Here is a 56,202-nt window from a genome sequence, read left to right as displayed (position 1 = left end):
CCGGTCACTTTTGAACTCGAAATCCTGCTCGACGGCATCTGGACCAACATCTTCACGGATTTGACCACCGGAACCAGCTATATGAGCGCGGTTCCCTCTCAATCCTTCGCCTACGGCACGGTCACAGGGGTGCGGGCAACCGGGTCGGGGCAGGTTCCCGGCGACCCCACCATGCGAAATTGGGCACTTGGGGGAAGTTTTACGCCGACAATATTCCATTTCGAAGCGCGGAATCCGCCATCCCCGGTGCCACTTCCCGCAGGCTTGCCGCTCTTTCTGGCCAGTCTGGGCATTCTGGGATTTGCCTCGCGTCGCCGACACAATTGGTAACAGGCCCCGCGGGGACGCACGTCACATCTCGGGCCTTGTCAAGAGAACCGGCAGACGGCGCAGGGCCTGAACACGCGTGTAAAGCTGACAGGCGCCAATCAGGCGGCAGGTATCTTTCGCGCGCTTGAACCCTTGGTTTACCGTGGTCAAAAAGCTGCGCCTTCAGGGCCGGATGACCGTCGCTTTGCCTGCCTTCTCGGATAACAAACGCGCGGTCAGCGCCGTGTCCGGCGCGAATTCCGTCATGGCTCCCTCGCCCGGTCGCTTTCGGCGCATCCTGCGTCGGTCCACCTGCTGCACAATGACCAATCGCCACCTACCACTGCAAGCTGTCAGGCAGGGTTTTTCCTTGCAGTTCCTGCGTTTCGCCAAATCATGACGGGACGGACCATGTGAGAGGCACAGATCATGACAGCCCCCAACCTGCCCTTCTCCCAAGGGGAATACGACCGCCGCCTGCGCCTTGTCGAAAAGCGCATGGAAACGCTGGGACTGGACGCGCTGTTTGTCGAGGATCCGTCCAACATGGCATGGCTCACCGGCTATGACGGCTGGTCCTTCTACGTGCATCAGGGCGTGCTTGTCATTCCCGGTGAGGCGCCGCTGTGGTGGGGCCGCGCGATGGACGGCTACGGCGCGCTGCGCACGGTCTGGATGCCCCCCGAACGCATCCTTGGCTACGCCGACGATTTCGTGCAGGCCACCGACCGCCACCCGATGCAGGATCTGGCCAGCCACATCCGCGCCCGCGGGCTGGACACCGCCCGGATCGGGGTCGAGATGGAAAACTACTATTACTCGGCCAAGGCGCATATGACCCTGCTCGCCGAACTGCCCGACGCGGAACTGGTCGACGCCACCGCGCTGGTGAACTGGCAGCGTGCGATCAAATCCGATGAGGAAATCACCTTTATCCGCCGCGCCGCCCGCATCTCGGAAAAGCTGGTCGATGGCATCCTCGAACGGGTCGAACCCGGCCTACCGAAGAATGAGCTGGTGGCGGAAATCTACGCCGACGCGATCCGCGGCGCGGACGGCCACTGGGGCGATTACGCCGCCATCGTCCCGCTGCTGCCCTCCGGCCTCGATGCCTCTGCCGCGCATCTGACATGGGACGGTCGCCCCTTCGCCAAGGGAGAGGCGACCTTCTTCGAACTCGCCGGCTGTTACCGCCGCTATCACGCGCCTTTCTGCCGGACCGTCTTCCTTGGCAAACCACCCCAGGACATGCTGGACGCGGAAAAGGCGCTGGTCGAAGGGCTGGAAATGGGGCTGCAGGCGGCCCGCGCCGGCAACACCGCCGGGGACATCGCCCGCGCGCTCTATGAGGCGCTGGCCAAGGGCGGCATCCGCCGCACCGGGCGCTGCGGCTATCCCATCGGCCTCAGCTATCCGCCCGACTGGGGCGAACGCACCATTTCCATCCGCACCAGCGACGAAACCGTGCTAAAACCGGGCATGACCTTCCACTTCATGCCCGGTCTCTGGATGGAGGATTGGGGGTTGGAAATCACCGAATCCATCCTGATCAAGGAGGAAGGCCCGGCGGAATGCCTCTGCGACCGCCCGCGCAAGCTCTTCGTGAAGGACTGACATGGACCTGCTCTACCGCACAGAGGGCCTGCTGGGCGATTTGATCGGCTTTCCCACCGTGTCCGCCGACAGCAACCTCGACCTGATCGGCTGGGCCTCCAACTATCTCAAAGGGCTGGGCGCGATCTGCGACGTCTCGCTGGACGAAAGCGGGACAAAGGCCAATCTCTTCGCCACCTTCGGGCCAGAGGGTGACGGCGGGCTGGTCCTGTCCGGCCATTCCGACGTGGTCCCGGTCGAGGACCAAGAGTGGACCTCCGACCCCTTTGTGATGGAAGACCGCGAAGGGCGGCTCTATGGGCGCGGTGCCTGTGACATGAAGGGGTTCATCGCCTGCGTGCTGGCCGTGGCCCCGCAAATCGCGGAATGGCGGCTGACACGGCCGGTCCACATCGCCCTCACCTATGATGAGGAAACCGGCTGTTTCGGGGCCCGCGCCCTTGTCGAAGAGCTGCGTGCCCGCTCCCTCTCCCCGGCCACCGCCATCCTTGGGGAGCCGACCATGATGCGCGTCATCAACGGGCATAAGGGCTGCTACGAATACACCACCCATATCACCGGATGCGCGGGCCACGGGTCCGCCCCCGATCAGGGCGTCAACGCCGCCGTCTGCGCCACGCGCTACGCCGGTCGGCTGATGGAACTGGAAGCAGACCTGCGCAGCCGCGCCCCGGACGGCAGCCCGTTTACCCCGCCCTGGACCACGCTGAACATTGGCCGCATTCAATCCGGTCACGCCCATAACGTCATCCCCGACCACGCGGAAATCGACTGGGAAATGCGCCCCGTGCAACGGTCCGACGCCGATCACGTCCTGACACAGATCGACCGTTTTGCCGACAGCCTGCTGCCCGCCATGCGCGCCGTCCATGCCGAGGCCACGATCACCCGCGAGGTCATCGCCGAAACCCAAGGTCTGGACCCGGTCAAGGACAGCGAGGCGGCCCGCATCGTCTCTGCCCTCACCGGCGCCAACGGGCTGGACGTGGTCGCTTTTGGCACAGAGGCCGGGCTGTTTCAGTCGCTGGGCATGGATTGCGTGGTCTGCGGCCCCGGCTCCATCGCACAGGCACACAAACCCGACGAATACGTCAGCCGTGATCAGCTGGCCGCCTGCCTGGCCATGCTGCAAGGTCTGGAAAAGCACCTGACTTGAACGGCTTGACCGCCGGTTTCCCGATTTTCGGAACGGCTTAAGATCGTTTAAGACCCGCTTCAGGACCGCACAGCCCCCTGCGTGACAGGATCACTTCACCGATCCAGTCAAACGCAGGAGCAGACAATGGCCTTCCTTCAGATCCAGACCCGCACACCCCTCGCCGCCCGGTCCCCCCTTGCGGGCCTTGCCGGACTGATCCGCGCCATCCTGACCCGCCAAACCACCCGCCAATCCACCCGCCCACGCAAATCGCCCGAACAGATCCTCGCCGCCCAGACCCGCCGCGCCGAGGCCCGCGCCGCCGTCGACCGCCTGCTGCGCTAAGGCGGAAAGCCGTTGCCCTCCAGCGCGGCGGCAATCGCCTCGATGTAGGTGGAATTGTCCTGTGGCCGGTTCTTGCGAAAATTGGAAATCGTCGTGTCCGGTGCCTTGCGCCGCAGGATCTCTGCCATCCGGGCCGACTCTTCTTTGCGGCCCAGCGCCCAGTAGATCCCCATCAGACCCAGATGAATGGTCGCAAACTCGGGGTATTCGCTCAACGCCTGTTCGTACTGCGCCGCCGCATCGTCAATCTTGCCCATCTGGAACAACGCATTGCCGATGCCCGCCGTAATGACCCCGATATCCGGATGCAGCGGGCTGATCCGGCGGGCCCGGCGCAGTTCCGCAATCGCCGCCTCGTTTTCGCTGAGATAGTTGTGAACCCAGCCCAGCAGCATCGCCACCGTGGCTGAATTGGGGTTCAGCACCTTGGCCCGCTGCAACGCCGTCAACCCGCGCCGCGTCTCGCCGCCCACATAGGCGATGTAATGCCCGCAATAGGCCAGTGCCAGCGGGTCTTCGGGGTTGGCTTCCAGCACCTCATGCGCCAGCGGCAGCGCGGCCCGCGCCTGCTCAAACGTCCACCAGCGTGTCGCCACCGCCCCGGTATGGGCGTAACAAATAAGTGCCTTGGCCTGCAAATACTCCGGGTCCAGCGCCAGCGCCTGCCGCAGCAGGTCCAGCCCTTCGATCAGGCTGTCCAGCGTGTTCTGCCGATAGACCAGTGGCGCGGCGCGCAGGCATAGATCATAGGCGGCAAGGCTCTCGGTCGGCTTGGCCTGTGCCCGCGCGGCCTCGGCCCAGATCAGCCGCGGTTCCAGCGCGGCGGCGACATGTTCCGCCACGCGGTCTTGCAACTCGAATATCTCGCTGGCCAACCCGTCAAAGCGGTCACGCCACAACGTATGCCCGGTTTCCGCCTCGACCAATTGAGTAAAGATGCGCATCTGGTCGCCCGCCTGCTGGATGCTGCCCTCCAGCACATAGCGCACGCCCAGTTCCCGCCCGACCTCTGACAGGTCGATACTGCGCCCCTTGTAGTTGAAACTCGACGTGCTGGAGATCACGAAAAAGCCCGACACCCGCGACAGCGCCATGATGACCTCGTTCACGATGCCATCGACAAGGTAGTCGCGGTCCTCCGATCCCGTCAGATTGGCAAAGGGCAGCACCGCCAGCGATGGAATATCGGGCACCGGCAGTGTCTTGACCGGCTCGGGGGTGGCTTCGTCGGTTCCGCTGTCCGGAACGATGTAGCGGTATCCGATCCCCGGCACCGTCTTGATCGTTTCACGGCCCAGCGCCTTGCGCAGCCCGGCGATCTGCACGGTCAGGTTGCTTTCCTCCACCATCAGCCCCGCCCAGACCGCGTCCAGCAGTTCGGCCTTGGACACCACCCTGTCGGCGTGTTCGACCAGATGCGCCAGCACGTCAAAGGCCCGCGCGCCCAGCGCGATCTCCTCTCCGTCCAGCAGGACGACCCGCTGATCGTGCAGAATGTTCAGTGTCACCGGATTAACCGCCTTTGTCCGGGCCTGTCCCGGCTGGAGTTCCGGATGACTATGGGTCAACACCGGCCGGTCTCGCAAGCCTGTGCCGAGGCCCCTTTTGTGGCGACAAAGGTTAAGAGGCCGTAAAATCGCCCCTGTAAGCCCTTGATTCTGCATTCCCCCTAAGCTGTCCACGCGTGGACACCCCCCTCCACGCCCCCTCGACAATGCCCCGTCTCGGCCCCATCATGGCCCCCAAATTCGCGGCAGGAGACCCAACATGAAAACCATCGTGGCCCATGGCCCGCTTGACCTCAGGATCGAAGACCGCGACATGCCTACCCCCGGCCCCGGACAGGCCCTGATCCGGATCGAAACCGGCGGCGTCTGCGGCTCTGACCTGCATTATTATCAGCACGGCGGCTTTGGCACGGTCCGCCTGAAAGAGCCGATGATCCTCGGCCACGAGGTCTCTGGCCGGGTCGAGGCGCTTGGCCCCGATGTGACCGGTCTGACCAAGGGCAGCCTCGTCGCCGTCTCCCCCTCGCGCCCCTGCCATGCCTGCCGCTTTTGCCACGCCGGCCAGCCCAACCACTGCCTCAACATGCGCTTCTATGGCTCGGCCATGCCCTTCCCCCACATTCAGGGGGCCTTCCGCGAATACCTCGTGGCCGACGCCGCCCAATGCGCCCCCGCCGACGGCCTGACCGCCGGAGAGGCCGCGATGGCAGAGCCTTTGTCGGTGCTGATCCACGCCGCCCGCCGCGCTGGCGATCTGTTCGGCAAACGTGTGCTGGTGACAGGCTGCGGGCCGATCGGGATCCTCGGCGTTCTGGTGGCCCGCGCAGCGGGCGCGGCAGAAATCGTGGCCACCGACATGACCGCCTTCACGCTTGGGATGGCAGCAAAGGTCGGGGCGGATGAGACGATCAATGTGCGGGACAATCCCGAGGGGCTGGCCCCTTGGCATGCCGACAAGGGTCGTTTCGATGTGCTGTTTGAATGCTCTGGCGCGGCCGCGGCCATCGCCGGGGCGGTGCCGGCCATGCGGCCCGGGGGCCTGTTGATGCAGCTGGGGCTGGGCGGCGACATGACCCTGCCGGTGCAGGCGATCACGGCGAAGGAGCTGGAGCTGCGCGGGTCATTCCGGTTTCATGATGAGTTTTTCACCGCCGTCGAGATGATGCAATCGGGGCGGATCGATGTGAAGCCGCTGATCACCCAGACGGTCCCGCTGGATCAGGCGGAAGAGGCGTTCCGGCTGGCTTCGGATCGGACGCAGGCGATCAAGGCGCAGATCCGGTTTTCGTGACGGGCGGCCCCCTTGGGAAAAGGGGTGTCCACGCGTGGACAGCTTAGGGGGAATGCAGAATCAAGGGGTTACAGGGGCGAATTTACCCTTCGTTCAGAGTTTCGCCCCCGCCGCGCCCCGGGGTTCGTGATCTTGCCCGAACTCCGACAGCAGCCAATTCGCGATGCGGCGCAGGTGCCGCGCGCTATCCTGATCCTTTGACCATGACAGGAACAGATGCTCGCCGCTGGGGTCCGGCGGGAACCAGATTTCCACCAGCCGTCCGGCGGTCACATCCGCATCGGTCATGATCGTGGGCGCAATCGCCACGCCGTGCCCGTTCGCAGCGGCGTCGAGCGCGAGGGCCGAGCGGTCGAAGTTCAGAGGCGCATGGGTTGGGCGCTGTCCGGTCGCGTCAGCCAACCGCTCCCACCGGCGATGCGCGTCCTGCAGGAGCGGCAAGGTCAGCAGGGTGTCCGGCCCCATCGGCCAGTTGGGGCGGAGAAGGTCGGGACTGCACACCGCAGCAAGACGCAGTTCGGTCAAATGCCGAGAGTGATGCGCGGGGTTCGGATCGGGGGCCGTGCCGGGCCAGATCGCGATTTCGCCCCGTCCCAAGGCGCGGTCCATGATTTGGTCGTGGATTTCCGTGGTGAGCAATATCCCGGGGAACGCAGAGCGGAACCGCTCCATCCGGGGCATGAGCCATTTGGTGGCGAAGGACGGCCCGAGGTGGAGCGTGATCTGGCCGTCCTGCCCCACCACATCCGCCAAGGCGGTGTCGATGATGGCCAACGCCTCATTCATCGCGTCGCGACATCTCTCGCCGGCCGGGGTGAGGGAGACGCCGCGCGCCTGACGCACCATCAGGGGCGTTCCGAGATCCAGTTCGAGTTGTTTGATGCGCTGGGACACCGCCCCCCGCGACAGGTTCAGCGTCTCGGCGGCGCGCTGGAGGTTGCCGTGTTTCGCGACGGTGGCGAAGACCCGCAGTGCGTTAAGGTTCACATGTCTCATTCCGGGCCCCGCCGTCAGGTTTTCTAACGGCTCGCGCAGATTTCCTGATTTGTCAAATTCCTGCGCGGGTCCGAAGATCACCCCGTCACCAACAGCCCGTTCAACTGCCCTATAAACAGCCTTTGAGAGTGTCCAATGCCGCCGGTCATCCGCCCCGCCTCTATCGACGACGTTCCCGCCATGGTCGATCTGCTTCTTGCCGATGCGGCAGAGCGGCATCTCAAGGACCCCGTTCTTTGGGCCTTGGCCGAGGACGCTGCCGCCCGGGTGGAAAAGGCCGTGATCTTTGCCTTGACCGCAGAGGCGCAGCCTTTCCGTCAATTCTGGCAGGTTGCCGAGGCGGACGGGGCCATCACGGGTGTTGTGCATTCCATGTCGCTGCCCGTGCCGCCGATCTATGCGGGCACGTTCGGAGAGCCGGGGCTGATCCTGCCGGATTCCTTTACCTCACCGGACGCGCCAGCGGGCACGACCGAGGCGTTGGTGAGCGCGGCGGAGGCCATTCTGAAAGAGAATGGCGCGCAAGTCCTGCTGTCCACCTTCGTCACCGGCCCAGACTGGCAAGCAGCCTTTGAGGGGCGGGGGTATGCGCCGCTCACTCTGTATCTGTCGCGTTCGGATATCGGCGATGCAGGCAAGCCGTCAGCCGTTCGCCCGGCCAACGAGGCGGATCTGCCCGGTATCGTGACGCGCAGCGCCGAGCACCGGGCGATCCTGAACCAGATAGATACCTTTTGGGCACCCCACCCGGAGGCGGACACCCGGTTCGAGGCATGGATGCGCCGCAGCCTCACCCTGCCTGACCGGGACATGCTGGTCATCGGCGGCGCGGAGGCGCTTGAGGGCTATGCCATCGCGCAGCCCGCCTCTCGGCTGCACTTTCCCCCCGCCCACGAGATTGCGGGCGTGGGCGTGATCGACGATTTTCATCACAGTGACCTTGCCGACCCCATGACCCTGTCCAACGCGGGCCGGAATGCCACGGGCCTATTGCAGGCCGCCGAAGCCGCCTTTGCCGAGCGGGGCACAGGCGTTGCTTTCGTGGTCTGCCCCGCCGGGTGGCGCTCCAAGGTCGAACTGCTGGAAACGCAGGGCTATGAGACGGCGATGGTCTGGTCGATCAAGCGGTAGGCGGGCGCCTTGCGTCAGAGCTTCAGCTTCTTGAACACGGGTTCCGGGATGTTGCGGATGATCGCCATGATCACACGCCAGACCGGGCGCACGTAGATGATGTTCTTGCGCTTGGTCACCGCCTTCAGCACGGCGGCGCCGACCTCTTGCGGCTCTGCCGTCAGGGGGCCGGGCAGGTCCAGATCCTCTGTCATGGCGGTGTTGACGAAGCCGGGCAGCACCGTGACCACATGCACGCCCTTTTTCGCCAGCCGGTTGCGCAGGCCGGACAGGTAGGCGGTGAACCCGGCCTTGGCCGCGCCGTAGATATAGTTGGTGGCGCGTCCCCGGTCGCCGGCGACCGAACTGATGCCGACAAGGGTGCCGCTGCCGCGTGCCTCGAACCGGTTGGCGAGTGCGGCGAAGATGCTGGCGGGGCCTTCGAAATTGGAGCGCATGATCTCTGCGGCGCGCAGGGGGTCCTGTTCATTTTCCTCCTGAATGCCCATCAGCCCCACGGCGCAGACGGCCACGCCGGGCAGTTCCGGCAGGTGGTCAAGAAAGGCCTCATGCGCGGTCAGATCGAGCGCGTCGAAATCATGCAGGGTGACACTGGCCCCGTGGCGCAGCGACAGATCGGCCTGCGCCTCTGACAGGCGTTCTGCGCCGCGCGCGGCAAGCTGAATGGGATGACCTTCGGCGGCAAAGGCATGGGCGATGGCCAGCCCGATGTCAGAACGCGCGCCAAGGATGAGAACGGGAGGTTTGCTCACAGCGATAGCCTTTGTGATTGGGCCGAAACGAAACGATCCCCCGCCCCGCCCGCGCGCATGGCGGCAAAGTCGGCAACGCGGGGATCGGCGGCGCGCAGGGTTGCGGCGCTCATCCGGCTGTCCTTGGCCAGATAGAACCGCCCGCCGTGATCCAGCGCGATGTGATCCAGACGGTCCAGAAGCGGCAGGGTGGTGGATTTCATCGGAAAGTCGAGCGCCAGCGTATAGCCCGCCATCGGGAAGGAAAAGGCGCTGTCCTGCGGGCCAAAGCGTTTCAGAACCGCAAGGAAGGAGCCCGCCCCGGCGTCAGAGATCGCCTGCAGCAGCAGGGTCAGCCCGGCGCGCGACCTGTCCAGCGGCAGCACGCATTGGAACTGCGCAAACCCGCGTCGCCCGTAGATGCGGTTCCAGTGCTGGATCGCGTCGAGCGGGTAGAAATAGGTGTCCCAGTCGACCAGTTGCGCGCCCTCGTTGCGCGCGCCCGCCCAGTAATACAGCCGGTTGAAGGCGCTGACGCTGTAGTGGTTGAGGGCAAAACCGGGGAAATCCAGCGGCACGCCCAGCTTGCGCTTTTGCCCTGCGTCCAGCGGGGTGCGGGCGCGTTTGGCGTCAAGGTCGCTGACCTGCGCGTGTTCGCCCAGCATGACCAGAGAACGGCCCAGATGCGCGCCTTTGCCAAGGCAGTCGATCCAGGCCACCGAATAGGTCACGTCCTGATTGTCATCGAACAGCGTCATGGCCGCGTCCAGATTGGGCGCGGGATGGGTGACCTGGTTGATCCAGGCGGTGTCCACGGCGCGCAGGCGGATCGCGCAGCGCACGATCACGCCGGTCAGGCCCATGCCGCCGATGGTCCAGCGGAACAGATCGGGGTTTTCGCTGCGCGAGGCGCGGGTGATCTGCCCGTCGGCGCCCATGACGTCGATCCAGTCGACGCATGTGCCAAAGGCGCCGTCCTTGTGGTGGTTCTTGCCATGCACATCGGCGGCGATGGCCCCGCCCAGCGTGATCAGCCGCGTCCCCGGCGTGATCATCGGGAACCAGCCGCGCGGCAGGAAGGCGTCGATCACATCGCCCAGCAGAACACCGGCCTCGGCCTGCAACTGCCCGGTCGCCGGATCGAAGCTCAGCATCCGGTTGAAATGGCGCATGTGGACCGTGGCCCCCGGGCTGACGGAACTGTCACCGTAAGAGCGGCCGTTGCCGCGTGCGATCAGCGGCGTGCCGGATGTCACAAGCGCGCGCAGGGCGGACAGATCACGCGGCGCGGTCAGGTTCGTTTCGACCTGCGGAAAACGGCCCCAGCCTGACAGTTTCATGACACAACCCCCAGCCGGGCATCGGTAAAGACAAAGCGGCGATCCAGCGTGTACTTGATCACGTAGCCGACCATCAGGCCCAGGATGGCCCCGGTTTCGCGCATCGCATCGGTCTGCCAGATCAGCCAGAAGGCGGTTTCGCTGCCCCAGAAGATCACCGTCGTCACCACCCCCATGGCGGTATAGAGCGTGAACCGCTTGCCGTGGGCGCGCAGGCCGGTGGAATCGTCGAAAAAGATCCAGCGCTTGTCGAGCAGATATTTGACCACCAGCCCCACCAGCGTCCCCGCCGCCACCGCCACGGCAAAGACCGCGCCGCCCTCTCCCCATGTCAGCACCAAGCGCTGTGTCGCCAGATTGGCCAGCGTGGCCAGAACCGCGAAGAGCGTGTAGCGCAGGACAAGGACCTGCAGGGTCATGTCACAGCGCCCCCATCGCACCGATGCCGACACAGATCGCAAGGCAGACCTGGCTGACGCGATCGCGGGCGGCAAAGACCACCGGATCGTCATGCATGCCGCCGCGGCTGGCGATCATGACCGTGCGGCTGATCCAGTAGAGCAGAACCGCGCCGATGCCCCAGAGCAGGCTGGGCGTCTTGTAAAGATCCGTCACCTCGGGCGAGTCGACGTAGAGCACGAGGACCAGCACCGACACATAGCCAGAGGCGATGGCGATCATGGTGATGATCGGCAGATCGTCGACGTTATAGCCGCGCCCGCGCGCCTTGAGCGTGCCGCGTTCCTTGCCGTCCACCAGTTCCGCCTGTCGTTTGACGGCCGCCAGCGCGAGGAAGAAGAAAATCGAAAAGGCCAGCAACCAGACCGACAGCGGAATGCCGGTGGCGACCCCGCCCGCCACGATGCGCAGGGTATAGAGGCTGGCCAGCACGCAGATATCCACGATGATCAGCCGTTTCAGGTGCAGCGAATAGGCCGTGGTCAAAATGAAATAGAGGCAGACCACAAGGAAGAAAGGCGGCCCGGCCAGCAGCGACAGCACCGCCCCCGCAAAGAGCAGCGTCGCCGCCATGATCATCCCGTGAGACAGCGGCACCGCGCCCGAGGCGAAGGGCCGGTTGCACTTGCGCGGGTGCGCCCGGTCCGCGTTGAGGTCGAACAGATCGTTCAGCACGTAGACGCTGGAGGCGATGACGCTGAAGGCCACAAAGGCCATCATGGCGTTCAGCACGTTGGACAGTTCAAGGTGGTGCCCGACCAGCACCGGCAAAAAGACCAGCACGTTCTTCAGCCATTGGTGCGGGCGCAGGGCGCGCAGGTAGGGCGTGATGCTGTTGGAAACCGTGGAAAGATGTTCTGCCGAGGGGGCCACTTCTTCCGCCTGCGCGCGCAGGCCGGGAGAGGCATTGACGGTGACGGCGCGGGCCGCGTCGCGCCAGACCGGCAGGTCCGCGCGGGAGTCGCCCATGTAGGTATAGCCGCCCTTGCCGAAGCGCTCGGTCAGAAAGGCGGCTTTTCTCTCGGCCTTCAGGTTGCGGGTTCCATCCGAGCCATGCACCTCGTCGAAAACACCCAGATGGGCGGCAATCGTCTCGGCAACGGCCTGATCGCTGGCGGTGACCAGGGCCGTCCTGCCACCGCGGGCGCGCCAGGCCTCGACATATTCGATCACCTTGCGGTCAAAGGGCAGCGTGGCGACCTCCAGCCGGGCGAGCTTTGCCAGCCGGCGTTTCAACATCGCGCGGCCCTGCGTCAGCGCCGCGGCAGCGATGAAGGCCACCTTCCAGTTGCGTCCGAAGGCGGTCCAGAAGGATTCGTACAGCATGTCGCTGCGCAAGAGGGTGCCATCCAGATCAACCACAAGCACCCCGTCCACGGAACCGGCGCCCTTGGGGACAGGGTTGGCTTGGTGCATGGCACGCTCTCCCAGCGTGGCGTCGAACTCTGTCATCAAACGACCGCTCCGCCTATGCAAAATCACATCCGCGCCACGATAGGTGCAGCGCGGCGAGCCGTCGAGACTGGATTGCCACGGCTGCAATATGTTGTTCGCGCGCAACAATTTCGCCACGACGGTCGGATCGCTGGCCACGCGGCGCGCGGGGCCGTCCGATGAACCGCACCTGATTGTGGCCTCCCTTTCCTCTGGCGGCAAGGATGGTCATAGTCGCCGCAACACACAGCCGGGGGAGACAAGCATGACAGAGGCCGCGCATATCGCCGTGATCAAGGGCGACGGGATCGGGATCGACGTGACAGAGGCCGCGCTGGCGGTGGTCGATGCGGCCTGCGCAAAGGTCGGTCTGCCCGCGCCACGCCAGAGCGCCATCGCCGCCGGGGCAGGCCACTTTGCCGAGACCGGGCTGGACATCGAACCGGGTGGCGAAGAACGCGCGGGCGCGGCGGATGCGATCTTTCTGGGGGCGATCGGGCTGCCCTCTGTCCGCCATGCGGATGGCACCGAAATCAGCCCGCACCTGCGCCTGCGCGACCGGTTCGGGCTGTATGCCGGGGTGCGCCCGGTCAAGGCCTATCCCAACGCGCCGCAACGGCTGTCCGATCCGCGCGCGGCGCAGATCGACATGGTGATCCTGCGCGAATCCACCGAGGGCCTCTTCTATTCCGCCGCCGTGCATGGCCGCAGCGAGATCATCGGCGACACGGAGGTGCGCGACACGCTGCGGATCACCCGCGGCACCACGGAAAAGCTGCATGATTTCGGGTTTCGCCTTGCTCGGCGGCGCAAGGAGCGGGGCCAGTCCGGGCGGCTGACCTGCGTCGACAAGGCCAATGTCTTTGCCTCGATGGCCTTTTTCCGCAAGATTTTCGACGAGGTGGCAGAACGTTATCCGGAGGTCGAAACCGGCTACAACTACGTCGATGCGCAGGCGCTGGACCTGATCCGGCGGCCCTGGGATTTTGACGTGATGGTGATGGAAAACATGTTCGGCGACATCCTGTCGGATCTGGCCGGGGGGCTGGTGGGCGGCATGGGCATGGCCGCCTGCGCCGAGATCGGCGATGAGACCGGGCTGTTCCAGCCCGCGCATGGCTCTGCCCCCGATATCATGGGACAGGACAAGGCCAATCCGCTGGCCGCGATCCTGTCAGGGGCCCTGATGCTGGATTACCTGGCCGAGAAAACGGGTGTGGCGGGCTATGCCGATGGCGCCGGAGTGATCGAAGACGCGGTTGCATCCGGGTTTGCCGCCAATGACCTGCGGCCGATGGAATTTGGCGGAGACATGGGGACGCGGGCGGTGACCGCTGCCGTTCTGGACCGGGTCGGCTGATCCACCGCCGCCCTCTCAGGCGTCGGCGGGGTTTGGGCGAGTTTTCAGCGGAATTTCAGCGGCTCATCCGAGTCGAACAGATATGAGACATTCCAGCCCTCGGAGTCGCCAAGGCCACGGGAGGCCAGCATATCGACAATTCTCTTGTCGATTGTATCGACAAATCTGCCGAATTCCATTTCCTCCCGGATGACCCTGGATATATCCTGCGAGATCTGCACCCGTTGCTGGGCCAGCAATTCGCCGATCCAGTGGCGCGACGCCTCTGCAAACATCTTGGCGGAGGAAATCATCAACTCGCGCATCTTGTCGACGCTGAGCGCATCCTTGTCGAGACAGTCGAGCGAGCCCTTCTTCATCGAGGCGACCGCAACGTCGGTGCGCATCTCGGACGAGATCATCACCACTGCCGCGCCAAAGTTCATCGGGTGGTTCTGCACGATGCGCTGCGCGTTCAAGCCGTTGCCGCGTGGTAGCAAGTAATCAATAAAGACAACGTCATAGGTCCGTTCATCCAGCACCTTCTCGAACTCGGCGATGTCGGCGGCAACCCAGCTGCGCACCGGCAGGCCGGTCTTGGCGCAGGCGCGCATGATCCGGTTCTGGTCGAACTTGTTGTCGTCGAGGATCAGGACGTCGAAACCGTTGCTGCGCTGAAAGGCGGTCGATGCCTCGTTATAACTCTCCTCGATCGACGGCAGGTCCTGCCGCGTCTTGTTCCCAGGAAACGTCTCTTTCATCTCAACCACTCTTTTCAATTCCGCATCCCAGGCAAAGGTAAAGTCTCATTTCCTAACGGACCATTTACGAAATACGGCAACTGCCAAAAACTTTGCGAAAATGGGAGGGTCACGCCTTTTGCCCGGGACGGGCAATAATGCTATCCACCGTACAAACAAAGACGAGCAGGATATCGGGGAAAACCGTGATGAGAGACGTTTCGCCGTCCGGGGGAGAGTTTGACTCCTACCTTTATGCGATCACCCATGACCTCAAGAGCTATTCGCGCGCCATGCGGGTCATTCCCGACTGGGTCGTCGAGGATCTTGCCGAATCCGAAACCGCCCTGCCCGGCGATGTCAGCGATCACCTGTCGATGCTGCAACACTACGCGCGCGGCATGGACCGGATGCTGGACGGGCTGACGGAATTGTCGCGGGTGGGCCGCCTGGCCGATGCGCCTTCGGCGCGGCCCCTGCGCGAGGCGCTGGAGCGGACCTGGGCCGAGGTGGCCGACAGGGAGGGGTTCAGTGCCGATTTCTCGGGCGTGGCGGACATGGTCAACGCCCCCGAAAACGATCTGCATCGCCTGCTCTTTGCCGTGCTGTCAAATGCGGTCCAGCACCATGATCATGACCGGGGTCAGGTGCGCGCCGTTTCGCGACGTGCCGGGGACCGGGTGATCCTTGAGATCAGCGACGATGGCCCCGGCATCGACCCGGCCTATCGCGCCAAGGTCTTCGAACCGCTGCATACGCTGTTTCCAAAGGACGAAACCGGGTTTTCCGGTCTGGGCCTGACGGTGGCCCGCAAGGTTGTGGTCACCCTCGGCGGGGAAATCGCCGTCACCGATACAGCCGGCGGGCGCGGCTGCACGATCCAATGTGATCTGCCCGCAGGCTAGGATGCCGCGTCACGCGGCGGCATCCCGCGACAGCATTTCGATCCGGTCGAGATGTTCGAGCAACAGCGGTTTCTGGAAATAGTCACGCACCACGTCGAACTGCGCCGCGCGCTTTCGGTCCTGATCCGAAATCGAGGTGGTCAGCATGATGACCGCCGCCTTGGCAAATCCCGGCCCAAACCGCGCTGTCGCCGCTTCGAGGAATTCGAAGCCGTTCATGCGCGGCATGTTGATGTCCAGCAGGATCACGTCGATGGCCGGGCAATCCGGTTTGGCCAGAAACTCCAGCGCATCCGTCGCCATCAGGAATTCCAGCAGGGTTGTGACCCGGCCCGAGCGCTTGATCAGGCGCGCGTATAGTTTCTGGTCGACGACATTGTCATCGATGATCATCAGGGTTCCGATCATTCTGTGTCCTTTCGCAGGTATACAGTGAAGGTGCTGCCACGGCCGGGGACGGAGTCCACGGTCACTTGTCCGCCGTGATTGATGGCGATGCGCTGGCAGATGGAGAGGCCGAGGCCGGAGCCGCCGTAATCCGTCACCGGATTCAGCCGCTGGAACAGCTGAAAAATGCGGGCGTGATGGGCCGGATCGATGCCGATGCCGTTGTCGCAGACCGCGACGGCAACCGCCCCCGCGGGCGCGTCCACCTGCGAAATGCTGACGGCAAGCCCGCGGTCCGGGCTGCGGAACTTGATCGCGTTGTCGATCAGGTTGCAGAACAGGATACGGATCTGGCCGGAAGAGCCGATGACCTCTGGCAAGGTGCCCAGCGTGACGGTGGCGCCGCAGGCGCGGATTCCCTCCGACAGTTCTTCGAGCGCCGCGCGCGCCTCTGCGCCGATGTCGACCGGCAAGGCGGCCTTTTGCGCGGCAATGGCATCGGTGTAGGCGCGCACATCCTCGATCAGGGTCTGCATGCCGTCCAGCGTCGTTTCAAGATCGGTAAGCAGCTCCTGCGTTTCGGGCATGTCCACCTCTGCCAGATCCTCGCGCAGGGCCGTGGCGATCATGCGGGCGGTGTTGGTCGGGGCCTTGAGGTCATGGGAGGTGGCGTAGGCAAAGGCGCGCAGGTCTTCGGTGGTGGCATTGGCGATGCGGATCTGGTCCCGCAGGTCATCGTTGAGCAACTGGATCTGGTGCAGGCGCGCCCGCTCTTCGGTAACATCGCGGCGCAACAACAGCGTTTCGCCGCCCTTCAACCGCTTGGTCGTGCGGATGAAGGTGGTGCCGCTGGCGGTGCGCACCTCGACCTCGCGGCCATCGGCCTGAACGTCCTTGATCTGATCGGCGATCCACTTTTCCGGATCGGCCCCGCCAAGGTCGGCCCGTCCCGCCGCGATCAGCCCCCGCAATGCATCGGCATAATACTTGCCCACGGACAGCAGGCCGCTGCGTGAGGCGCCGGTGCGCGCGGTTTCGCGGTTGATGTACTTGATCCGCCCGTCGCGCGACAGCAACAGCAGACCAAGCGGGATCTTGTCGATCAGGTCTTCGGCAATGTCGCGGCGGGCATCGCTGAGCCGGCGCATGTAATGCTGCCAGACGACATAGCCCATCGTCAGCACCGACATGGCCCCCAGCGCCCCCAGCATCCGCGCCAGTTGTTCCGAGGTCCAGGCGGTGGGCGGCCTGATCCGTGCGGTCCGAAGCTCATGATAGCGCGGAGAGGCGACATAGCCCGGGGTCGCCGCGTTCAGCACCTCTGTCACCGGCCGCAGGCCCGGTCGCAGGGCGACGGCCTGCTCGATCTCGAACAGCGGCGGCCCGGCCTCATCGATGCCGGAACCGATGCCCAGATCGCGCAGCATGTGGCGCAGCACGAGACGATCCGCCAACAGCGCGTCTATCCCGCCGTGCGACAGCGCCGAGACCATTTCCGGCATCGTGCCGAACAGCACCGTTTCCGCCCCGCCCAATTCGGAGACCAGGCCATGATCCAAAGCCAGAAGACCCACGCGTTTGCCCGCCAGGTCGACAGGCTCTGGCGGGCTGACCCGATCCGCGGTCCGCACAAAGACCGAGTAGGAGGCCGAGAGCAGCGGCAGCCCGAATTCAAGCGTGTCGGTCCGGGTGGCATTGATGGGGACAAGAGGCAGCAGGTCATACCGCCCTTCCCCCGGTCCCTTGCGCAGCTCCTCCAGCGTGATCGGCACAAACCGAACCTCCTGCCCGGCGCGCCCTGCAATGTCATTCAGCGCCTCAACGGCGAAGCCGGTGATGGTTCCGTCCTCCTGCACGATGACATAGGGCGGCTGATGATACGCGCCGGCGATCAGCGTCTTGGGCAAGACGGGCGGCGGCGTGATCCCCCATTTCTCGCGCAGGTCAGACAGGCGGCCGTCGGATTCCAGCGCGGCCACGGCCGCATCGATCTGGGTGCGCAGGTCCGGCCGCCCGCGATGCAGGGCGACAAGGCGCGGCAGATGGCGGAACGGCACATCCAGCAGCGCGGCACGATCCTCCAGCCCCCCGGCCCGAATGATTGCCCCCAAGGCATCCTCCGGGCCGACGAGGCCATCCACCTCAGCGCTCAGCACCGCCTCTATCGCGCGATTGACGGAACCGAAGGTGAAAAAGTCATTGCGCAGCAGCGGACCGGTCAATTCGGTTCCCCCCGCCCCGCGCACCCCGGCCAACCGCAGACCGCCTGACAGGGCGATGTCGCGGAACCGGTCATCGCCCTTGCGATGGAGCATGGTTATGGCGACGCGCCCGACGTTCTGGGTGTAATGGGATGATCCCCGCAGGGATGGCAGATCCGCCACCCCGGCCAGCATTTCGGACCGCCCCTGATCCTGCGCAACGAGCAATTCGGGAACCGTGTCATATTGCTCAAGCCGTAGGGTCAGATGCGCCTCCTGTGCCACCATCCGTGCCAGATCGATCATGAACCCGGTCAGGTGGCCGTCCGCATCCCGTTCCATCAGGCCGGGCACAGGGGTCCAGCCAACGACAAGCGAGGCCTGCTCTGCATGAGAGATCCGTGGCTGCACCATGAGTGCGATGAATGCCATCGCAGCCAGAGAGGCAACGCAGAGAATAGCCCTTATGGTCCGACGAAAGATCATCCTTCGGTATGGTGTCCAACCCACATCGCACCCCCTGTTCATCTTTAGGCGATGCAGGTTGCCCGACCATTAACAGGACAGATGGAAAGACCGGATTTCGGCGAAAGGGCGGTGACGGCCGCCCTGCGGAGACGGTCAGCCGTGGCCCAGCAGTCTGGAGATTTGCGCGGCGGAGGCCGTGACCGCCCGGATCACGCGGTCGTCGATCGCCTCGTCCGGGCCATAGGCGCGCGTGGCGTTGATCGCCGCGACGATCCCGCCCGACATGTCGCGCACCGGCGCCGCAACAGAGGCCATGCCGCGTTCGAAACTGCCGATCTGGACCACGGTCCCGCTGGCGCGGTCGCGGCGCCATTGGGCAGTCAGTTCCGTCAGGCTGCGCGGCGCGCCGCCCGGTGCCTGCGCATAGCTTTCGTCGCGGTAGAGCTTCACCAGCGAGGCCTCGTCGAGGTCCGTCAGCAGGACCCGGCCCATGGTGGTCATCGCCGCAGGCAGACGGCTGCCCACATGCACGATGCTGCCCAGCCCCATGCGGCTGGGCACCCGCAGAAGATATAGCACCATGCGCCCGTCCCGCGCGCCCAGATGGGTCGACCAATCGGTCTCATCGCGCAGTTTTTCCAGCTCCGGCAGGGCGATCTGAACCAGTTCCCGCGCCGCCATGTAACCATGCCCCAGCCGCAGAACGGCGGGGCCAAGGGTGTAGGTCTGCCGCCGCTCATCCTTGAGCAGGAAGCCCTGATGGGTCAGCGTGTAGACGGTGCGGAACGCCGCGGATCGGCTGAGGTCCAGCGTGCGGGCAATCTCGCTCAAGCTCATCTCTCGACGGTCGGGGGTAAAGGCATCCAGCACCGCCAGCCCGCGCATGAGGCCGGGCACCAGATAGCGATCTTCGTCGTTGGGCGTTTTGTCCATAAAACGCCTGATAGCCTGCAAAACGCCCCTTGCCTATACCCGTGATCAGCAAGACGCACAGGACCCGACCAAGGAGATGACCATGAACATGCGTGCAGACGCCTCGCCGCTGGCGGCGGAACTCAAGGCCATGACCGGCCGCTTTACCAACAAGGAATTTGACTGGAACGCCTTTCCGTCGAACGCCGGCTTCCCGGATCTGGCGCGGGCGCAGATGCGCTATATCGGCGCCGGCGGATCGCCCAAGGTGGGCGACACCTCGACCCTGAAGGCTGACAATTTCACCGTCTCGCTGATCTACAAGGAGCCGGGCAAATACGCCGCCTGCCACAGCCACGAGATCGAGGAAAGCTTTCTGATCATCGACGGCGCGCTGGTGGTCGGCTGGGAAAGGAACGGCGAGGTCTGCGAGGTCACGCTTGGCCCCAAGGACATGATCCTGAACGCGCGCGAAATCGGACATGGGTTCCGCGTCGACGGGGTGGAACCGGTGCTGATGTCGATCTCCGTCGACGTGGGCAAGCCGCTGCCGCCGGTTTATCACTATCACCCCAAGGAGCACGCTCCGGAATTGGCGCGCCGGTTCGGGGCCAAACCGGGTGAGACGATCAAATTCGATCCGGCGGGCAATCATCCGCTGCAGCAGTTGATGGCGCAATATGTCGTCCGCCATGCCGAGCAGCCGACCATCTGGGAAAACGCGGGGTTCACCCGCAAGGTCTATGTCAGTGAGGGCGGGTTGCCCCACGACACCTGCCGCAAGGAGATGTGGCAAGTGCCGTCGAAAGTGGGAATCAAACCCTTTTCGCGGGCCGTCGAGGATGCCTTCCTTGTGCTGGAGGGCAGCCTGACCGTCGGCTGGGAAGAGAATGGCGAAACCGTCGAGGTGGAGCTTGGCCCCCGCGATCTGGTCAAGACACCCGCCGGGCGGGCGCATTGGATCCGCAACAACTCCGCCGCGCCGGTCACCGTCTGGCATGTGATCGGCACCGCCGGTGACGATGGGGTTGTCTACGAAGCGGGGTGATCGCTTTTTAATTTGGACATGAGGACCCGGCGGACTGACCTTCGCCGGGTTCAGGCCGTTGCGAACAGGTCACCGTGATCACGCAAGGGTACATGCGCCTTCGGCGCATGGAAGGGCTTCAAGATTCACCCGTGAACAGGGCCGGGCCTGCTCATCGGACCCATCACTCGCCGATTGATGCCTGAGCCAGCCAGCGCCGGGAGGCAAGGGCAAGCCGCGCATCCGCGCGGGGCTGCGCCCCCTTGTCTCCCGCCCCTGCCCGTCTCTTTCCGGCATCAGCGAGAGATGGCTCCGGCGAACAGGCCCTAGGGGTTCAAGGGGCGCAAAGGCGAAGGCTTGGGCAACTCGTCGTTGGCCCCTGATCGGGGATCGGGTGATCCGGTTTTCAACTGCGCCGATTCGGCCCGGGCCGCGCGCCGGTTCGCATACCGCGTATTGCCGGTGCTTCCCCACGTAGCCCAGCACGGCCAGCCCCTCTCTGGCCCATGCAAATCCCAGACCTCTCGCAGCCTGAAAGCAGTTCTAATTTGAACATCTTGTTCAAATTTGGCGACGCCACATCGCTGGGCACCCCGCCAATTGGCGGGTTTTGTCCGGCAAAATTCCTTGACTCGCGTGGCTCTCCAATGTCAGGATCAATTGTGAACATAGTGTTCTATATTGAACACCTGCCAATCAGATCGACGGGAGACGGGTCATGGTCGCATTCAAGGATCGGCTGTCGCAGCGGGCGCAGGACACCAGCCGCCCGGTACTGGCGCATCAGTGCCGCGGTCGGGAACTGGAGCCGCGGGAAACCGCGCTGGCCGAGGCGCTGATGGAAATCTACGGCACCGGCACCCATGACTATGACAAGGTCGCCGCCGCCCTGGCCGCCAAGGGGATCGAGGCGCCACGGTCGGGCCGCACCGACTGGACCGCTGCCCTGCTGCACGAGGAACTGGCCGCCACCAACGCGCAACTGGACGCCGCCTATAAGGAGCACGGGTATGGCGCTTGAATTCCGGTCTGTCACCAAGGAATTCGCGACCAATTCCGGCGTCAACCTGACCGCCGTGCGCGATGTCAGCTTTCGCGTGAACGAGGGCGAATTCGTCTCTGTCGTCGGCCCGTCCGGCTGTGGCAAATCAACGATCCTGTCGATGACTGCCGGCCTTTATCAACCGACGCGGGGCGAGGTTCTGGTATCGGACGAACCGGTGACCGGCCCCAACAGCCATGTCGGTTTCATGTTGCAGAAAGACCTGCTGCTCCCGTGGCGGTCGATCATCACCAACATCGAATTCGGGCTGGAGGCGCGCGGCGTGCCCGCCGCCGACCGCCGCAAACGGGCGATGCAGGAACTGGCGCATTGTCATCTTTCGGGTTTCGAGAACCACTATCCCTACCAGCTGTCCGGCGGCATGCGGCAGCGCGCGGCGCTGGCGCGCACCCTGGCGATCGACCCGGAAATCATCCTGCTGGATGAGCCTTTTTCGGCGCTGGACGCGCAGACCAAGCTCTTGTTGCAGAACTCATTCGCCAAGACCATCGCCGAGGCGGGCAAGACCACCCTGCTGATCACCCATGATCTGGCCGAGGCGGTGCTGATGTCCGACCGGATCATCGTGCTGAGCGAACGTCCCGGCACCATCGTGGCGGAGATCACTGTGGATCTGCCGCACCGCGAGGAACCGCTGAAGCGCCGCGTCATGCCGGAGGTCAGCGACTATGCCGCGCAACTCTTCAAACATCTGAAACTGGAAGAAAAGGCCGCCTGAACCGGCCATCTCAGGGAGTTTACCAATGAAGCACGCAATCCTGTCCACCGTCGCCGCCCTCGCCCTTTCGGCCAATGCCGCATGGGCGCTGGACAAGGTGACATACCTGTTCCCGGCCCCGGATTTCCTGCCCGCCTTTGCGCCGTTCCAACTGGCCAAGGGCAAGGGCTATTTCGAAGAGGCGGGGCTGGAGGTCACGTTCCAGATCGGCAAGGGCGGCGCGGATGTGGCGACGCAGGTGGCGCTTGGCAATGCCGATCTGGGCGGCGGTATCGGCGACACGCCGATCATCGTGCGCGCCAACGGTCTGGAAATCCGCGGCGTGGCGCTGCTGGGCGGGCGCGGCCTGACGCAACTGGCCTGGCGCGAGGACAGCGGCATCACCGGCCCGGCGGATTTCAAGGGCAAGTCCATCGGCGTTCTGTCGTTTCAGGACACCACCTATTACAACCTCCTCGGCGTGCTGGCCTCTGTCGGGCTGACCAAGGATGATGTGGACATTCAGGCGGTTGGCCCGGGCGGCATCATCCAGCTCAGCATTTCCGGTGATCTGGACGGCATGTCCGGCGTGCCGGAGTGGATCGCCGCCATCGAGGGCGCGGGCGTCGCGATGGACCAGGTGCCGGTCGACACGATCTTTCCGGCCATGGCGCAGGCAATCATCGCCTCGGACAAGGCCATCGCCGACAAGCCCGAGATGATCGGGGGCTTTGTCAACGCCGTGCTGAAGGGCGTCCGCGACATCCAGGATGACCCGGCGCAGGCGGCGGCGGATTACACCGCCATCGTGCCGCAGCATTCCGGCAAGGAGGCTCAGATCGAGGCGATCATGCGCGCCTATGCGACGCTGATCTACCCCGAGGGCGAAAACCAGCCGCTGGGCACCTTTGACCCGGCGCGCATCGAAAAGGTTCAGGCCTTTTACCGTGACAGCGGGATCGTGCGCCGCCCCGTGCCCTTGGAGGATCTCTACACCAACGAGTTCATCAAATGACCGACACCACTCACGCCGGCGCCGGGGCAACAGCCCCGGCGCAACCCTCTGCGACGAAGGCCCTGACCATGCGCGCCGCCAATCCTCTCTTCGCCAGCCTGGCCCTGTTGGGCGCGGTGCTGATCGCGTGGGAGTTCCTGCCGCCCGCGCTGGACGTGCCGAAATTCATCATCCCCACCCTCAGCGACTGCATCGAGGAACTGGGCATCATGTGGCAGTATGACGACCTGCTCAGCCACTTCCTGTCGACCGCCTTCTACACCCTGCTGGGCTTTGTCATCGGCAGCGCGCTGGGGGCGGCACTTGGCTATATGCTGGGCCTGTCGGAATTCTGGGAAAAGGTGCTGTCGCCCTATATCCTTGCGCTGCAGATCGCGCCCAAGGTCGCCTTTGCCCCGCTTTTCATCATGTGGTTCGGCTATAACTCGATGCCGAAACTGCTGGTGACGGTGCTGATCGTCTTCTTTCCGGTGCTGGTCAACGTGCTGCAGGCCATGCGCACCGTGGACCGCGACCTTGTCAACCTTGCCCGCGCCTACAACCTCAGCCGCCTCGGGATCTTCTGGAAGGTCGAGATGCCCTCGACCCTGCCGAACCTGATGGCGGGCCTGCGCATCGCCTCGACCCTTGCCGTGATCGGCGTGACCGTGGGCGAGCTGGTGGGCGGCAATACCGGGCTGGGCTACCTGATTTCATTTGGCGGCGGACAGGCCAATGCGGCGATGGTGTTCAACGCGATCATCCTGCTGACCGTGATCGGCTTTGTCCTCTACACGGCCCTCGTCAAGATCGAAACCCGCGTGCTGCATTACCTGCCCCGCGCAGAGCACTGACCCGAACGACCTGACCGGCCGCCACCCGACCGCCACCCGACCGCTGCGCGTGACAGACGCGGCCGGCGCGGCCCCCGACTTTCCCACACGACACCCCTTAGGGAGACCCGACATGACCGTCATCGACAAGAAAGCCCTGATCGAAAAACGCGTGAACGAAGGCCTGCGCGGACAATGGTATCCGGTCGCCAAATCGGTCGAGATCAAGACCTCGCGCCCCTATGGCACCAAGCTGTTGGGCGACAAGATCGTGCTGTGGCGCGATGGCGCGGGCAAGATCAAATGCCTTGAGGATTTCTGCCCCCATCGCGGCGCGCCCCTGTCCTATGGAGAGGTGCATGACGGCAACGTCGCCTGCCGCTATCACGGCGTCGTCGTCGATGGCGAAGGGGTGGTGCAGCGCGTGCCCGCCATGCCGGAATGCGCACTCGAAGGCCGCAAGGCGCTGAAAAGCTACCCGGTGCAAGAGGCAGGCGATGCGGTCTTTGTCTACGTGCCGTCGATCACCCAGCCGGAACCGCCGGAACTGGCCCTGCCGAAAGAGCTGAACGATCCGGCATGGACCGGCTTTCTCTGCACCTCGGTCTGGGAATCGAACTATCGCTACGCGCTCGACAACCTCGCGGACCCGATGCACGGCTGCTACCTGCATGCCGAAAGCTTTACGCTGGCTTTCGGGTCCAAGCAGGACCTGATGAAACTGGACAAGACCGACGCAGGCTTTCGCATCGCTCGTGTCGGGCAGGTGGGTGAAAACTTTGACTGGACCGAGTTCGAGGTCCACCCCGGCGACATGTTCTGCTTCCTCGAAATCCCCTACCCGCCTGCCGCCGGTCCGGGGGGCGTGTTCCGCATCATCGGGTTCACCACGCCTGTGGACGAGCACACCTGCAAGGTCTTCTTCTGGCGGATGCGTCAGGTCGAAGGCACGGCGCGCGAAAGCTGGCGGTTCCTGTACCGGCACAAACTGGAGGAAAACCACTGGAACGTGCTGGAACAGGACCGCGTGATGCTGGAAGGCATGCCCGACGACGCCCGCAAACGCGAAATGCTGTACCAGCATGACCTTGGCGTCAGCCGCATCCGCCAGATCCTGACCCGCGCCGCCAAGACGCAGGTCGAGGCGGAGCTGAAGGCCGCCGAACAGGTGGCTGCGGAATGAGCCTGACCGGCCGACATATCCTGCTGACCGGCGCGGCGCGCGGACTGGGCGCGGAAATCGCCCGGGCGCTGTCCGACAAGGGGGCCTCACTCTTTCTTGCGGACATCGCCGAGGACGAAGGCCGCGCCACGGCCAAGGCCTGCGGCGCGACCTTCCTGCCCGTCGATCTGGGCGATCCTGCCTCCATCACCGCCTGCGCCGAGGCGGTCAGCCGCCAGACCGGCGGCACGCTGCATGGGCTTGTCAACAACGGCGCGATTGCCACCGGGATCGGCGGCATTGCCCATGATGAGATAGAGATCGACAGTTGGGATCTGGTCCAACGCGTGAACGTGCGCGGCACTTGGCTGATGACCCGCGCCTGCGGCCCGATGCTGAAGGCGTCGGGATCGGGCCGGATCGTCAACGTGGCCTCTGACACCGCGCTCTGGGGTGCGCCCCGGCTGTTGTCATATGTGGCCAGCAAGGGGGCGGTGATCTCCATGACCCGCTCGCTGGCGCGCGAGTTGGGGCCGGACCGGGTGGGCGTGACCGCCGTGGCCCCCGGCATCCTGACCACGGAAAGCACCGAATACGTGCCAGAGGCGCGGCACCGGCAATACGCCGAAGGCCGCGCCGTTCCCGGCCCGCAGGCCCCCGGCGAAATCACCGATGTCATCGCCTTTCTGCTTCAGGACGGGGCGCTGGCGCTCACCGGGCAGGTCTTGCCCGTCAACAACGGGTTTGTCTTCGCATGACCGGCTGGATCTCTCATACCTCCGGCGGGATCGACTATCTCGAACGCTCTGGGCCCGGCACGCCGCTGGTGCTGCTGCACGGGATTGGATCGAACGCGCAGTCGTTCACGCCGCTCCTTCCGCATCTGCCGCAGGATCTGCGGGTGATCGCCTGGCATGCGCCCGGCTACCTGGGCTCTGCGCCGCTTGCGCAGGACTGGCCGCAGGCGGCGGATTACGCGCTGGCGCTGGAGGCGTTCGTGGATCGGCTGGGCCTTGGCCCCTTTGCCCTGCTGGGGCATTCGCTGGGCGCGCTGATGGCCGCCAGCTTTGCCGCTGCCCGCTGCAACCGCGTGACCCGGCTGGTGCTGGCCGCCCCGGCGATTGGCCACGGCGTCCCTGCCGGCGGCACCCTCAGCGCCGCCGCCCAATCGCGTATCGACGATCTGGAAAAGATGGGCGCGCAGGCCTTTGCGCAGGCGCGTGCGCCCCGGCTGATCCACCAGCCGCAGGACAACCCGCAGGCCCTGGCGCTGGTGCAGGAGGGCATGGCCCGCGTCACCCTGCCCGGCTACGCACAGGCGGCGCGGATGCTGGCCTCTGGCAGGTTGCTGGACGATGCCGAACGCATGGCGGTGCCCACGGATGTGATCTGCGGCGCCGAGGATCAGGTGACCCCGCCTGATGGCGCGCGCCGCGTCTACGCCGCGCTGCGCCCGCAGGCGCGCGGCACGCTGACCCTGATCCCCGGGGCGGGACATGCCCTTTACCAACAGGACCCGGCGCGCTTTGCCCGCGCGCTGGAGGATGTCGCAGCACCCGTGGTGTGAGCGACCGACAGGAGGAAGAGATGACGGAAACGGTACGGACAGGTTCCCTGCGCGGCATCATGATGCGCGGCCCCGGCCTGACGGCCACCCTGCCCTTCTACGAGGACATGTGGGGACTGAAGCTGGCTTTTCAGGAGGACGGCACCGCGCTGCTGCGCGGCACCGGCGAAGAACCGTTCCTCTACGGGCTGAAGGACGGGCCGGTGTTCGGCATCGACCATGTGCATTTCGCCATGCCCGACCGCGCCACGATGGATGCGCTGCATGCGCAATGCCTTGCCCGCGGTGCGGCGGTGCTGGGCGCGCCTGCGGCTTTTGACGACTGGGCTGCGGGCTATGGGTTCGAGATCCTCGACCCCGACAACCGGCGCCTGCGCTTTCGGACAGAGGCCCGCGTGCTGGACGAGGAACCGGAATGGGCCAAGCCGCGCAAGGTCAGCCACGTAGTGCTGAACACCCCCGACATGGAAGGCGTGCAGCGGTTCTATGAGCATGTGCTGGGCTTTCGCGTCTCGGATTATTCCGCCGACCAGATGGTGTTCCTGCGCTGCAATACCGATCACCACTCCATCGCGCTGGTACGCGGCAACTATGCATCGGTGAACCACGTCGCCTTTGAAATGCCGACACTGGACGAATTCATGCGCGGCATCGGCCGGATGAAGCAAAAGGGCCACGTCCCCACATGGGGTCCCGGCCGCCACGGGCCGGGCAACAATCCCTTCGCCTATTTCGTCTCGCCCTCGGGCTTTGTGATCGAGTTCACCTCTGAACTGCAACAGATCGACGAGAGCACACATCAGGCAAAGGTCTGGTCGCGCAATGAACCCGAGGCGATGGACCGCTGGATGACCGCCGGTCCGCCCACCCCCGCCCAGCGGGCGGTGATGCAGGGGCGGCCCGATCCGGGCTTTCCCGAATTGCGCAATGACGCACAGGGAGCGGCGTGATGAAATACGACTATGACAAATGCGTCGCGGTGGTCACCGGCGGATCCTCGGGCATCGGCCTTGCCACGGTGCGGCTGCTGCTGGAATCCGGCGCGCGCGTCGCGCTCTGCGCCCGCAACGAAAGCCGCCTGCAGGACGTGGCCAGCGTGTTGGCCCGCGACTTTGGTGAGGACAACGTCATGGCCCGCGCCCTGTCGGTGCTGGACGCAGATGCGGTCAACGCCTTTGCGGCAGAGGTCGGGGACCGGTTTGGCCGGGTCGATCTGCTGGTCAACAACGCAGGCCAAGGGCGCATTTCCACCTTCGCCGACACCACGGATGACGATTGGAAAGCGGAATACGAGCTGAAGATCTTCAGCCAAGTACTGCCCACCCGCGCCTTTCTGCCCATGCTGAAAGAGGCCGGTGGCGCGGTGGTCGCGGTCAATTCCCTGCTCGCCTACCAGCCGGAACCGCACATGGTCTGCACCTCTTCTGCCCGCGCGGGCGTGCAGAACCTGCTGAAATCGCTCAGCGTCGAACTGGCCCCCGACGTCCGCGTCAATTCCGTCCTGCTGGGCCTGATCGGTTCGGGCCAATGGACCCGCCGCTTTGCCGAACGTGAGGACAAATCCGTCAGCCGCGCCGACTGGTACGGCGCGCTGGCGCAGAAAAAGGGCATCCCGCTGGGACGTCTGGGCGACGCCGAAGAGGCCGCCCATGCCATCGCTTTCCTAGGCTCCAGGGCAGCCAGTTACATCACGGGGGCGCAACTCGAAGTCTCCGGCGGCCTGTCGCGCCACATATGAGGACGAGGGACATGAAACACGAAGCCATCCAGACGACCGACACGGTCGGCGATTTCATAGCGCATTATCTGGCAGAGATTGGCGTCACCACCGTCTTTGGCGTGATCTCGATCCACAACATGCCGATCCTCGACGCCATCGCCCGGCAGGAGCGCATCCGCTTTGTCCCCGCACGGGGAGAGGCGGGCGCGATGAACATGGCCGATGCCTATGCCCGCGTCACCGGCCACCTTGGCGTCTGCTTTACCTCCACCGGCACGGCGGCGGGCAATGCGGCGGGCGCGCAGGCAGAGGCGCTGACCGCCGGCAGCCCGGTGCTGCACATCACCTCGCAGGTGGATCTGCAATATGCCGACCGTGACCGCGCCGCGATCCACGATGTGCCGCGTCAGCCCGAAATGCTGCGCGGGGTGTCCAAGGCCGTCTACCGGATGTGGGACGCCAATGGCGCGATCGGGTCGCTGACGGCGGCGGTCTCTGCCGCCATTTCCGCCCCCTCCGGGCCGGTCAGCCTTGAGATCCCGGTGGATGTGCAGCGCTCGCTGGCAGTCCCCTTTGGCCGGATCCACGCGCCACAACCGACCCGGCCCTGCGCACCCGACGCGGTCATCGACGACATTGCCGAGCTGCTCAAATCGGCCAAGCGCCCGCTGATCTGGCTGGGTGGCGGTGCGCGCGGCGCACAGGCCGAGGCGACGGAACTGATGCGCCGGGGCGTCGGCATCGTGACCTCGACCAATGGGCGCGGCGTGGTTTCCGAAGAAGAATCCGGCAGCCTTGGCGCCTTCAACATGGGACCGGATGCGGTCGACCTATACAACAGCGCCGACCTGATGCTGGTCGTGGGCTCGCGCCTGCGCGGCAACGAGACCCGCAACAACAAGATGCCCCTGCCCCGCCCACTGATCCAGATCGACGCCGAGGCCTCGCAGGGCGGGCGCAACTACCCTGTTGACCTGTTTGCCCATGGCGACGCGCAGGACACCCTGCGCCGCCTGCTGGACCGCCTGCCGGAAAAGCTGGACACCGATCCGAACCTTGCCTTCGACATCGCCCGCCTGCGCGCCACGGCAGAGGGACGCCTGCGTGAGGTTCTGGGCCCCTACAGCGTGGTGGCCGACGCCATATCCGAGGCCGTCTCACAGGGCGGTAACGCTTGGGTGCGGGATGTGACCATCTCCAACTCGACCTTCGGCAACCGCTATGTGCGGCTGTCCGATCCCCGCCAAGGCGTGCATGCACTGGGCGGCGGCATCGGTCAGGGCGTGGCGATGGGCGTCGGGGCCGCGCTGGCCACCAAGGGGCCAAAGGCGATCACCCTGATCGGCGACGGCGGCACCATGCTGGGGCTGGCCGAGATGATCACGGCGGTCGATGAAAAAGCCCCGCTGGTCTACGTGCTGATGAACGATCAGGCCTATGGCGTGATCCGCAACATTCAGGACGCGCAATACGGCAGCCGCAGGCATTATTCCGAAATCGCGGTGCCGGAATTCGGGACCTTCTGCGCCTCCATCGGGATGCCGCACACTCGTGTGGCGGATGTCGAGGGTTTCGGCGCGGTGCTGGCAGAGGCCCTGCACGCCGACGGCCCGCAACTGATCGAGGTCGACATGTGCGCCATCGGCCCCTTTGCCGAGGCTTTCGCCGGTCCGCCTGCGGGCGCGGCAGGCAAGACGGAGTAGGACATGCAGCTTGGGCTGATCGGATATGGCAGCATTGCCAGCACCTTGGCGGGGCTTCTGGGGGATGATGTTTCCCTGACCGCGCTCGCCCGGCCCGGGCGCGGCGCGGCAGCGTCACAGGCGCTGCCCGGTGCGACGGTGGTCGAGGATGTTGAGGCGCTGATCGCCGCCGAACCCGACATGGTGGTCGAATGTGCCGGACAGGCGGCAGTGCGCGACAGCGTGCCCGCCCTGCTGCGCGCCGGGATCGACGTGGTCGTGGTCTCCATCGGCGCGCTGGCGGATGACACCCTGCACGCAGACCTGAAACATGCCGCCACAGAGGGCGGCGCACGGGTGATCCTGCCCGCCGGGGCGGTCGGCGGCATTGACCTGTTGTCCGCGCTCTCAGCCTCAGGTGAGGCCCATGTGCGCTATACGGGAACCAAGCCGCCCGCCGCATGGAAAGGCACCCCCGCCGAGGACAAGCTGGCCCTCGACACGTTGGCCGAGGCCACCGTCTTTTTCAAAGGCACGGCGCGTGAGGCGGCGCTTGGCTATCCCAAGAACGCCAATGTGGCGGCAACGCTGGCGCTGGCCGGGGGCGGGTTCGACCGGATGCAGGTGTCGCTGGTCGCCGACCCCGCCGCGCCGGGCAATCTGCACGCCTATGCCGTGGAAACCCCGGCGGCGCGCTATGAAATCCGGATCGAGAACAAGCCATCGACCGGCAATGTCAAAACCAGCGCGGCAACGATCTATTCCGTGCTGCGCGAGATCCGCAACCGTATTGGACCGATGGTGATCTGAGATGGACATGACGACGGAACTCCTGCCTTCGGGCGAGTTGTACCTTGGCGGCGCATGGCAACGCGGACGCGGGGCAGAGATCACGTCGGTCTTTCCGGCGGATGGCTCGCTGAACCGGGTGGTCGCGGGTGCCTCTGCCGAGGACGGCGAAGAGGCCATCGCCCGCGCCAAGGCCGCACAGCCCGCATGGGGCGCGTTGAAGGCCTTCGAACGGGCGCGCGTGCTGACCCGCATCGCTGACGGGATAGAGGCCAACGCCCGGCGCATCAGCGAGATCCAGTCGCGCGACACCGGCAAGACCCTGCGCGAAACCGGCGCGCTAGCGGCCTCTGCCGCCGGTACCTTTCGCTATTTCGCCGCCGTGGCTGAAACCATGGACGATGACCTGACCGCCCAGCGCGGCACCGCGTTGACCCTCTCGGTGCATGAGCCCATGGGCGTCGTCGCGGCGATCACGCCCTGGAACTCTCCCATCGCCTCTGACGCGCAGAAACTGGCCCCCGCGCTGGCGGCAGGCAATGCCGTGGTGCTGAAACCGGCCTCATGGTCGCCGCTGACGGCGCTGGAACTGGCGCGGATCGTGGATGAGGCGGGCCTGCCCAGGGGCCTGCTGTCGGTCCTGCCGGGATCGGGACGCGAGATCGGCAACCTGCTGGTCGAACACCCCGACATCGCCAAGGTCAGCTTTACCGGCGGCACCGCCACGGGGCGCGCCCTGGCCGAAAAGGCGGGGCGCAAGCTGATGCCCGTCAGCCTCGAATTGGGCGGCAAATCCCCCACCATCGTCTTTGACGACGCGGATATGGAGGTGGCGCTCTCCGGTATCCTCTTCGGCATCTTCTCCTCTTCGGGGCAAAGCTGCATCGCGGGTTCCCGCCTCTTCGTGCAGCGCCGCATCTACGACCAATTCGTCGACCGGCTGGTTCAGGCGACCAAGGTGCTGCGCGTCGGCCATCCGTTTCAGGACGCCACACAGGTCGCCCCGCTGATCCACATGGACCACCGGGCCGAGGTCGAAACCCATGTGGCCCGCGCCCTACAGGAAGGCGCGGAGCTGCTCTGCGGCGGAACCCGTCCCGAAGGCCCCCACTATGACGCGGGCAGCTATTACCTGCCCACCGTCCTTGCCGGGCTGCCCAACACCGCGCGCCTCTGCCGCGAAGAGGTGTTTGGCCCGGTGCTGGCCGTGCTGCCCTTCGATGATGAGGACGAGGTCATCGCCCTGTCCAACGACAACGACTACGGCCTTGCCTGCGGCATCTGGACCCGCGATTTCCCTCGCGCCTGGCGGCTGGGTCGCGCGATCCGGGCGGGCACCGTCTGGATCAACACCTACAAGCAGTTCTCCATCTCCACCCCCTTTGGCGGCGACGGGGCCAGCGGATTGGGCCGCGAAAAAGGCCGTCAGGGCCTGCACGCCTACATGCGCCAGAAAGCCATCTACACCGACCTCAGCGGCGCGCCGCACCCCTGGGCCGCAGACGTGGTGAGGGCATCATGAGCGGGCAGATCGCCATCGTCGGCGCGGGCCCTTCGGGCTGTTTTCTGGCCCAGGCGCTGCTGAAGGCGCAGCCGGGTCTGACCGTCGACCTGATCGACGCGCTGCCCGTGCCGTACGGCCTTGTGCGCTATGGCGTGGCCGCCGACCATCAGGGCACCAAGGGCGTCACGCGCCAGTTCGCCCGCCTTTTCGAACGGCAGGGCGCGCGGTTCTTCGGCAATGTCGCCGTGGGGCAGACCGTGACGCTGGACGCGCTGCGAAACGCCTTTGACGCCGTGGTCCTGGCCGCCGGGCTGTCGCAGGACCGCCGCCTTGGCATTCCGGGCGACAACCTGCCCGGTGTCCATGGCGCGGGCGCGCTGACCCGCGCGCTGTACGAGCATCCCGATGCCGAGGCCCTGCCCGCCCTCGGCCCCCATCCGCTGATCGTCGGCAACGGCAACGTGGCCATCGACCTGCTGCGCCTGCTGGCAAAATCGCCGGCAGAGCTGGACGGATCGGACCTTGGCCCCGGCCCCACCGACTGGCTGGCAAACAGCGGCATCCAAGAGATCACCATCACCGGCCGTTCCCCTGCCGCGCAGGCCAAGTTCGACACCGTCATGATCAAGGAACTGTCGAAACTGGCAGGCGTGTCGATCCGCGTGATCGGCGCAGGCACCAGCGACGATGCCGAAGAGGCCCGCAAGCTCGACGCGCTCACGGCACTCGACGGGCACGGCACAGGCCCGCGCCGGATCACCTTTCGCTTCGGCCTGCCCCCCGCCGCCATCGACGGCACCGACCGCGCCACCTCCGTCCGTTTCCTTGCCGACACGGGCGATGAAACGATCCCCTGCACCTCTGTACTGACCGCCATCGGGTTCAGCGCCGCTGGCCCCCTGCCCCGCGACACGCTGATCGACGGGGCCGACGACCCGGAGGCAGGCACACTCGCCCCCGGCCTCTATGCCACCGGCTGGTTCCGGCGCGGGCCGCGCGGCACCATCCCGGAGAACCGCGCCGACGCGATGGCCCTGGCCCAGCGCCTGATCGCGGACCTGAAACCCGCCCTTGGCAAACCCGGCGCAACCCTGTTTGACGCGCTGCCGGATGTCACCACCTACGAAGGCTGGCAGCGCATCGACGCCGCCGAAACCGCATCCCCCGCCCCCGGCCGCTGCCGGGCCAAGATTGCCACCCGCAAGGGCATGCTGCGCCTTGCCCGTGATGAGGAGACCACCGCATGAAGATCACCGTTCTCTATGGCACCGAAACCGGCAACGCCGAAATGCTGGCAGAGGATATCGCCGCAGAGCTGGAGGCCGAGCATGAGACAGAGGTGCTCAACCTCAGTGATTTCGATCCGGCGGACTTCGACCGTGGGCAGTTCTACCTGATGGTCTGTTCCACCTACGGCGACGGCGAATTGCCCGCCTCGGCGCAGCCCTTTGCCGAAAAGCTGGACGCGCAGAAACCGGACCTGACCGGCATCCATTTCGGCATCTTCGGCATGGGTGACAGCGAATACGAAGAGACCTTCAATTTTGGCCCCAAGACGCTGGCCGAACTCTTGATCGCGCGGGGCGCGGCGCAGGTGGGCGACCGCATCGCGCATGACGCCTCTGGCCCCGACATGGCCGAGGACCTCGCCCTGCCCTGGGCGGCAGAGGTCATCGGTGAGGCCGGTGAGGCCATCGGACAAGCGGCGTGACCCCCGCCGCCGAGATCCGCGCCCGGCTTTGCCAGCCGTGGCAACACGGGCATCACGCCGATTTTCGCGGCATCACCTGCGACGGGATGCTGGACCTGACCGGGCTCGCGCTCGATGGTGTGGACTTCAGCGGGGCACGGTTCCCCGATGGCATCGACGCGAGTGGCGCGCGCTTTGACGGGCTGGCGTGGTTCAAGGACGTGCGCTTTGGCCCGGCCCGCTTCGCCGGCGCGGCCTTCATGAACGACGCCCTGTTCGAAGGCGCGGTGTTCGACGACAGCGCCGGGTTTTCCGGGGCTGAATTCCGGGGCATCGGGCGGTTTGACGGCGTGCGGTTCGCCCAAGGAGCGGATCTCTCCGGCATCACCTGCTACGGCAATTTCTCCCTGCAGGACGTGCAGGCCGATGGCGCGGTGTCTCTGGCCGGGGCGGAATGGCTGGGCGGTTTGTGGTGTGATGGTGCTCACCTGCCCGCCGACGCGGACACCAGCGCGACGCAGGTGCACGGGCGGCTCTGGCTGCGGCGGGCGACCCGGGGCAACGCCCCGCTGAAACCTTCGGATTTCGAACTGTCCTTCGGCTACGCCTACATCTGATCCGCAGCCCAGCCGCGATAACCCATCGCCTCTGAAATCTCTTGCGCGGCGGCGGTCAGGGCCGCCGCGATGGGGGCTGCCTGCGGGCTGTCGTCGGCAAAGACGCTGGCCGGGCCGGTGACATTGATCGCCGCCACAGCCTCGCCGCGATGGTCATAGACCGGTGCCGCGGCAGAGCCGATCTCGGGTTCGAAATTCGCCACGGACCATGACATGCGCCGGGCGCGGTCCTCGGCCAGTTGGTCCAGCAGATCCTCCAGCGTGGTGCGCGTCTTGGCGGTAAAGGCCTCCAGCGCGCGCCCGCCATACATCGCCTTCAATTCCTCACGGCCCAATTCAGCCAGCAGGATCCGCCCGATCGTGGTGGCATGGGCGGGCAGCCGCGTGCCTTCGCGCACGGTGCTGGCCAGATGCGACACCGGCGTTTCGCGCGCCAGGTAGACGATTTCCTTGCCCTCGCGCACGCCCAGATGCGCCGAGAGGTTCAACTGCTCCACCAGCTTGCGCAGCACAGGCCGCGCCGCCGGAACGATGCCACGTTCGGCCAGCGCTTCGGACGCCAATGAAATCAGGCCGGTGCCCAACCGATAGCCGCCCTCGTCCGGCAGCGACTCGATGATGCGCTCTGCCTCCAGCGTGGCAAGAATACGGATCAGGGTGGTGCGGTTGATGCCGATGGCCTTGGCCGCCGCGCTGGTGTTGCGGCAGCGATTGCCCGCCGCGATGTGGCGCAGCACGGCCAGCGCGCGCACCACGGGCTGAACGGTATATTCGGGGCCCTTGGCGGCGGGTTTGGAATCGACGGTCATCACATTCTGAACAGGATCATTCATATATGAACACCCTAACCGGCGGCCTGCCCTGACGCAACGCGGCATCGCCTTATCGGGATGGATTGTCGCCCCTCGCGAAACGCATTGGGGCCTGACCGTCGACATTAACGGCCCCGAAACCAGGATTCGCCATGTTAGGCTGACGCACGCGATAGTTGTTCACCAGTTGGTACAGCGCCGGCTTCCGGCCTGTTTTTACGAAAATTTTATTTCCGGCCAAGAAAGTCGCCCGGAGGCGGACCCGGAGGAACCGGCGGTCTCCGCCGCGCTGCACCGGCGGCGCGGGTCCGGCCAAGATCGATATCGGGGGACGTCGATGCCACCATTGGAAGAGCTTGTATCGCTGGCGGATGTCGAGGACATCACCGGCGCCGTCGAAATAGAGGTCATCGCCCGTTTCGACGACATCCACGCCGGGTACTGGCAGCGCCTGTTCGATTTCGGCGACGGCCCGAATTCCAACAACCTGCTGCTGACGCAGTACGAAAATACCTCTGACCTAATGTTCGTGCTCTATCAGGACGGCACGCAGTACAGTGTCACCGCGCCCAACGCCATCGTGCAGGGAGAGACCGCCACCTGGAACGTCGGCATCGACGTTTCGGGGCGGATGTGGATCGACAAGAACGGCATGCGGCTGGCCGAGGGGACCTCGGCGGTGCCCGCGGACGTGGCGCGGGTTAACGAACTTCTGGGCGAAAGCAACTGGTCCGAGGATACCCCGCTGGACGGCGCTATTCTGGGCATCGACGTCACCAACGAAGGTGAGGCGGTGGACGGCGGTCGCCTGAACGCGCCAGAGCCCATCGACGGGGCGTTTCAGCTCGACGTGGTGGCCCGCTTTGACGATCTGACCGGCACGTCGGGGCAGACCATCCTTGATTTCGGCGGGGTCCTGTCGCTGGCGCAGGTCGGCACCTCGGACGACCTTGCGCTGACGCTGGTGCAGGAGGGCGTGACCCATCAGGTGCTGGCCGAGGGCGCCATCGAAGAGGGCGCGTTGGCCCATTGGTCCGTGGGCATCGATCCCGACGGCACCATGTGGATCGAAAAGGACGGAACGCTGCTGGCGACAGGCGCGGGCGCGGTCCCGCAGGGCATCGGCGCGCCCCTGTTGGTGGGAACCTCCGGCAGCGGCGGCGCGCTGGACGGGGTGGTTCTGGACCTGACCATCGCGCAGGAGGGCAGCGGCACCACCGATCCGGTGGACCCAGATCCCGTGGATCCGGTAGCCCCCGTAGATCCGGTGGACCCCATAGATCCGGTGGACCCCGTCGATCCCGTCGACCCGACCACCCCAACCGATCCGGTCGATCCGACACCCCCCGCCGATCCCCCCACAACAGGCCCGCAACAGATCGACGGCGCCTTCCGCATCGAGGCCACCGTGCGGTTCGACGACATCCAGGGCGGCTATTGGCAGCGGGTAATCGATTTTGGCGACGGCCCCGGCACCAACAACATCCTCTTCACGCAGATCGAGAACACGCCCTCGATCATGCTGGAACTCTGGCAGGACGGCGCGGTCAACCGGGTGATCGCCGAAGGCGCGATCACCGAAGGGCAAACCGCCGACTGGGCCTTTGGCATCGACGAAACCGGCCTGATGTGGATCGACAAGGACGGCGCGCGGCTGGCACAGAACCAGGGCGTCGTCCCCGCGGATGTGGAGCGCGCCAACCTGCTGGTCGGCAGCTCCAACTGGGCCGAGGACACCCCCCTGATCGGAGAGATCACCGACCTCACCGTGACCAACGGCGCGGCCCCCGAGGACCCGGCAGACCCCACCGATCCAACCGACCCCACAGACCCGACCGATCCAATCGACCCCACGGACCCAACCGATCCCACACCCCCGCCCGCCCCCGGCACCGGCGACATGGTCATCGTCGCCCATCAGGACGACGACCTGTTGTTCATGAACCCCACGCTGAACGGGCTGATCGATGGCGAAAACCCCGTCACCACGGTCTACCTCACCGCAGGCGACGCCGGGCGCGGATCCGATTACTGGACCGGGCGCGAAGAGGGCGAAAAGGACGCCTATGCCTACATGGCCGGGGCCGACGACTGGATCGATGAGACCGTCACGCTGGACGTCGATGGTCAGGGCTTCGACATTGCCTCCGCCTATCTCGCCAGCCAGCCGGACATCCGCCTCTACTTCCTGCGGCTGCCGGACGGGTTCGGCGATGGCAGCGGGTCAGGCACCTACGGCTTTGAAAGCCTTGAACAATTGGCAGAGGGCGACATCGACAGCATCACCGCCGTGGACGGCTCCGCCACCTATTCGGCGGACCAGCTGACCGGCGTGCTGACCGCGCTGATGGACCGTCACACCCCCGACCACCTGCACATTCAGGACCACACCACCGTGCACGCGGGCATCGAACATTCCGACCACCTCAGCACCGCGCAATTCGCCACCGACGCGGCGGCGGATTACAACGCCGATGTGACCGTGACCAGCTATGTGGGCTACGCCTCATGGGGGCTCGAAGAGAACCTGACGCCAGAGGAACTGGAGGTCACGACCACCACCTTTGACACCTACGCCCAGCATGATCCGCTGGTCTTCACCCCCGAAGGCGCGCTGATCGGCTCTTATCAGGACTGGGTTCAGCGCGAATACGTGGCCGATGAATACGTGCTGACCGCCGACAGCGCCGAAGGCTTTGCCGGTCTCGCCTACTATGAGGCGATCATGGCCCCGCCAGACCAATCCGACCCGGCCGACACGCCAGAGGAAGAGGAAACCATCGACCTCGTGATCTGACTTGGCAGGGCGCTCCGCCCAAGGCAGGCTGCCCGACAGGGAGGACAGATCATGCTGCAGGGACAGGTTGCCATCATCACCGGGGCCAGCCGGGGGATCGGCCGCGCCACGGCGCTGGCGCTGGCCCGCGCGGGGGCCGCGCTGCTGCTGCAGGCCACCAATGGCGACAGGTTGACGGCGCTGGCCGCAGAGATCACCGCCGCGGGGGGCAAGGCGCTGACCCTTGCCGGCGACGTGACCGATCCGGCCATCGCGGAACAGGCGGTCAACATGGCGCAGGACGGCTTTGGCCGCCTCGATCTGCTTGTGAACAACGCGGGCATCAACACGCGCTCCTCGACGCTGGACATGGCGCTGGACGACTGGACCCGCGTGATGGACGTGAACCTGAACGGTACCCTGCATTTCTGCCGCGCCGCCCTGCCGCCGATGATCGCGCAGGGCGCGGGCGCAATCGTCAACGTCAGTTCCACCACCGCCAAGACCCCGCACCGCAATGCCGCCCCCGCCTATGGCGCGTCCAAGGCGGCGGTGAATTACCTGACCATGCATCTGGCGCAGGAAATGGCCCCGCATGGCATCCGCGTGAATGCCGTCTGCCCCGGCCCGACAGAGACCGACATGTCGCAGCAATGGACCGACGCTTACCGGGACCGCGTGACGGCGAGCGTGCCTCTGGGCCGCCTTGGCACGCCAGAGGACATCGCGCAGACGATCCTCTTTCTCTGCTCGCCCGCATCCGGCTTTATCACCGGGGAAACGCTCAACGCCAATGGCGGGACCTACATGAACTGATCGCGAAGATATGACATCCTGACGTACCGCTCTCTTTGACAGCAAACGGAAATTGCCGCAGCATCGGACAACTTTGCCAACCGGACCGCCATGCCCAGATCCGCCGACACAGCCCGCCGCCGCAGCCTCTCGGACGATGTCTTTGACCGGATGGTGCGCGCGATCAAATCCGGCGCTTACGGGCCGGATGAACGGCTGCCCACGGAACATGACCTTGCCGCCGAATTCGAGGTGTCCCGCCCCACCATCCGCGAGGCGCTGCGCCGCCTGCGCGAACAGGGGCTGATCTATTCGCGGCGCGGCGCGGGCAGCTTTGTGCGTCAGTCGGGCCTGCGCGAACCGCTGGGATTTGGTCAGCTGGCCAGCATCTCGGATCTGGACCGCTGCTATGAATTCCGTCTCACGCTGGAACCCGAAGGGGCGGCGCAGGCGGCGCGGCGTCATGACGGGCAAAGCCTTGACCGCATCGCCCGCGCGCTGGACCTGATGCGTGACGCCACCGAACAGGCCCGCCACCGCGAAGACGCCGATTTCGCCTTTCACCTCTCCATCGCCGAGGCCAGCGCGAACCCCTATTTCGCCACCGCCATGCAGGCGCTGAAGGATCACATCGCGGTCGGGATGCAGTTCCATGGCGCCGCGCTCAAGGCCGCGCCAAAAGGGCTGGAAGAGGTCTATGCCGAACACGCCGCGATCTTTGCCGCGATCCGCGACCGCGACGCCGACAGCGCGCACAGCCTGATGTTCCGCCACCTCAAGGGCTCTCGTGACCGGCTGTTCGAGGGCCGCGCAGACCCCGGCGCTGCGCAGGCCTGATGCGCGTTGGCGACGGACCGGGTCGGCGGGAAAACGCGGGTTACGGCGCGCCTGTCAGACACCGCCAAATGTCAACGAAGGGTAAATTCGCCCCTGTAACCCCTTGATCTGGCATTCCCCCTAAGCTGTCCACGCGTGGACACCCCGGAATTTGCCCGCCAAATCGTCGCCGTCACAGCCCGATGGCGGCGGCCAGATCCTCGGGTCTCATCACCTGCCCCATCCCCTCCCGCGCGACCTTGGCCGCCAGCGCCGCGACGCGGGCATTCAGGGGGGCCTCGCCGCCATTCATCCGGGCAATCAGGGCGATCTCTCCGTTCAGATAATCCGTCTCGACAGAGCCCGCGCCGCGCAGCAGGCTCTGCGCCGTCGAATTGCCCAGCCGGTCCACCCCGGCGACCGGCTCGATCGTCAGCAGGGTGCCCCGGCGCGGATCGCCCGCGCCCATGTCCTGCCAGACGATGCCCGCCGCCTCCATCACGGCCATCCCCTCGGCCCGCAGCGCCGCCGGGATGGGCGACTTCACCCCGCGCCCCAGAAGCGCCTCGACGATATTGCCAAGGTTCACGATCAGCTTGCCGTATTTGTTTTCCATCACGGTCGGTGTGGCAAAGCTCTTGATCCGCGCCGCCGTCAACGCCTCTGCCAGCGCCTCATCCGCCGCATCACACCCCGAAGGAAAGCGCCCGATGTCAAAGACCCCCAGGTTGGGCCGCCCGAAACAGATCGCCTCATCCGCCTGCATGTATTCCGCCGGCAACATGACGTTGATGCCATGCACGTTGGGAAAGACCCGCAGCGCCATGCTTTCGTTCGCCACCCCGTTCTGCATGCAAAATATCGGCTGCTCCCTGATCCCCGCCGCGCGCAGATCCTCCAGCGCCGAAATCGTGTGCTGCGTCTTCATTGCCAGCAGGATCACATCCTCCGGCCCCGGCGAGATTTCGGAGGCATGGCCGACCATCTCCAGCCGCACCCGCTGCTCCCCGTCGTGCCCCCGCAACAAGAGGCCCCGGTCCCGTATCGCCTCCAGCCGTCCGCCCCGGGCGATGCCCAGAACCTCGTGCCCCGACAGGGCAAGCGCCGCCGCGACGACACCGCCAACGGCGCCGACGCCAAAGATGATGATCCTCATGTCCCGTCCTTTCAGTAGGCGGCGCGATAGATCGCTTCGACCTCGGCCACGCTCATGTCCCGGGGATTGTTATCCATCAGCCTGCGGATAGCATGGGCCTCTGCCGCCCAGGGTGCAAGGCTGGCCTCCTCGACGCCATGCGCCTCAAGCGACATCGTCAAACCCAGTGTGCGGCACCAATCGGCGACGGCAGCGGCTGTATCGCGCGCGCCCTCCAATCCCAGCGCCGCCAGAACTTCGGCGGTCTTTTCCGGACGGGCGACGGCGTTGAAGCCGAGGACATGCGGAAACAGCAGCGCCACGCTCAGCCCGTGGGGCAGCCCGCCGCGCGTGCCCAGCGGATAGGCCAGCGCATGCCCGGCGGCGGTGTTCACGGGCCCAAGGCACAGCCCGCCATAAAAGCTGGACAGCAGCATTCCGGCGCGGGCATCCGCATCCGTCCCATCCGCCACCGCACGGGCCAGGTACTGCCCCGCCAGACCGATCCCCATGCGGGCATAGCCGTCGATCAGGGGATGTGCCCGGATATTGGTAAAGGCCTCGACGCAATGCGCCAGCGCGTCAACGCCTGTCGCGGCCGTCAGCGCGGGCGGGACGCTCATGGTCAGGTCGGGATCCAGAATGGCGATGTCGGCGGCCATGTGCGGGCTTTCGACCGCCACCTTCATCCCGGTTTCGGTCGATGTGACGAGCGCGCGGATGCCACCCTCTGACCCGGTTCCGGCGGTGGTCGCCACCTGCGCCAGCAGCGCGCCTTTCGCCGCCACCCGGTTCGGCCCGGCCACGTCCGCCAAGGTCTGGTCGCTGTGCCAGAGCACGGCGACAAGCTTGGCCACATCCATGACAGAGCCGCCGCCCAGCCCGATCACAACCTCGGGCAGGTGGGCGCGCGCGGCGTCCAGGGCCGCCTCCAGGTGGGTGTCCTTCGGCTCCGGTGCCACGCCATCAAAGACGCGCACCGCCCCCTTCAGGTCCAGACGGTCCACAAGGGAGGCGGTCGACGGGCTGGCAATGACCAGCACACGCGGCGTGCCCTGAAGCCAGGCGCCAAGCCGGGCCGCGGTGCCAGAGCCGACCTCGATCCGTTTCGGCAGGTGCAGGGCAATTGGGCGGGACAGGTCCATCGGGGTCCTCTCAACCAGTGTGGGACTGCGCGTCCAGCCAAGAACGGCTGAGACGGACGTATTTTATGGCGCGCCGGTGATAGGTGTAGGCAAGGTGCAGCGTGCCCTCGGCATCCTCGATCAGCGAGGGATAAGACATTTCGTGATTGCGACCGTCTAGAGAGTCATTGGACAGGCAATCGCCCGGACCATCCTCGACGAGGATCCGATCCGGGAAGCTGTGACCGCCATCCGAGGACAGGGCCAGAACCATGGGCGCACGCGGCACGCCCCAAACCGGCGCGCAGCCGCCGCTGGCGGATGGCCGGTCGTCCTCGTCGCCCAATTCGTCATAGAGCGACTCTCGGCGCGCATCGGGATGCAGGGCGGCGTTCACGGGGTTGCAGGCAATGGCGATGCGCCCGTCCGACAGGGCAATCGCCGAGATCGAGGAATTGTTGTTGGGCAGATCGGTGGCCTGCGGCGTTGACCAGCTTTCCCCGCCATCAAGGCTTTCGGTCCGGTAGACGAAATCGGCCTGTCGCCGACGGAAGAAGGCCGCGTAGTGGTCCGGCCCCATAGGAACCAGCGTCATGTGCACACAGCCCATCGACGCGGGCACATGGACCACGCGCCATGATTGCCCGGCATCCGCACTGATGGCCAAGGCAGCAGTGTCATGGCTGCCGGTCCACCTTTGCCCGGGTCTCGAGACGCACAGAAAGAGCGGCAGCAGCCACGCACCATCCGCACGGATCCGGATCGGTGCCCTGACGAATGTGCCGGTCGGCAGCGGCAAATCCACCGGCTCACCCCCTTCGGCCCGCATCCGCACGACGCAGGCATCCTGATTGCCGCCGGGCTGTGCCGTGTGCAGGATCAGACGCCGCCCATCGGGCGCATCGAACTGGACCGGGTTCTGCTCTGAGCGGTCGGGATCATCTGTCAGCCGCTGGGCAGGCGTCCAGCCCCCCTCCCCCAGCGTTGCGCGCCAGATGGAAATGTCAGATTTTCCCTCAAGCGATCCGCCGAACCAGAGGCAAGACAAGCCCTGCGGCGACGGGGACAGGAACGCGGCATGATTCTGGACGCATGGAGAAGGCAAGAGGGCCTCCTCCCGGCCCTCACCAGCTGGATGCAAACGCCCGTCCATAGCGGACGCAATCTGTTCCGGCGTAAGCATTCATCCCCTCCCTGCCCGAAAGCTCCTTGATGCAGGATGCTCGCCGTTCGGAAAAGTTGTCAAGTTATAATGATTAATCTTCAGGCAGATAAGACGGGAAACAGGTTCGCAAATATTTGTTTTTCAATATGTTTACACGAATTTTCCGGCGCCCTCTGAACGGTTTCCAAAATTCTTTTGACAATTAATGGGCGCCCGGCAAGACTTCTTTCAGGAATTGTGACGCGGCTGAACCTTGCCCGGCACATCATCGGAGCATGAATGGCGCAGTCACGATGGGGCATGAATCCGGATCGTTCGGAACTCGCAGGTGTCAGCCTGATGCTGCTGGCCTCGGGGCTGGGCGCAGTCGATGCGGCCTTGATAAAATTGATGTCGGGTGGCGTGCACCCGTTTGTCATGGGGTTCACCCGTTCGCTGTTCGGCCTGCTGGTGGTGCTGCCGTGGATCCTGTCCCGTCCCGGCATCCTGAAATCAAATTACCGGTTTCGGCACGTGCTACGCGCCGCGTTGAAGCTGGCCTCGTTGCTGGCGTATTTCGTGGCCTTCGCAACTGCGCCGCTGGCCAATGTCACGGCCATTGCCTTTACCGCGCCGATCTTCGTGACGGTGGGGGCCTGGGTGTTTCTGGGCGAAACACCGCGCGCCCTGCGCATTGCCGCCGTGGCCATCGGCTTTGTCGGCGTGTTGATCGTGCTCAGCCCGGGACGCGGGGCGGGCGTTTCCTCGGGACTGCTGTTTGCGCTGCTCGGGGCGCTGCTGACCGCTCTGATCCAACTGATCCTGAAGCCCATGTCCGCGCGAGATTCGACCGAAACGCTTGTGGCGTGGAACCTGATCGCCACGGTGCCGATCGCCGCCATTCCGGCGCTATTTGTCTGGCAAACGCCAACCGGGACAGAATGGATGCTGCTGGCCCTGCAGGGGGCGCTGGGGGCGCTGGCCATGGGATGCGTGACGCGCGCCTTTTACTATGCAGAGGCCTCATTGATCGGTCCCGTCGACTTTCTGCGCCTGCCCTTCGTGGCAGTGCTGGGATATTTCTTCTTCGGTCAGGTCGTGCAGATGAGCACATGGATCGGGGGCATGGTGATCTTTGTCGCGACGATCCTGATGGCCCGCAGCGCGCGGAGGTCATTTGTGCCGTGACGGGTGGGTCAGCGAAACGGGGAAAGCGCCTCCAGAACGATCTGCCGCAGACGCTGGTACAGCGGCAGGTCCCGCCGCTTGGGCCCGGCGGTCAGGTACAGGGTGGACCGGAACCGATCCGGCGTTTCGATCTGCCTGAAGGTGAGATTGGCCATGCTGACCGCCTGCGCGGATTGCGGCACCACCGCGACCCCCACGCCGTAGTTGACCAAGGCCAGAACGGACGTGGTCTGGCTGACTTCCATGACGGTCGATGGCTCAATGCCCTCGCTGCCAAAGAGCGCGCCGTGGATTTCACGCAGGAACCCGCCCCGGTCGGCGGAATAGCCGATGAAGGGCTCACCATCGATGTCGGCAAGCCGGGCCTGCGGGACGCTGGCCAATCTATGACTGGACGGCACCGCCAGAACGAAGGGTTCGCTTACCACAAGCGTGCTCTCGATCTCGGCATGGCGGCGCGCGGTGCGCGTCAGCCCCATGTCCAGACGCCCGGACAGCAGCGATTCGTTGATTTCGTAACTCATCATTTCGGACGGGCTGATGCCGACGTTTGGCAGGCTGTCACGAACCGCGCAAACCAGCCTTGGCACAAATTCGATACCCGCAGAGGGCACAAACCCAAGCGCAAGCCCCCCCGCCTCTCCGCGTGCGGCCTGTCGCGCTGTCAGCGCCGCCCGTTCGGCACGTTGCAGCAGGTCCCCGGCACTGACGAGAAAGCTTTCCCCGGCGGGCGTCAGCCTCACGGCGCGGTTGTTGCGTTCCAGCAGACTTTCGCCAACTGCTTGTTCCAACATCTGAATTTGCCGCGACAGCGGCGGCTGCGTCATGTTCAACCGCTCCGCCGCCCGGCGGAAATTGAGCTCTTCGGCCACCGCGACAAAGCACCTGAGCTGATAGAGTTCAAACCCCGATTTTGCCAAAAGTCGCTCCTGTCCTGCATGCCGCCAGAGGCGGCCCTGGAAGAGTGATACAAATTGCGCATCAAAACAATCCAAGATTGGAATTTACATAGCTGGGGCACAGCGTAGCCTTCAGGAAATTTCCGCCAGCGGCCTGAACCGCAGAACGGAATACAAAAGGCGCTCCGGGGAGGGAGCGCCGCATTTCAGGGACAAGGGAGGAGAATCCATGACCCATAAGTTTACCCATCTCACTGCGGCTTTGCTGGCCTCGACGATTGCCGGGGCGGCCTTTGCCGAGGAAGTGACCGTCGTGTTGTCCGAAGAACTGGACATCGTTGACCCCTGCGAGGCGTCGCGGTCGAACGTCGGCCGCGTCGTGCTGCAAAACGTTTCTGAGACCATGACCGAACTGGTGCCCGGTTCCGGCCTGCAGCCGCGTCTTGCCGAAAGCTGGGAGGACATGGGCGATGGCACATGGCGCTTCAACCTGCGCAGCGGCGTGAATTTTCATGACGGCAGCGCGCTGGACGCCGCCGACGTCGCCCATTCGCTGAAGCGGATCAAGGTGGATACGATTTCCTGTGAGATCGGCGCCAAGTTCTTTGGCGGCATCGAACTGACCACGAACGTTGTCGACGACACTACCATCGAGGTCACCGCGGATCCGGCGCAGCCGATCCTGCCGCTGCTAATCTCGACGGTCACTATCGTGCCGTCGGAGACCACGACAGAGGCCTATGTGGACATTCCCATCGGCACCGGCCCCTACACCTTTGACGAATATGCGCGCGGCCAGCACATCAAGCTGTCGCTGAACGATAATTACTGGGGCGAAACCCCGTCCGTGACCTCGGCAACCTATGTGTTCCGCTCCGACTCGGCGGTGCGCGCGGCCATGGTGGCCGCAGGTGAGGCGGACATCGCGCCCAACATCGCGTTGCAGGATGCCACCGATCCGAGCATGGATTTCAGCTATCCGAACTCGGAAACCGTCTACATGCGCCCGGACAACACGATGGCGCCGCTGGATGACGTCCGCGTGCGTCAAGCGCTGAACTACGCGGTCGACCGCGAGGCGTTTGTGGGCACGATCCTTGCCGACGGCACGCTGCTGGCCACCGGCATCACGCCGCCCTCTACCATCGGCTACAACGAAACGCTGGAACCCTACCCCTTTGATCTGGACAAGGCCAAGGAACTGCTGGCCGCGGCCAAGGCCGACGGCGTTCCGGTGGATACCGAGATCACGCTGATCGGGCGGACCAACAACTGGGGCAACGTGCTGGAAACCATGGAGGCGCTGCTGGCCATGTGGCAGGACGCCGGCTTCAACATGAAGCTGCAGATGGTCGAGGTGGCCGAGTGGCTGGAACACTATTCCAACCCCTTCCCGGAAAACCGGGGGCCGGAAATCGTCGCCGCGCAGCATGACAATGCCAACGGCGATCCGGTGTTTTCGATGTACTTCAAGTACGCAAGCGAGGGCCTGCAGTCCGCGACCCGCGATGCCAAGCTGGATGCGATGATGGCCGCCGCCACCAGCGCAACCGGCGCCGAGCGTGAGGCGCTGTGGAAAGAGCTCTTCGCCTATATCCACTCGGAAACGGTGAACGACGTGATCCTGTTCCACATGGTGGGCTTCAGCCGCGTCAACCCGCGGCTGGATTTCCATCCGACCATCCGGACCAACAGCGAACTGCAGCTTTCGCAGATCTCGTTCAAGTAAGACGGCTTCGGGGGCGGCCCTGCCCGCCCCCGGCCCCCATGAGGCACCACAATGAAGTCCTTTCTTGGAAAACGCGCAATCGCCAGCGCGATATCGTTGGTCGGTCTAGTCATTCTGGTGTTCTTCCTGAGCCGCCTGACCGGTGATCCGACCGACCTCTACCTGCCCGTCGACGCCAGCCAGGAAGCGCGCGACAACTTTCGCAAAATCCACGGGTTGAACGACCCGCTGCTGGTTCAGTTCGGGCGCTTTCTGGGCGATCTTGTCCAACTGGATTTCGGCATGTCGATCCGCCGCGCCGAACCGGCCATCGACGCCGTGCTGCGCGGTTTTGCCTGGACGCTGCAGCTGGCCGCCATCACGATGCTGCTGGTGACCGTTTCGGCCATCGTGATCGGCAGTCTCGCGGCCTTTCGCGTCGGCGGTGTGTTTGATCGTCTGGCAACCTTCTTTTCGCTGATCGGCGCCAGCGCTCCGGATTTCTGGATCGCCATTGTCGCCATCGTGTTGTTTTCGGTCACACTGGGCTGGGTGCCGACCAGCGGCACCGGCACGCCGTGGCACTGGATCCTGCCGATCGGGGTGCTGTTCATCCGGCCCTTTGGCCTGATCCTGCAGGTGGTGCGGGGGTCGATGATCTCGACCCTGAGTTCCGCCTACATCAAGACCGCGCGCGCAAAAGGCGTGAAGAACCGCCCGATCATCTTTGTCCACGCCCTGCGCAATGCCATGCTGCCGGTCATCACCGTCATCGGCGATCAGGCGGCGGGGCTGCTGAACGGCGCGGTGGTCGTCGAGACGATCTTTGGCTTTCCCGGTGTCGGCAAGCTGATGATCGACTCCATCCTGCAACGGGATTTCACCGTTATCGTCGCCGCCATCATGGTCACGGCCATCGCCATCTTCGTGATGAACCTGCTGATCGACATTCTTTACGCGGTTCTCGACCCGCGGATCCGGTACTGACCCCATGGCCGTGACAGAACAAAAGCCCGTGGCCGACGTGCCGCCCGCCTATCTGCAGGTGCTGCGGATGTTGTGGCGGGACAAGTTCGCCTTTTGCGCGACGCTGTTCCTGCTGGTTGTCGTGCTCTGTGCGGTCTTCGGGCCGATGATGCTGGAAGAGATTGCCACCAAGCAGAACCTGCGCGGCCGCAACGCCGCCCCCTTCGATTTCACCAAGCCGTGGGTATATTGGCTGGGCGGCGACGCCTTGGGCCGTCCGCTGTTGGCACGGATCATCGTTGCTGCGCAGAACACCATGATGGTCGCGGCCGGCGCGGTGGTTTTTTCGCTGCTAATAGGCTCATCGCTGGGGTTGATTGCGGGCTACACCAACAAGCTGGGCAGCCAGATCATCATGCGGTTGGCGGATGTGATCATGTCCTTTCCTTCGCTTCTGATGGCGGTGATCGTGCTTTACATGCTGTCGCCTTCGGTCGGAAATATCGTGATCGTGCTGGCGATTACCCGCATCCCCGTCTACCTGCGCACGACCCGCGCCGAGGTACTGGAAGTCCGCGAGCGGATGTTCGTGCAGGCGGCCAAGGTCATGGGCGCCTCCACCCCGCGCATCGTCTTTCGCCACATCCTGCCGGTTGTTTTTCCGACGCTGATCACCATCGCCACGCTGGATTTCGCCTTTGTCATGCTGGCCGAAAGCTCCCTTTCGTTTCTCGGCATCGGCATCCAGCCGCCCGAAATCACATGGGGCCTGATGGTGTCGCAGGGTCGTCCCTACCTGACCACGGCGTGGTGGCTGTCTTTCTGGCCGGGGCTGGCCATCATCCTGACCACCCTGTCTCTGAACCTGCTGTCGAACTGGATGCGCACCGCGCTGGACCCGGTACAGCGCTGGCGGTTGGAAATCGCGAGGAAGAAGAATGGCTGACCCTCTTCTCGAAGTGCGCAACCTCACGGTGGATTTCCACACCGCTCAGGGAACGGTTCATGCGGTCCGCGATGTCACGTGGCACCTGAACCGGGGCGAATGCCTTGCCATCCTTGGTGAGAGCGGATCGGGCAAATCCGTCTCTGCCTCTGCCATCATGAACCTGATTGACTGCCCACCCGGTGAAATCACCTCGGGCGAGATCTTTTTCGAAGGCCGCGACCTGCTGAAACTGTCGGAGGAAGAACGCCGCCAGTTGAATGGCAAGCGCATCGCGATGATCTTTCAGGATCCGCTCAGCCATCTGAACCCGGTCTATACCGTCGGTTTCCAGATCGAAGAGATGATGACGGCCCACGGCATGCCCCGGGATCAGGCCCGTCCCCGCTGTCTGGACCTGCTGAAGCGGGTCGGCATCCCCGATTATGAGAACAAGATAGACGCCTACCCGCACCAGTTTTCCGGCGGCCAGCGGCAGCGCCTGATGATCGCGATGGCATTGGCGTTGAAGCCCGACATCCTGATCGCGGATGAACCGACCACTGCACTGGACGTGACGGTGCAGGCCCAGATCTTGGCCCTGCTGGAGGAATTGCAAAAAGAGACCGGCATGGGGTTGCTGCTGATCACCCATGACCTTGGGGTCGTGGCCGAGGTGGCGGACCGGGTGGTGGTCATGAACTCGGGCCAGATCGTCGAAACCGGCAGCGCGGCGGAGGTGTATCGCAACCCGTCGCACCCCTACACGAAAAAGCTGATCGGGGCCGTCCCGGGCAGCGGCGAAATGGCCAAACCGCTCGGCACCGGGGTCAAGCCGATCCTCGAAATCAACGGATTGAGCAAGACGTTCGGTGCCTTCGTTGCGCTGGACGATGCCAGCCTGACCGTCCTTCCGGGGGAAACCGTCGCCATCGTGGGCGAAAGCGGATCAGGCAAATCCACGCTGGCCAAGTGCCTGTTGCGTCTGGAAGAGGCGACCTCGGGCGAGGCGCTGTGGAACGGGCAGGACCTTGTGTCGATGCCGCCAAAAGAGCTGTTCGACCTGCGCCGCGACATCCAGATGGTGTTTCAGGACCCGACGCAATCGCTGAACCCGCGCATGAGCGTCTATCAGATCATCTCCGAAGCCTGGGTCATCCATCCCGAAATCCTGCCCAAGGCGCAGTGGAAAGCCAAGGTGCAGGACCTGCTGGACCATGTCGGCCTCAGCCCCGAGCACATGAACCGCTATCCGCACCAGTTTTCCGGCGGTCAGCGACAGCGCATCGCCATTGCGCGCGCGCTGGCGCTGGAACCTAAACTGATCGTCTGTGACGAGGCGGTTTCGGCGCTGGACGTGTCCATTCAGGCGCAGGTGATCAACCTGCTGGACAAGCTGCAGGACGAATTCGGCCTGAGCTACCTTTTCATCGCCCATGACCTGCCGCTGGTGCGCGATTTTGCGCATCGGGTGGTGGTCATGCAGGGCGGGCGGATCGTCGAGCAGGGGCCGGTGGCCCAGATCTTTGACGCGCCGCGTATGGATTATACCCGCAACCTCATGGCCGCCTCTCTGCATCCTGATCCGGACGTGCAGGCAGAGCGGCGTCGCCAGCGACTTGCATTGCAAAAGGCATCGTAATGACCAAACAAGACGTTCTTGTTCTCTATCCCGCCCGCCCCAAAGCAATGGCGCAACTGGAAGAGACCTATACCCTGCACCGCGCCGATCAGGCCGCCGACCGTGATGCATTTCTGGCCGAATACGGGTCGCGCTGTACCGGCGTCGTCACCAACGGTCATGCGGATCTGACACGCGCCGATCTGGACCACCTGCCCAATCTGGAAATTGTCGCCTGTTCCTCTGCCGGGTTCGAAAACATCGACGATGCCGCCCTGCGCGAACATCGCATCGCCTTCACCAACAGTTCGGACGCGCTGTATGACGATGTGGCCGACATTGCCCTGTTGCTGACGCTGGCCTGCCGGCGGCATCTGATCGCCGGACATGACTATGTGAAATCGGGCGATTGGGGGCGCAAGGGGCCCTACCCCCTGCTGTCCGCCAACAAGGGCAAAAAGGCCGGTATTGTCGGGCTTGGCACCATCGGTCTGGCCATCGCCCGGCGGCTGGAACCGCTGAAGATGGAACTGGGCTATACCGCCCGCAGCAAGAAGTCCGTCGATTACCGCCATTTCGCCGATGTCGTCGCGCTGGCCGACTGGGCGGATGTTCTGGTTCTGGCCGTTCCCGGCGGGCCGGAAACCGAAAAGATGATCAACGCGCAGGTTCTTGAGGCGCTCGGACCACAGGGCACCCTGATCAACATCGCGCGTGGCAGTGTCGTGGATGAAGCGGCGCTGATCGAGGCGCTGTCAAACGGCAAGCTGGGCAGCGCCGGGCTTGATGTCTTCGTGAACGAACCCACCCCGGATCCCGCTCTGACGGCATTGCCCAACATCACGCTCTACCCACATCACGCCAGCGGCACGGTGGAAACTCGCGATGCCATGGCGCAGACGGTGGTCGACAATCTTGCCGCGCATTACGCGGGCAAACCGCTGTTGACCCCGGTTTACGACCTGTCGGACAGCGCCAGATGACCTCCTTGATGACCTATTTCCGATGGCCGGTCGCCCTGACCGCGCTGGGTCTGTTGCTGGCAGGCTGGCTGGGCTGGCAGACAACCGGCACGGCGGGTGGCACGCTATCGTTCTTCATGATCGGCGCAGTGCTGGCGGTGCTGGAAATCTCATTGAGCTTCGACAACGCCATCGTGAACGCCAACAAGCTGAAGGACATGTCACCGGTCTGGCAGCACCGGTTCCTGACATGGGGCATCCTGATCGCGGTCTTCGGCATGCGGATCGTCTTTCCGCTGCTGGTGGTGGTCATCGCCGCCCGCATTGGCCCCTTCGAGGCGATCCTGCTTGCCGCGCGGGAACCGCAGGAATACGCCCGCATCATGGATGAGGCGCATCTGTCGATCTCCGCCTTTGGCGGGACATTCCTGATGATGGTGGCGCTGAGCTACTTCATGGACGAAGAGAAAGAGGTCGACTGGCTGCGTATTCTGGAGAGCCGCTTGCGCGACTGGTCCGCAGTCGGTGGGCTGGAGGTGGCGCTGGTGCTGGCCGTGGCCATGATCTTTACGGTCAGCCTGCCCGGACACGAGGGCGCGGAATTCCTCTTTGCCGCTGTCAGCGGGTTGCTGACCTTTCTGGCGGTCGAATTGCTGGGCCATTTCCTAGACGCCTCTGATCAGGCGCGGGGCACGGCGGCGGCGGGCGGCTTGGGGGCCTTTTTGTACCTCGAAGTGCTGGATGCCAGCTTTTCCTTCGACGGGGTGATCGGTGCATTCGCCCTGACGCAGAACCTGTTCCTGATCGCCATCGGCCTTGGCATCGGCGCGATGTATGTGCGGTCGATGACCCTGATGCTGGTCGAGCGCAAGACGCTGGCGCAATTTCGCTACCTGGAACACGGAGCATTCTACTCGGTGCTGGTGCTGTCGATCATCATGTTCACTCAATCCCTTGTGCATATTCCCGAGGTCATCACCGGGTTGATCGGCGCCTGTCTGATCGGTTTGTCGCTGATTGCTTCGATCCGGTATGAACGCTCCGTGAGGGAAGGCTGATATGGCGCATTCCACGTCCCGCCGCGCGCTCTGGGCGCAAAAACTGGCCGATCAGGTGGCAAACAGCCTGCGGGAACGGGTGCAAACCGGCACCCTGCGCCCCGGCGCTTCGCCCGGCACCCGCGAAGAACTGATGGCGGAATTCACCACCAGCGGATCCATCATCGACAAGGCAATCGAGGATCTGACCGAAAGCGGTGTACTGGTCCCCGGACCGGGCGGCACGCATGTGGTGGCAGAGGTCATTCCGCGCGGCTCTGGTTTCGAGCTGCCGCAAAGCGAAACCCTAGCGGATGTGCGCTCGGTGCTGGAATTGCGGCTAGGTCTTGAAGCCGTATGCGCGGCCCTGGCCGCCGAGAGACGAAGCGACGCCCAGTTGGAAGACATCCGCGCCGCCGCAGCAGCCCATGAAGAGACACTGCGCACGGGCACCGGTGCCGCGCAGGCCGACCTGCGCTTTCACAACGCCATCGCGGCAGCCAGCGGCAATCCCTACATGGTCGACCTCCTGGACTACTTGGGGCCCCTGCTGATCCCGCGAGCGCGCGTGACGTTGCCCCGCAACGCCGACGATCTGCGGGACGAACACCATCACCGGTCGATTGCCGAGCATCAGGCCATTGTCGCCGCAATCGCGGACCGTGACCCGGACACGGCGCGGCGCCAGATGCGGCAACACCTCTTGCGTGCCAAGGCCTTGATCGAAGGCATCGATCAAGAGCAATAGCCAGCTCCAACTTGCCTTTCGCGCGCGACTGCCCATAGATCGCCGGACACTGGTCAGGAGAGCGCGATGCGGGACCTTCCCCGACGGATTCCGGGATACGGCGCGGTTCAGCCGCTTGCCACGGCGGCCAAGACCCGGCCCCGCGGCAAGCTGTTGGCCGATCTCGACGCTGCCATCGACGCCTGCGAAATCCGCGATGGCGCGACGATCTCTTTCCACCATCACCTGCGCAATGGCGACGCCGTGCTCAACCTTGTCCTGCAGGCGCTGGCGCGGTGCGGCATTCGGGATCTGCATGTGGCCGCCAGCTCGATCTTTCCGGTTCATGCCCCGCTTGTCGATCATATCCGGGCCGGGACCGTGACCCGGCTGACGACCAGTTTCATTTCCGGACCGGTGGGTGAGGCGATCAGCCGGGGGGAACTGGCGGCGCCTGTCGTCCTCACCACGCACGGCGGGCGCGCGCGGGCGCTGGACATTGGGGAACTGCAGGTAGACGTGGCCTTTGTCGCGGCCCCGGCTGCGGATGAAGCAGGCAATATCACCGGACGCGCCGGTCAGACCGCCTGCGGAACGCTGGGCTATCCGATGGTCGACGTGCAGGTGGCGCGGCGAGTGGTGGCGGTGACCGATTGCCTGCTGGCCTACCCTGCCCCGCTGATCGACATACCGCAGCACCTTGTGCATCACGTCGTCTGCGTGGATCGGATCGGAGACCCCGCCGGCATCGCCTCTGGAACGACCCGACCGGCAGAGGACGGAACAAGCCTGCAGATCGCCCGCACCGCCGCCGATGTGATCGCGGCAAGTGGCGCCTTGGCGGATGGCTTTGCCTTTCAGACCGGTGCGGGCGGCGTATCATTGGCAACCGCCGCCGCCGTGGGCGATATCATGACCGCGCGCGGGATCACCGGTAGTTTCTGTTCCGGCGGTATCACCGGGTTCCATGTGCGGATGCTGAACGAGGGGCTGTTCAACGCGCTGCTGGACGTGCAGTGCTTTGATCTCGACGCCGTCCGATCCTATCAGACCGACCCGCGCCATCAGAGCATGTCTGCATCGGTCTACGCGGGCCCGCACATCGGCGGTGCGGTGGTGGACCGGGTGGATGCGGTCATCCTTGGCGCGACGGAGGTCGATCAGGCGTTCAACGTCAATGTCACGACCCGTGCCGGCGGGACGATCATCGGCGGATCGGGCGGGCATTCGGACACGGCGGCAGGCGCGGGATTGACCATTGTGACAACCCGGCTGACCGCTGCGGGTTACGCCAAGCTGGTGCCGGAGGTCGGCACCCTGACCACGCCGGGCGAAACAGTGGACGTAGTGGTGACGGAGGCCGGGCTGGCCGTGAACCCGTGCCGCCCCGATCTCGCAGAGCGGTTGGGACAGGCCGGCCTGCCGGTGCGCTCTTTCGAAACGCTCCGAGCCGAGGCGATGGCAACGTCCACGCGACACGTCCCGCCCCCGTCCGACGGGCGCGTCGTGGCCGTCTGCGAATACCGGGATGGCCATGTCATCGACGTGGTACGCCAGATGACCTGAGCAAATCGCCCAGCACCGCCCGCTTGGCCTTTGACAGCGGTCTTATTAAGCTTGGGGCCATGGGCTATGTCACGTCGCTCTTTGCACGCAAGATGATTGCCGCGGCTGGCGAGGGTATCGATGCCGCAGCCATGCTTGCTCGTGTCGGCCTGGACCCGGACGCGCCTTGGGATCCCAGGGTGATGATCCTGGCAGAGACCTATTACGACATGCTGGAAAGCATCGCCGCGCAGGTGGACGCCACGGATCTGCCCGTGCGCGTGGGTGCCTCGATGCGCTGCGACGAATACGGGGCGCTGGGGCTGGCGTGGAAAGCTGCCCGCGACCTGCACGGTTCACTTTGTAGGGTCGAACGTTATGCACGGCTGTGGACCAGCGTGGTGGGGTATGAATTGCGTCCCGATCCGCGCGGGTTGCTTCACGTTGTTCACCGCCCCGGAGAGCGGCGTCTGGGGATGCGTCTGTCGAACGAGACCACGCTTGTTGCCACGGTGGCACTGGCCCGTCAGGTCAGCCGCGTGTCGGTTACGCCGGTCGAGGTTCTGGTCTCGCACCCCGCCCCGGCATCGATAGCCGCGCATGAGGATTGGTTCGGATGCCCGGTCCGGTTCGACGCCGGTCTTGATGCGGTGCTATTTGCACCGGAAACGCTGACGCAACCGAACATCCTTGGGGACGAGGGGATTTCCCGCTACCTGATCTCGCAGCTTGACGCGGAACTGTCCGAGATCGACCAAGTCCCCCCGATCGTCACGGAGGCCAAGGCCGCCATCGCGCAATCGCTCAGCGAAGGGACACCGAAAATGGCGGAGATCGCGCGTGGCCTTGGCCTGAGCGCTCGGTCCTTTCATCGGCGTTTGTCCGAACATGGCTTTAGTTTCCAGTCATTGACCGAGGAAACCCGCCGGGATCTGGCCGAAGGGCTGTTGCGCGACGAGGGGCATTCGCTGGCCGAGATCGCCTTTCTCACCGGGTTTTCGGAACAAAGCGCCTTTACCCGCGCCTTCAAACGCTGGGTGGGCACGACACCGGCCAGCTATCGCAAGGAGCGCCTGACCCGATGATCGCCAGATCGGCACGCACTCCGGGCGTCCTCAGCCGATGCGCGTCAGCAGCCGCAGCACATCCGACCGATGCAGCAGACCGGCCACGTTTGCCCCCTTCAGAACCGGAAAGACCCGGTGCGGGTAGCGCAAAAACATTTCCGCCACGCGGATGATTTCATCTTCGACATCGACCGAAACGACGGTCCCCGTCATGTGGTCGGCCACCTGTCCGGTCCATTCGCGGTGGTAACTGGCATAAAGTGCGGGTTGAAAACAGTCCTTCTGCGAAAGGATGCCGATCAGGCGGCCGTCGTCGCTCAGAACCGGCGCGGCTGCCGCATTTGCATCCACCAGAACGGCCA

The 56,202-nt window shown here is 64.9% G+C and carries 53 protein-coding genes (2 of these 53 running past the window's edge); 37 read left to right on the top strand and 16 right to left on the bottom strand.

Annotated features, from left to right (window positions below; genetic code table 11):
* The 4 genes from ACTXGA_RS05495 to ACTXGA_RS05480 form a co-directional block, all read left to right on the top strand.
* Window positions 1-330, top strand: the 3' portion of a protein-coding gene (locus ACTXGA_RS05495; RefSeq protein ID WP_443392136.1) for a hypothetical protein. 213 nt of this gene lie to the left of the window's left edge; the window shows 330 of its 543 coding nt (coding positions 214-543); the start codon falls outside the window, past its left edge; the stop codon is at window positions 328-330.
* A gap of 408 nt (window positions 331-738) precedes the next feature.
* On the top strand, window positions 739-1,923 hold the full coding sequence (locus tag ACTXGA_RS05490; RefSeq protein ID WP_443392135.1) for a M24 family metallopeptidase: 1,185 nt from the start codon (window positions 739-741) through the stop codon (window positions 1,921-1,923).
* 1 nt (window position 1,924) lies between these two features.
* Complete coding sequence (gene argE / locus ACTXGA_RS05485; protein ID WP_443392134.1) at window positions 1,925-3,079, top strand: acetylornithine deacetylase; 1,155 nt, start codon at window positions 1,925-1,927, stop codon at window positions 3,077-3,079.
* 126 nt (window positions 3,080-3,205) lie between these two features.
* Window positions 3,206-3,406 carry a hypothetical protein gene (locus ACTXGA_RS05480; RefSeq protein ID WP_443392133.1) on the top strand — a complete coding sequence of 67 codons (201 nt, stop codon included), beginning with the start codon at window positions 3,206-3,208 and terminating at the stop codon, window positions 3,404-3,406.
* Here ACTXGA_RS05480 and ACTXGA_RS05475 read toward each other — a convergent pair.
* A complete protein-coding gene (locus tag ACTXGA_RS05475) occupies window positions 3,403-4,914 on the bottom strand; it encodes a winged helix-turn-helix domain-containing protein (protein WP_443392132.1) in 1,512 nt (503 codons plus the stop codon). The two genes, ACTXGA_RS05480 and ACTXGA_RS05475, sit on opposite strands and share 4 nt — an antisense overlap.
* Before the next feature lie 259 nt (window positions 4,915-5,173).
* Here ACTXGA_RS05475 and ACTXGA_RS05470 point away from each other — a divergent pair, with 259 nt between their 5' ends.
* Window positions 5,174-6,205, top strand: a complete 1,032-nt coding sequence (locus ACTXGA_RS05470) for an L-idonate 5-dehydrogenase (RefSeq protein WP_443392131.1) — start codon at window positions 5,174-5,176, stop codon at window positions 6,203-6,205.
* Between the two features lie 93 nt (window positions 6,206-6,298).
* On the opposite strand, the gene ACTXGA_RS05465 is transcribed toward ACTXGA_RS05470, so the two are convergent.
* The gene (locus tag ACTXGA_RS05465; RefSeq protein ID WP_443392130.1) at window positions 6,299-7,201 is read right to left on the bottom strand and encodes a LysR family transcriptional regulator; all 903 of its coding nucleotides are present in this window, start codon (window positions 7,199-7,201) and stop codon (window positions 6,299-6,301) included.
* Window positions 7,202-7,336: 135 nt separating this feature from the next.
* On the opposite strand from ACTXGA_RS05465, the gene ACTXGA_RS05460 reads away from it, so the two are divergent.
* Window positions 7,337-8,332: a GNAT family N-acetyltransferase gene (locus tag ACTXGA_RS05460; RefSeq protein WP_443392129.1), complete on the top strand. Its 996-nt coding sequence runs from the start codon at window positions 7,337-7,339 to the stop codon at window positions 8,330-8,332.
* Window positions 8,333-8,346: 14 nt separating this feature from the next.
* Here ACTXGA_RS05460 and ACTXGA_RS05455 read toward each other — a convergent pair whose 3' ends face one another.
* From ACTXGA_RS05455 to ACTXGA_RS05440, 4 genes are read right to left on the bottom strand one after another with little or no spacing between them, the layout of a single operon-like run.
* Complete coding sequence (locus ACTXGA_RS05455) at window positions 8,347-9,084, bottom strand: SDR family oxidoreductase (protein ID WP_443392128.1); 738 nt, start codon at window positions 9,082-9,084, stop codon at window positions 8,347-8,349.
* Window positions 9,081-10,403: an FAD-binding oxidoreductase gene (locus ACTXGA_RS05450; protein ID WP_443392127.1), complete on the bottom strand. Its 1,323-nt coding sequence runs from the start codon at window positions 10,401-10,403 to the stop codon at window positions 9,081-9,083. Before ACTXGA_RS05450 ends, ACTXGA_RS05455 begins: the two co-directional genes overlap by 4 nt.
* A complete protein-coding gene (locus tag ACTXGA_RS05445) occupies window positions 10,400-10,822 on the bottom strand; it encodes a GtrA family protein (protein WP_443392126.1) in 423 nt (140 codons plus the stop codon). Before ACTXGA_RS05445 ends, ACTXGA_RS05450 begins: the two co-directional genes overlap by 4 nt.
* Before the next feature lies 1 nt (window position 10,823).
* Window positions 10,824-12,314 (bottom strand): UbiA family prenyltransferase, encoded by a 1,491-nt coding sequence (locus ACTXGA_RS05440; RefSeq protein ID WP_443392125.1) that lies wholly within the window; start codon window positions 12,312-12,314, stop codon window positions 10,824-10,826.
* Window positions 12,315-12,561: 247 nt separating this feature from the next.
* On the opposite strand from ACTXGA_RS05440, the gene ACTXGA_RS05435 reads away from it, so the two are divergent.
* On the top strand, window positions 12,562-13,656 hold the full coding sequence (locus ACTXGA_RS05435; RefSeq protein WP_443392124.1) for an isocitrate/isopropylmalate dehydrogenase family protein: 1,095 nt from the start codon (window positions 12,562-12,564) through the stop codon (window positions 13,654-13,656).
* Window positions 13,657-13,700: 44 nt separating this feature from the next.
* On the opposite strand, the gene ACTXGA_RS05430 is transcribed toward ACTXGA_RS05435, so the two are convergent.
* Entirely contained in the window at window positions 13,701-14,396 is a 696-nt protein-coding gene (locus ACTXGA_RS05430) for a response regulator (RefSeq protein WP_443392123.1), read from the bottom strand.
* A 188-nt stretch (window positions 14,397-14,584) separates the two neighbouring features.
* On the opposite strand from ACTXGA_RS05430, the gene ACTXGA_RS05425 reads away from it, so the two are divergent.
* Entirely contained in the window at window positions 14,585-15,280 is a 696-nt protein-coding gene (locus tag ACTXGA_RS05425) for a sensor histidine kinase (RefSeq protein WP_443392122.1), read from the top strand.
* Between the two features lie 9 nt (window positions 15,281-15,289).
* Here the strand turns inward: ACTXGA_RS05425 and ACTXGA_RS05420 are convergent, their stop codons facing one another.
* The 3 genes from ACTXGA_RS05420 to ACTXGA_RS05410 all read right to left on the bottom strand — a co-directional run bounded on the left by ACTXGA_RS05420 (window position 15,290) and on the right by ACTXGA_RS05410 (window position 19,269).
* Window positions 15,290-15,688 carry a response regulator gene (locus tag ACTXGA_RS05420; protein WP_443392121.1) on the bottom strand — a complete coding sequence of 133 codons (399 nt, stop codon included), beginning with the start codon at window positions 15,686-15,688 and terminating at the stop codon, window positions 15,290-15,292.
* Window positions 15,685-18,300 (bottom strand): ATP-binding protein, encoded by a 2,616-nt coding sequence (locus ACTXGA_RS05415; protein WP_443392120.1) that lies wholly within the window; start codon window positions 18,298-18,300, stop codon window positions 15,685-15,687. The genes ACTXGA_RS05420 and ACTXGA_RS05415 overlap by 4 nt, the downstream gene beginning before the upstream one ends.
* A 189-nt stretch (window positions 18,301-18,489) precedes the next feature.
* Window positions 18,490-19,269 (bottom strand): IclR family transcriptional regulator, encoded by a 780-nt coding sequence (locus ACTXGA_RS05410; RefSeq protein WP_443392119.1) that lies wholly within the window; start codon window positions 19,267-19,269, stop codon window positions 18,490-18,492.
* A gap of 82 nt (window positions 19,270-19,351) precedes the next feature.
* On the opposite strand from ACTXGA_RS05410, the gene ACTXGA_RS05405 reads away from it, so the two are divergent.
* From ACTXGA_RS05405 to ACTXGA_RS05330, 16 genes are all read left to right on the top strand, one after another.
* Window positions 19,352-20,296 carry a cupin domain-containing protein gene (locus ACTXGA_RS05405; protein WP_443392118.1) on the top strand — a complete coding sequence of 315 codons (945 nt, stop codon included), beginning with the start codon at window positions 19,352-19,354 and terminating at the stop codon, window positions 20,294-20,296.
* 697 nt (window positions 20,297-20,993) lie between these two features.
* Entirely contained in the window at window positions 20,994-21,296 is a 303-nt protein-coding gene (locus ACTXGA_RS05400; protein ID WP_443392117.1) for a recombinase-like helix-turn-helix domain-containing protein, read from the top strand.
* Window positions 21,286-22,056 (top strand): ABC transporter ATP-binding protein, encoded by a 771-nt coding sequence (locus ACTXGA_RS05395; RefSeq protein WP_443392116.1) that lies wholly within the window; start codon window positions 21,286-21,288, stop codon window positions 22,054-22,056. The genes ACTXGA_RS05400 and ACTXGA_RS05395 overlap by 11 nt, the downstream gene beginning before the upstream one ends.
* Window positions 22,057-22,081: 25 nt before the next feature.
* Window positions 22,082-23,050, top strand: a complete 969-nt coding sequence (locus ACTXGA_RS05390) for an ABC transporter substrate-binding protein (protein WP_443392115.1) — start codon at window positions 22,082-22,084, stop codon at window positions 23,048-23,050.
* On the top strand, window positions 23,047-23,883 hold the full coding sequence (locus ACTXGA_RS05385; protein ID WP_443392114.1) for an ABC transporter permease: 837 nt from the start codon (window positions 23,047-23,049) through the stop codon (window positions 23,881-23,883). Before ACTXGA_RS05390 ends, ACTXGA_RS05385 begins: the two co-directional genes overlap by 4 nt.
* A gap of 112 nt (window positions 23,884-23,995) precedes the next feature.
* A complete protein-coding gene (locus ACTXGA_RS05380; protein WP_443392113.1) occupies window positions 23,996-25,045 on the top strand; it encodes a Rieske 2Fe-2S domain-containing protein in 1,050 nt (349 codons plus the stop codon).
* Window positions 25,042-25,782, top strand: a complete 741-nt coding sequence (locus ACTXGA_RS05375; RefSeq protein WP_443392112.1) for an SDR family oxidoreductase — start codon at window positions 25,042-25,044, stop codon at window positions 25,780-25,782. The genes ACTXGA_RS05380 and ACTXGA_RS05375 overlap by 4 nt, the downstream gene beginning before the upstream one ends.
* Complete coding sequence (locus ACTXGA_RS05370; RefSeq protein ID WP_443392111.1) at window positions 25,779-26,591, top strand: alpha/beta fold hydrolase; 813 nt, start codon at window positions 25,779-25,781, stop codon at window positions 26,589-26,591. Before ACTXGA_RS05375 ends, ACTXGA_RS05370 begins: the two co-directional genes overlap by 4 nt.
* 20 nt (window positions 26,592-26,611) lie before the next feature.
* Window positions 26,612-27,541 carry a VOC family protein gene (locus ACTXGA_RS05365; RefSeq protein ID WP_443392110.1) on the top strand — a complete coding sequence of 310 codons (930 nt, stop codon included), beginning with the start codon at window positions 26,612-26,614 and terminating at the stop codon, window positions 27,539-27,541.
* Window positions 27,541-28,329, top strand: a complete 789-nt coding sequence (locus ACTXGA_RS05360) for an SDR family oxidoreductase (protein ID WP_443392109.1) — start codon at window positions 27,541-27,543, stop codon at window positions 28,327-28,329. Before ACTXGA_RS05365 ends, ACTXGA_RS05360 begins: the two co-directional genes overlap by 1 nt.
* 11 nt (window positions 28,330-28,340) lie before the next feature.
* The gene (locus ACTXGA_RS05355) at window positions 28,341-30,014 is read left to right on the top strand and encodes a thiamine pyrophosphate-binding protein (RefSeq protein WP_443392108.1); all 1,674 of its coding nucleotides are present in this window, start codon (window positions 28,341-28,343) and stop codon (window positions 30,012-30,014) included.
* A 3-nt stretch (window positions 30,015-30,017) separates the two neighbouring features.
* Complete coding sequence (locus tag ACTXGA_RS05350) at window positions 30,018-30,803, top strand: aspartate dehydrogenase (RefSeq protein ID WP_443392107.1); 786 nt, start codon at window positions 30,018-30,020, stop codon at window positions 30,801-30,803.
* Between the two features lie 7 nt (window positions 30,804-30,810).
* Window positions 30,811-32,304 carry an aldehyde dehydrogenase gene (locus tag ACTXGA_RS05345; RefSeq protein WP_443392106.1) on the top strand — a complete coding sequence of 498 codons (1,494 nt, stop codon included), beginning with the start codon at window positions 30,811-30,813 and terminating at the stop codon, window positions 32,302-32,304.
* Entirely contained in the window at window positions 32,301-33,533 is a 1,233-nt protein-coding gene (locus ACTXGA_RS05340) for an FAD-dependent oxidoreductase (protein WP_443392105.1), read from the top strand. The genes ACTXGA_RS05345 and ACTXGA_RS05340 overlap by 4 nt, the downstream gene beginning before the upstream one ends.
* Window positions 33,530-33,997 carry a flavodoxin domain-containing protein gene (locus ACTXGA_RS05335; RefSeq protein ID WP_443392104.1) on the top strand — a complete coding sequence of 156 codons (468 nt, stop codon included), beginning with the start codon at window positions 33,530-33,532 and terminating at the stop codon, window positions 33,995-33,997. Before ACTXGA_RS05340 ends, ACTXGA_RS05335 begins: the two co-directional genes overlap by 4 nt.
* The gene (locus ACTXGA_RS05330; protein WP_443392103.1) at window positions 33,994-34,593 is read left to right on the top strand and encodes a pentapeptide repeat-containing protein; all 600 of its coding nucleotides are present in this window, start codon (window positions 33,994-33,996) and stop codon (window positions 34,591-34,593) included. The genes ACTXGA_RS05335 and ACTXGA_RS05330 overlap by 4 nt, the downstream gene beginning before the upstream one ends.
* Here the strand turns inward: ACTXGA_RS05330 and ACTXGA_RS05325 are convergent.
* Window positions 34,584-35,426, bottom strand: a complete 843-nt coding sequence (locus ACTXGA_RS05325; RefSeq protein ID WP_443392102.1) for an IclR family transcriptional regulator — start codon at window positions 35,424-35,426, stop codon at window positions 34,584-34,586. The two genes, ACTXGA_RS05330 and ACTXGA_RS05325, sit on opposite strands and share 10 nt — an antisense overlap.
* A 316-nt stretch (window positions 35,427-35,742) precedes the next feature.
* Here ACTXGA_RS05325 and ACTXGA_RS05320 point away from each other — a divergent pair, with 316 nt between their 5' ends.
* The 3 genes from ACTXGA_RS05320 (at window position 35,743) to ACTXGA_RS05310 (ending at window position 39,813) form a co-directional block, all read left to right on the top strand.
* The gene (locus ACTXGA_RS05320) at window positions 35,743-38,202 is read left to right on the top strand and encodes a PIG-L family deacetylase (protein ID WP_443392101.1); all 2,460 of its coding nucleotides are present in this window, start codon (window positions 35,743-35,745) and stop codon (window positions 38,200-38,202) included.
* Between the two features lie 51 nt (window positions 38,203-38,253).
* Window positions 38,254-38,997: an SDR family NAD(P)-dependent oxidoreductase gene (locus tag ACTXGA_RS05315; protein WP_443392100.1), complete on the top strand. Its 744-nt coding sequence runs from the start codon at window positions 38,254-38,256 to the stop codon at window positions 38,995-38,997.
* Window positions 38,998-39,087: 90 nt separating this feature from the next.
* Window positions 39,088-39,813, top strand: coding sequence for a FadR/GntR family transcriptional regulator (locus ACTXGA_RS05310; protein WP_443392099.1), 726 nt, complete (start codon window positions 39,088-39,090; stop codon window positions 39,811-39,813).
* Between the two features lie 172 nt (window positions 39,814-39,985).
* Here ACTXGA_RS05310 and ACTXGA_RS05305 read toward each other — a convergent pair whose 3' ends face one another.
* Genes ACTXGA_RS05305 through ACTXGA_RS05295 form a run of 3 tightly spaced genes read right to left on the bottom strand, consistent with a single transcriptional unit; the run spans window position 39,986 to window position 43,156 of the window.
* The gene (locus ACTXGA_RS05305) at window positions 39,986-40,948 is read right to left on the bottom strand and encodes a ketopantoate reductase family protein (RefSeq protein ID WP_443392098.1); all 963 of its coding nucleotides are present in this window, start codon (window positions 40,946-40,948) and stop codon (window positions 39,986-39,988) included.
* Window positions 40,949-40,959: 11 nt separating this feature from the next.
* Window positions 40,960-42,072, bottom strand: a complete 1,113-nt coding sequence (locus ACTXGA_RS05300) for an iron-containing alcohol dehydrogenase (protein ID WP_443392097.1) — start codon at window positions 42,070-42,072, stop codon at window positions 40,960-40,962.
* Between the two features lie 10 nt (window positions 42,073-42,082).
* Entirely contained in the window at window positions 42,083-43,156 is a 1,074-nt protein-coding gene (locus ACTXGA_RS05295) for a sialidase family protein (RefSeq protein ID WP_443392096.1), read from the bottom strand.
* A gap of 339 nt (window positions 43,157-43,495) precedes the next feature.
* Here ACTXGA_RS05295 and ACTXGA_RS05290 point away from each other — a divergent pair, with 339 nt between their 5' ends.
* Entirely contained in the window at window positions 43,496-44,383 is an 888-nt protein-coding gene (locus tag ACTXGA_RS05290) for a DMT family transporter (RefSeq protein ID WP_443392095.1), read from the top strand.
* An 8-nt stretch (window positions 44,384-44,391) separates the two neighbouring features.
* Here ACTXGA_RS05290 and ACTXGA_RS05285 read toward each other — a convergent pair whose 3' ends face one another.
* Window positions 44,392-45,303 (bottom strand): LysR substrate-binding domain-containing protein, encoded by a 912-nt coding sequence (locus ACTXGA_RS05285; RefSeq protein ID WP_443392094.1) that lies wholly within the window; start codon window positions 45,301-45,303, stop codon window positions 44,392-44,394.
* A gap of 208 nt (window positions 45,304-45,511) precedes the next feature.
* Here ACTXGA_RS05285 and ACTXGA_RS05280 point away from each other — a divergent pair, with 208 nt between their 5' ends.
* The 9 genes from ACTXGA_RS05280 (at window position 45,512) to ACTXGA_RS05240 (ending at window position 55,858) form a co-directional block, all read left to right on the top strand.
* Window positions 45,512-47,011 carry an ABC transporter substrate-binding protein gene (locus ACTXGA_RS05280; protein ID WP_443392093.1) on the top strand — a complete coding sequence of 500 codons (1,500 nt, stop codon included), beginning with the start codon at window positions 45,512-45,514 and terminating at the stop codon, window positions 47,009-47,011.
* Window positions 47,012-47,062: 51 nt separating this feature from the next.
* Complete coding sequence (locus ACTXGA_RS05275; RefSeq protein WP_443392092.1) at window positions 47,063-47,977, top strand: ABC transporter permease; 915 nt, start codon at window positions 47,063-47,065, stop codon at window positions 47,975-47,977.
* A gap of 4 nt (window positions 47,978-47,981) precedes the next feature.
* Window positions 47,982-48,902, top strand: coding sequence for an ABC transporter permease (locus tag ACTXGA_RS05270; protein ID WP_443392091.1), 921 nt, complete (start codon window positions 47,982-47,984; stop codon window positions 48,900-48,902).
* A complete protein-coding gene (locus ACTXGA_RS05265; protein ID WP_443392090.1) occupies window positions 48,895-50,523 on the top strand; it encodes an ABC transporter ATP-binding protein in 1,629 nt (542 codons plus the stop codon). The genes ACTXGA_RS05270 and ACTXGA_RS05265 overlap by 8 nt, the downstream gene beginning before the upstream one ends.
* Window positions 50,523-51,485, top strand: a complete 963-nt coding sequence (locus ACTXGA_RS05260; protein ID WP_443392089.1) for a 2-hydroxyacid dehydrogenase — start codon at window positions 50,523-50,525, stop codon at window positions 51,483-51,485. Before ACTXGA_RS05265 ends, ACTXGA_RS05260 begins: the two co-directional genes overlap by 1 nt.
* On the top strand, window positions 51,482-52,522 hold the full coding sequence (locus ACTXGA_RS05255; RefSeq protein WP_443392088.1) for a DUF475 domain-containing protein: 1,041 nt from the start codon (window positions 51,482-51,484) through the stop codon (window positions 52,520-52,522). Before ACTXGA_RS05260 ends, ACTXGA_RS05255 begins: the two co-directional genes overlap by 4 nt.
* Window position 52,523: 1 nt before the next feature.
* Window positions 52,524-53,249 (top strand): FadR/GntR family transcriptional regulator, encoded by a 726-nt coding sequence (locus ACTXGA_RS05250; protein ID WP_443392087.1) that lies wholly within the window; start codon window positions 52,524-52,526, stop codon window positions 53,247-53,249.
* Window positions 53,250-53,315: 66 nt separating this feature from the next.
* Complete coding sequence (gene citF / locus ACTXGA_RS05245) at window positions 53,316-54,794, top strand: citrate lyase subunit alpha (RefSeq protein WP_443392086.1); 1,479 nt, start codon at window positions 53,316-53,318, stop codon at window positions 54,792-54,794.
* Between the two features lie 59 nt (window positions 54,795-54,853).
* Window positions 54,854-55,858: an AraC family transcriptional regulator gene (locus ACTXGA_RS05240; protein ID WP_443392085.1), complete on the top strand. Its 1,005-nt coding sequence runs from the start codon at window positions 54,854-54,856 to the stop codon at window positions 55,856-55,858.
* 30 nt (window positions 55,859-55,888) lie between these two features.
* On the opposite strand, the gene ACTXGA_RS05235 is transcribed toward ACTXGA_RS05240, so the two are convergent.
* A protein-coding gene (locus ACTXGA_RS05235; RefSeq protein ID WP_443392084.1) for a CBS domain-containing protein crosses the window boundary here: on the bottom strand, window positions 55,889-56,202 show its 3' portion. The gene runs 79 nt beyond the window's last position; only the last 314 of its 393 coding nucleotides appear in the window; the start codon falls outside the window, past its right edge; its stop codon occupies window positions 55,889-55,891.

The organism is Antarctobacter jejuensis, assembly GCF_052266595.1.
In the GTDB taxonomy this organism is placed as follows: domain Bacteria; phylum Pseudomonadota; class Alphaproteobacteria; order Rhodobacterales; family Rhodobacteraceae; genus Antarctobacter; species Antarctobacter jejuensis.
Note: the sequence above shows the minus strand (reverse complement) of the source record. Positions and strands in the feature narration are given on the sequence as shown.

What these genes read in the sequence shown, in the direction of transcription:
- argE (WP_443392134.1), top strand. Translation starts at nt 1,925, where the DNA reads ATGGACCTGCTCTACCGCACAGAGGGCCTGCTGGGCGATTTGATCGGC.
- ACTXGA_RS05355 (WP_443392108.1), top strand. Translation starts at nt 28,341, where the DNA reads ATGAAACACGAAGCCATCCAGACGACCGACACGGTCGGCGATTTCATA.
- ACTXGA_RS05335 (WP_443392104.1), top strand. Translation starts at nt 33,530, where the DNA reads ATGAAGATCACCGTTCTCTATGGCACCGAAACCGGCAACGCCGAAATG.
- ACTXGA_RS05360 (WP_443392109.1), top strand. Translation starts at nt 27,541, where the DNA reads ATGAAATACGACTATGACAAATGCGTCGCGGTGGTCACCGGCGGATCC.
- ACTXGA_RS05325 (WP_443392102.1), bottom strand. Translation starts at nt 35,426, where the DNA reads ATGAATGATCCTGTTCAGAATGTGATGACCGTCGATTCCAAACCCGCC.
- ACTXGA_RS05390 (WP_443392115.1), top strand. Translation starts at nt 22,082, where the DNA reads ATGAAGCACGCAATCCTGTCCACCGTCGCCGCCCTCGCCCTTTCGGCC.
- ACTXGA_RS05340 (WP_443392105.1), top strand. Translation starts at nt 32,301, where the DNA reads ATGAGCGGGCAGATCGCCATCGTCGGCGCGGGCCCTTCGGGCTGTTTT.
- ACTXGA_RS05400 (WP_443392117.1), top strand. Translation starts at nt 20,994, where the DNA reads ATGGTCGCATTCAAGGATCGGCTGTCGCAGCGGGCGCAGGACACCAGC.
- ACTXGA_RS05345 (WP_443392106.1), top strand. Translation starts at nt 30,811, where the DNA reads ATGACGACGGAACTCCTGCCTTCGGGCGAGTTGTACCTTGGCGGCGCA.
- ACTXGA_RS05310 (WP_443392099.1), top strand. Translation starts at nt 39,088, where the DNA reads ATGCCCAGATCCGCCGACACAGCCCGCCGCCGCAGCCTCTCGGACGAT.
- ACTXGA_RS05350 (WP_443392107.1), top strand. Translation starts at nt 30,018, where the DNA reads ATGCAGCTTGGGCTGATCGGATATGGCAGCATTGCCAGCACCTTGGCG.
- ACTXGA_RS05435 (WP_443392124.1), top strand. Translation starts at nt 12,562, where the DNA reads ATGACAGAGGCCGCGCATATCGCCGTGATCAAGGGCGACGGGATCGGG.
- ACTXGA_RS05460 (WP_443392129.1), top strand. Translation starts at nt 7,337, where the DNA reads ATGCCGCCGGTCATCCGCCCCGCCTCTATCGACGACGTTCCCGCCATG.
- ACTXGA_RS05365 (WP_443392110.1), top strand. Translation starts at nt 26,612, where the DNA reads ATGACGGAAACGGTACGGACAGGTTCCCTGCGCGGCATCATGATGCGC.
- ACTXGA_RS05255 (WP_443392088.1), top strand. Translation starts at nt 51,482, where the DNA reads ATGACCTCCTTGATGACCTATTTCCGATGGCCGGTCGCCCTGACCGCG.
- ACTXGA_RS05280 (WP_443392093.1), top strand. Translation starts at nt 45,512, where the DNA reads ATGACCCATAAGTTTACCCATCTCACTGCGGCTTTGCTGGCCTCGACG.
- ACTXGA_RS05265 (WP_443392090.1), top strand. Translation starts at nt 48,895, where the DNA reads ATGGCTGACCCTCTTCTCGAAGTGCGCAACCTCACGGTGGATTTCCAC.
- ACTXGA_RS05315 (WP_443392100.1), top strand. Translation starts at nt 38,254, where the DNA reads ATGCTGCAGGGACAGGTTGCCATCATCACCGGGGCCAGCCGGGGGATC.
- citF (WP_443392086.1), top strand. Translation starts at nt 53,316, where the DNA reads ATGCGGGACCTTCCCCGACGGATTCCGGGATACGGCGCGGTTCAGCCG.
- ACTXGA_RS05240 (WP_443392085.1), top strand. Translation starts at nt 54,854, where the DNA reads ATGGGCTATGTCACGTCGCTCTTTGCACGCAAGATGATTGCCGCGGCT.
- ACTXGA_RS05370 (WP_443392111.1), top strand. Translation starts at nt 25,779, where the DNA reads ATGACCGGCTGGATCTCTCATACCTCCGGCGGGATCGACTATCTCGAA.
- ACTXGA_RS05420 (WP_443392121.1), bottom strand. Translation starts at nt 15,688, where the DNA reads ATGATCGGAACCCTGATGATCATCGATGACAATGTCGTCGACCAGAAA.
- ACTXGA_RS05410 (WP_443392119.1), bottom strand. Translation starts at nt 19,269, where the DNA reads ATGGACAAAACGCCCAACGACGAAGATCGCTATCTGGTGCCCGGCCTC.
- ACTXGA_RS05395 (WP_443392116.1), top strand. Translation starts at nt 21,286, where the DNA reads ATGGCGCTTGAATTCCGGTCTGTCACCAAGGAATTCGCGACCAATTCC.
- ACTXGA_RS05385 (WP_443392114.1), top strand. Translation starts at nt 23,047, where the DNA reads ATGACCGACACCACTCACGCCGGCGCCGGGGCAACAGCCCCGGCGCAA.
- ACTXGA_RS05320 (WP_443392101.1), top strand. Translation starts at nt 35,743, where the DNA reads ATGCCACCATTGGAAGAGCTTGTATCGCTGGCGGATGTCGAGGACATC.
- ACTXGA_RS05275 (WP_443392092.1), top strand. Translation starts at nt 47,063, where the DNA reads ATGAAGTCCTTTCTTGGAAAACGCGCAATCGCCAGCGCGATATCGTTG.
- ACTXGA_RS05480 (WP_443392133.1), top strand. Translation starts at nt 3,206, where the DNA reads ATGGCCTTCCTTCAGATCCAGACCCGCACACCCCTCGCCGCCCGGTCC.
- ACTXGA_RS05260 (WP_443392089.1), top strand. Translation starts at nt 50,523, where the DNA reads ATGACCAAACAAGACGTTCTTGTTCTCTATCCCGCCCGCCCCAAAGCA.
- ACTXGA_RS05470 (WP_443392131.1), top strand. Translation starts at nt 5,174, where the DNA reads ATGAAAACCATCGTGGCCCATGGCCCGCTTGACCTCAGGATCGAAGAC.
- ACTXGA_RS05440 (WP_443392125.1), bottom strand. Translation starts at nt 12,314, where the DNA reads ATGACAGAGTTCGACGCCACGCTGGGAGAGCGTGCCATGCACCAAGCC.
- ACTXGA_RS05305 (WP_443392098.1), bottom strand. Translation starts at nt 40,948, where the DNA reads ATGAGGATCATCATCTTTGGCGTCGGCGCCGTTGGCGGTGTCGTCGCG.
- ACTXGA_RS05380 (WP_443392113.1), top strand. Translation starts at nt 23,996, where the DNA reads ATGACCGTCATCGACAAGAAAGCCCTGATCGAAAAACGCGTGAACGAA.
- ACTXGA_RS05300 (WP_443392097.1), bottom strand. Translation starts at nt 42,072, where the DNA reads ATGGACCTGTCCCGCCCAATTGCCCTGCACCTGCCGAAACGGATCGAG.
- ACTXGA_RS05430 (WP_443392123.1), bottom strand. Translation starts at nt 14,396, where the DNA reads ATGAAAGAGACGTTTCCTGGGAACAAGACGCGGCAGGACCTGCCGTCG.
- ACTXGA_RS05290 (WP_443392095.1), top strand. Translation starts at nt 43,496, where the DNA reads ATGGCGCAGTCACGATGGGGCATGAATCCGGATCGTTCGGAACTCGCA.
- ACTXGA_RS05490 (WP_443392135.1), top strand. Translation starts at nt 739, where the DNA reads ATGACAGCCCCCAACCTGCCCTTCTCCCAAGGGGAATACGACCGCCGC.
- ACTXGA_RS05415 (WP_443392120.1), bottom strand. Translation starts at nt 18,300, where the DNA reads ATGGCATTCATCGCACTCATGGTGCAGCCACGGATCTCTCATGCAGAG.
- ACTXGA_RS05450 (WP_443392127.1), bottom strand. Translation starts at nt 10,403, where the DNA reads ATGAAACTGTCAGGCTGGGGCCGTTTTCCGCAGGTCGAAACGAACCTG.
- ACTXGA_RS05375 (WP_443392112.1), top strand. Translation starts at nt 25,042, where the DNA reads ATGAGCCTGACCGGCCGACATATCCTGCTGACCGGCGCGGCGCGCGGA.
- ACTXGA_RS05425 (WP_443392122.1), top strand. Translation starts at nt 14,585, where the DNA reads ATGAGAGACGTTTCGCCGTCCGGGGGAGAGTTTGACTCCTACCTTTAT.
- ACTXGA_RS05405 (WP_443392118.1), top strand. Translation starts at nt 19,352, where the DNA reads ATGAACATGCGTGCAGACGCCTCGCCGCTGGCGGCGGAACTCAAGGCC.
- ACTXGA_RS05250 (WP_443392087.1), top strand. Translation starts at nt 52,524, where the DNA reads ATGGCGCATTCCACGTCCCGCCGCGCGCTCTGGGCGCAAAAACTGGCC.
- ACTXGA_RS05445 (WP_443392126.1), bottom strand. Translation starts at nt 10,822, where the DNA reads ATGACCCTGCAGGTCCTTGTCCTGCGCTACACGCTCTTCGCGGTTCTG.
- ACTXGA_RS05270 (WP_443392091.1), top strand. Translation starts at nt 47,982, where the DNA reads ATGGCCGTGACAGAACAAAAGCCCGTGGCCGACGTGCCGCCCGCCTAT.
- ACTXGA_RS05465 (WP_443392130.1), bottom strand. Translation starts at nt 7,201, where the DNA reads ATGAGACATGTGAACCTTAACGCACTGCGGGTCTTCGCCACCGTCGCG.